Below are 45,458 nucleotides of genomic sequence, written 5' to 3'. Positions count from 1 at the left end.
GATGACGGCTTGCGCATCGGACTGGCGCGATTGCAGGCCCGTGCCCGCCAGCAAGGCGTGCAAGGCCGCGCCTGCCGCATGCGGGCCGCGCACGGCGGCGGACTGGCGCTGCGCGTAGCGCTGGTCCATCAGCACGGCGATGCCCGTGCGGCGGCTGTACTGGTCAAGCGCGTCGCCGAGGTTTTGCGCGGGAATATCGAATTGCCAGACGACGGCGTCAAGCGGCTGCGCCCGCACCGGCCCCGCCGCGGCCAGTAAGCCCAGCAGAACCAGGCATCCGGCCAGCGCAAGCACATGGACGGATGCCGGGCTGCCTGTCATATCGCTCTCTTGTCGCTATCGTGTGAGGAGTAAAGCGCGCGCAAGATCCTGTTTCAAAAAAATAATGCTTGCGTCAACTGCAACAGGCTACACACTAAACATGACGGCTTCGTGACATGCCGGCACCGCGTAAATTTCGTCATGCGGGACGCCGGGAATGGGCGGGATTTCGGCTACACTGGCTGTCACTCTCTCTTTCAGACGCCTGATGATCGAAAAGAATCTGCCCGAACTGGTCATGCTCAAGCGCCTCATTGACGAGGGCGGCAATCACCTGGAAGTGGCCACGCCCTGCAGCATCGCCATGGATGGACGCCAGTTTCCCGTGTACACCATTGCGCTGGGCAACCCCAGCCCCGACGTGCCCGCGCTGGGCTTTTTTGGCGGCATCCACGGCCTCGAACGCATCGGCACGCAAGTGCTGCTCTCTTTTCTGGAAAGCCTGATCGCCCGCCTGCGCTGGGACGCCACCCTGCACCAGCAGCTGGAAAGCATGCGCCTGGTCTTCATGCCGCTGGCCAATCCGGGCGGCATGTGGCAAGCCACGCGCAGCAATCCACGCGGCGTGGACCTGATGCGCAACGCGCCGCTGAGCGCCCGCGAGCGCGTGCCCTTCATGCTGGGCGGGCAACGCTACAGCCCGCGCCTGCCCTGGTACCGCGGTGCCTTTGACGCGCCGATGGAGGCGGAAAGCCAGGCCGTGTGCGACCTCGTCGAGCGCGAACTGCTGTCGCGCCAGTTCAGCATGGCCCTCGATTGCCATTCCGGCTTCGGCTTGCGCGACCGCATCTGGTTTCCCCACGCGCATACCAAGGTGCCGATCGAACACCTGGCCGAGATCGGCGCGCTGGAGGAACTGTTCAGCCAGAGCTACCCGAACCACAATTATGTGTTCGAGCCGCAAAGCCGGCAATACCGCACGCATGGCGACCTGTGGGACTATCTGTATTTGAACGGCACCGGCTACAGCGAACGCGTGTTCCTGCCGCTGACCCTGGAAATGGGCTCGTGGCGCTGGGTCAAGAAAAACCCGCGCCAGCTGTTCAACCGTGTCAGCATCTTCAATCCCACGGCCGCGCACCGCCTGCAGCGCGTGCTGCGCCGCCACCTGGTGTGGTTCGACTTCCTCATGCGCGCCGCCAGCAGCCATGGCCGCTGGCTGCCGGACGGCCTGGCCCGCAAAGCCCAGCGCCGGCGCGCGCTGGTGCAGTGGTACGAATCATGAAGCCGCCGGCCTCGCCAAGCTCGGTCTCGCCAAGCTGGGTCCTGCTACGTGGCCTGATGCGCGAACAGCGCCACTGGGGCACCTTTCCCGCCACCCTGGCCGGCGCCCTGCCCGGCGCCCGCATCATCACGCCCGACCTACCCGGCAATGGCACGCGCCACCAGCAGGACAGCGCCACGCGCGTGGCCGACATGGTGGAATGCTGCCGCCAGGAGCTGCTGGCGCGCGGCATCCCGGCGCCCTACCACTTGCTGGCCCTGTCGCTGGGCGGCATGGTGGCCGTGGAATGGGCGCACCGTTACCCGCGGGAAGTGGCCCGCTGCGTGCTGCTCAACACCAGCATGCGGCCGTTCAATCCGTTTTACCAGCGCCTGCGCTGGCAGAACTACCCGGCGCTGCTGCGCCAGTTGTGCTTCGGCGACGCGCGCAGCCAGGAAGCGCTGATCCTGCGCCTGACCAGCCGCCGGCATGCGGCGGGCAATCCTGCGTTGCTGGACAATTGGCTGGCATTCCAGCAGGAATTCCCGGTCAGCCGCCGCAACGCGCTGCGCCAGCTGCTGTCGGCCGCCCGCTACCGCGCGCCGGCCAGCCGTCCGGCCATGCCCGTGCTGGTGATGGCCGGCGCGCAGGACCGTCTCGTCGACCACCGCTGCTCGCAGCACCTGGCGCGCGCCTGGCAGGCCGATTGCCTGATCCACGGCGAGGCCGGCCACGACCTGCCGCTCGACGAGGGCGCCTGGGTGGCGCAGTCGGTGGCGCGCTGGCTGGGGGTGGCAGCGGCAGAGCAACACCCAACAAACACCGTACCTTCATCATGCCAATAACACACCTCACAGATTTGACGGACCAATTAACGACACTGCTTGACGCCGGCGTGGAGCAACAGATTTTTCCAGGCGCGGCCTGGACCGTGGGCAGCCTGGAGCACAGTGCGATGGGCGCGGCCGGGCGCCTCACGCCCGCCCCCGCCAGCACCGCCATGCGGACCGATACCCTGTTCGACATCGCCTCGCTGACCAAGATCGTCAGCGTCTGGTCGCTGGCCGGCTGGCTCATGCGCCGCCAGCGCCTGCACCTGGACGACCGCCTGGCAGACCTGCTGCCCGGCACGGCAGGCTATGCCCTGGGGCCCATCACGATTTTCCAGCTGCTGACCCACACGGCCGGCTTACCGTTGCGCGCCCGCCTGCGCGCCAGCTATGGCGAGGTGTACGACGATATCGTGCGCGGCGTGCTGCGCGAACCGCTGGAAGGCGTGCCGGGCCAGGCCGTGACCTACACGGACCGCGCCGCTCTGATCCTCGGCTGGGTCATCGAACGCCTGCTGGGCATGCCCCTGGACCAGGCGCTAGACGAGTACATTGTGCGCCCGCTGGGCATGGCCGCCACGCGCTTCGGCCCCTTGCCGCCACCGCTCGCCCACCTGGCCGCGCCCACCGAATACTGCGATGCTGCGGGCGCGCACCTGTGCGGCACGGTGCATGATTTTTCAACCCGGCTGCTGGGCGGCGTATGCGGCATTTCCGGCCTGTTCTCCAATGTGCCCGACCTGCAGCGCTTCCTGCGGGCCATGCTGGCGGCCGCAAGCGGCCAACAGGGCGGCGTGTTTGACGCCGGCTGGGTGCGCGATTCGCTGAGGGTACAGACGGGTACCTTGAGCCCGTCGCGCGGCCTGTTCTGGCACCCGGCGGCCGGCACCGCGCCGCAGGACGACATCTGGTGCCACCTGGGCTTCACCGGCACTGCCATGTGGCTCAGCCCCCGGCGCGGCCGCTACGCGGTGCTGCTGACGAACAAGCTGTATTACACGCGCGAGTTCGACAGGATCAACGATATCCGGCGCGACTTCATGCGCTGCGCGTTCGGCGTTTAAGCGGCGGCCTGCATGCGCCGGCGCTGAAGCGGCGCCACCCGCCACGCCGGCATCCTCGCCGTCTTGCCGCCTCGGCGAGCGCCGCCCCTGCGCGGCTGCGAGCCATCCGCGCCGCCGCTTTTCAGAACATTCCGATTTCTTGCAATAAACGCCCTGCCTATACTTCCTGCATCTCCAACCCTTCGGGACAACGCCATGAGCGCCTCCGTGTATGCCAATCCTTCCATCACGGTGCGCCAGCGCCTGCCCTTGCCCTATCTTTCCGTGCCGGGCGACGCGGCGCATGACTGCAAGCGGCCCGTGTACGCGCCCGGCCATCGCCCGTTGGCATTGCCTTCTGAAGCAGACATCATCCATGCCATCCATACGGGTGAAGGACTGCGCATCGTCTACCAGCCCCAGTACGACCTGCACAGCCGGCGCATCGTCAGCGCCGAGGCGCTGCTGCGCTGGCACCACCCCCGCTACGGCGAGGTGGCGCCAGCCGTGCTGATTCCCATGGTCAACCGGCTGGGCCTGCATTTGCCGCTGTTCGACCTGGTCGTCAGGGAAGTCATCGATGTGCTGCACTACCTGCGCCGCCATGGCGCGGAGGTGCCGCTGGCCGTCAACGCCTCGATCGATACCGTGTGCGAACCGGGCATGGCCGAGCAGCTGGCCACCAGAATGTGGGATGCCTGCCTGCCAACGCGCCTGCTGAAAGTCGAAGTTACCGAAGATTTGCCGGTTCTCGATGAACTGTGCCTGTCGGCATGCCTCAACACCCTGAAAGCCAAGGGCTTTACCCTGTCGCTCGACGATTTCGGCGCCGGCTCCGCCACCTTCAACGTCCTGTCCAAGATGCCTTTCGATGAAGTCAAGATCGATGGCGCCTACGTCCGCGATATGGAAAACAATACCCAGTCGCACGCCATCATCGCCACCCTGATTGCCCTCGCACAAAGGCTGAACCTCAAGCTGGTGGCCGAAGGCATCGAGAATGAAATGCAGTTGGCAGCCTTGCTGGGCATCGGCTGCCGCGTCGGCCAGGGCTATGCGCTGGCAAGGCCGTTGGAACGCGCGGACTTCATCCAGCGTCAACTGGCCAAGCCAGTGGCAATGACAGTGAAGGCGATATGACATGACCGATATGAAGCAATTACCACTGATCTTGAGCACCGATGCAACGGGTACCGGAACAGCCGTTCACACGCATGATGCCGCGGCACTGGTCGAACGCCTGCTCGCCTACATGGGATTGCACAATGATGCCTGCCTGGCACGCGAGCTAGGCGTGCCGCCCTTTGCGATCAGCAAGCTGAGAAGAGGAAGCACCGCGCTTGATACGGACATGCTGATACGCATGCACGAAGCATCGGGTCTGTCCATCGGCGAACTGCGGGCACTGTTGTCCCCCTGCCGGCATCGCTTGCCGTCCTGAAGCTCTGGAGGCCGCATGGTCATACACGACAACGCGCTCTCACCGGCGTATTGACGTTCAGTCAAGGTCTCGTTGCAAGAGCCGGACGGTGTAACGCCGAGGCACGGCTTTGACGGCCCGGTCGAATTGGCGATCGGGCCGTTCTTCATTCAGCGACCTGGTTAGCCGCTGACGCAGGCATTGCATCAAGGCTGGCAACTTGTCCTGGGAACGCACGATGGCGACCAGGGCAGCTCATATTGGATGACGTGGATCGCCAGTACAACGCTGATTTCAGTGGGATCGCATTTCACCGCCAATGCCGCTTTCGCCATTGGCCATCGACCACGGCAATGGTGCGTGCCCGCCAAGATGGTGGCAGATCCGGCCATTTTTTGCGAACCTGCTGTGCCAGCTTCATCTCGATCAGCACATCCCCCCTGCCAACGCCAGCGGTCTCCGCGTCGTATTCGATTTGGCGGGAATGATGAAGTGTCGATTATTTCCTGATCGCCCCACTCGAGCGACAAATGTTACCCCAGACGCCCTCAATCTGGCGCCGTTTGGGTCTCCGTCAAAAAATGAATCGTGTCCTCAAGCATGTCCCAGCATGTCCCGCGCGTTAGCAGCCTCTTCTGACGGTTACAACCCGGAAAATAAAAATGCCGTTCAGTCTTAACTGAACGGCATTACGCTTGCGAGTCGTTTTTTTCGTCTGGCCACCAGCCTGCGTACACGCAATTGGCGACCTTTCAACCCAGCAAGAAAGCTACTGATAATTCAGCGTGTACGTCGCCACGGCATTGGCCAAGCCGGGCGTTACCTTGGCTGCCGTTTGCAGATAGCGCGCGCTCAGCTTGATGGTCAACGAAACGGTATTGGCCTCGAGATTCGGCACGCCGACTTCCTTCGACAATATCCAGGGTTGACCTGACTCGTCTAACAGTTGTACTCCCACGCCAGTGGCAGCCCGTTTCTCCGCCGTCAGACTCAGCACGCCTTTGCTGGCATCGATCGCCGCTGCCATCGGGTCTATACGTATCTTGAGGGTATTCGGCGATCTGCTGGGGCCAATGACGCCACCATTTTGCGAAGAAAGTGCGCCACCGCCCCCGCTCGAAATACTACCAGGAAACCCTGGGCAATTGGTCAAGCGGATTTCGAAGTTGACCGCCGGCAGGGACATGCCTGCCCCTTTCAGGGGCATTATCTTGCTACGGTCAAGTGGTACGCTGACATCAGACGTCGTGCAGGTTTTACTGACAACGCGTATGCTGCCTGTCAATCCCAGTGTCACGACGTCAACTTCGTTGCTACTCGTGCTACCGGATAAATATGAAAATCGTATACGGAGAATCGCCCGGCCCAAAGCGCTTGCCTGTATAAGGCCTATGCCCACCGGTCCAGTCTTTACGAGCGCGACCCTGAAAGTAGTTGGTACTCTCACCGACCCGGACCTGCCTGTATAGCATTCAGCCCGTAAGTTGTTAGAAGGCAGGCACTTAATGGGCAAGTAAAAGTACGTACCTTTGCCGACATTCAGCGAGGTATCCGAGGTGACCTGCCACACCACACCGATGCCGGGCACCCCGGTTTCATAAATTTTCCCGGCCATTGCTGGGACAGCGCTGGAGCTGACACTGCCAAGTACGCCTGCAACATACCCGTATCCCTCGCCTTCTGACTCGATCGCATCGGTGCAGCCAATCCGTTGGATACCAGCATCGGCATTCTGAAAAGCCTGGGTGTAGAGATAAGTGCCGTTGGGTGCATCACGCGGCACGGTAAGGCTGCTGATCTGGAGGGCCATCGTTGCAGTGGTAGCAGCGCCATCGGTGATGCGGCATTCGAACGCCTGAGCCAGCTGCGGCGCACCACAAACGAGCAATACGGCCAGCAGAGACAGCACTTTACGAACGTTCATGGTTTTCTTTTTTGGTTGATTTTAAGCGCGGTTTCTTCATATTTTCTGGCTGCGGCGACCTGCAAATCCTGGCGTGGTACCAGCGCGGCCAGAAATGCAGGCGGCACCTGCAGATCGAGACGCTGCACGGCTGCCTCATGACTCCAGCTGGCGCCGGGAATCGACTGCAGCACCAGCTGGCATGGCTGCAGCAACTGCTCTTTGGAAAGCTGCACTCCATACGCCTGCAAATCAACCGTACTCATGCAAGGAGACGCATCTTGTCCCCCGGGCATAGGAAGGAACGCCACGTCGCGTCGCTCCATGCGCTGGCCATTCACGAAAATATCGACTGAATACGTGCCGCCCAGCAAGTCAGCGCTGCGTTCTTCGGCGGGCGCCGCCTTGGCATTGATCAGTTCCGGCACGCACACGGCATCGGCTTGCTGCAGCTGTCCGCCTTCGCCCTGCAACAACGACGCTGGCACCGGCAGCGAGCAGCGCTCATGCGCCCTGCTGCCCCACGAAATCGACAGTTGCCGGCTGTTTTCCTGCAGGCGCGCATACAACTGGCCATCCTGGCCCACCATGCCCACGGACTGCCCTTGCTCGTCCTTGACCGTGGCGCCAAACGGCAGCACGTCGCCGCCCGCCAGGCGCACATGGAACAAAATTGCGCGGCCCGTGCTGGTGCTGTATTTGAGGAAGACGACGGCGCCGTCGCGCGGCGCCACCTGCTGGCTCGTTTCGCGCATTTCCACGTCCATCGACGAGCCCACAGGATCGATCGCCACATCGTTCAGTTCATACGGACGCAGATACGGCACCACCGCATTGCCGCTGGCGTCCAGCCTGAGACCAGGATAGCCGGCCACCCTGGCACCGGCGGCGCCAGGCGCATGCACCACGGCCATGGTGTCGCCACGGTGCGGCGACAACGTCACGCCGCCAGGATGGGCCACCACGCTGCCGCTCATGTTGAACGAGGCGCTCGTATAGTCTTGCCCGCGCCCGATCGAGGCACCAATAAATGTCCGCGCTCCCGTGTACTGGCCACTCAGGGTGCCGCTGCTGCTGCCGCTGCTGCCATCGCGGCTGACTGACGCGCCATAGCCGAACTGGCGTTCTTCACCGGCCGTGCCGCTGACGGTGGCCAGCTGGCTGTAGCGGCCATCGGCGTTGCGCTCCAGCTGGGCCGACACGTGCGGCATGTCGACGCTGGCGCTACTGCCCAGCGGCAGGTTGACGGAAAGCAGCAAGCGGTTTTCCATGACGCCTGACGACGTCTTGCCGCGGTTGGCACTGATGCCATAGCTGATGCGCCCGACCCGCTTGTTATAGCTGAGCTGGTATTGCAAGTCCTGCCCTTCCCGGTTCCAGTAATTTTGCGTATAGCCGCTGACGCTGAGGTTGCCCCACTCGCCCAGGCTCTGGTCGGCCGTCAGCGACAGCCGGTTGCGGGGCCGGTCCAGCATGGTCGTGGCATAGCCCTGCCGCTCGGCGTCAAGCGCCTGCATGGCGTTGGCGAAATCCAGGTAGCCGCTGGTGGAAAAGCGGTAGGCCGCCATCGAAAAATTGCTGCCGGTGCTCAGAATATTCTTGCTGTACGACACGCGCATACTCTGGCCCTTGGCCTTCTCGGCGTCCAGGGCAGTCTGCGCATGGCTCAGATCGACGGACATGGCGCCGATCGGCGTGGCAAACGCCATGCCGCCCAGCAGCGAAAAATAATCGGCGCTGGCTTGCACGCCGCCGTAGCCCGTCAGGCTGTTATTCAAGCCATATTGCACGGTACCTTGCATGAAACCTGCCTGCTGGCTCAGGTAATTATTGCGCGTCACGCCGGCCGTGGCGCCGAAACGCAGCGTCCCCGGGCGCAGCAGCTGCGTCACGGCGGCATACGGCACCACGAAGCGCTGTTCGCTGCCGTCCGCTTCGGACACGGTCACGTTCAGGTCGCCGCCATAGCCGGTGGCGTACAGGTCGTCGATGACGAAGGCGCCTGGCGCCACCGTCGTTTCCAGCAAGATATTGCCCGCCTGGCGTATCGTCACACGGGCGCTGGTGCGGGCGATGCCGCGTACCACCGGCGCATAGCCGCGCAGCGAGTTCGGCAGCATGCGGTCATCGCTGGCCAGTTGCACGCCGCGGAAGGATTGGGTGTCGAAAATCTCGCCACTGGTATTTGCGTCGCCCAGGGTCAGCTGGCTTTTCAGCGAGGTGATGTCGCGCCGGAGATAGGTGTCGAGCACCTGATAGTGGCTGCCGCCCGCTTGCTGCCAGCTCAGCGCACTCTTGTGGCGCAGACGCCAGGCGCCGAGATTGAAGCCGCCGTCGAGGCCCAGGTAGGCTGAGTTGAAGGCGCTGTCGCCACTTTTATTGTGATTGCTGTTGAAACTGTAACCGAGCATGCCGGACGTCACGCCGCTATCCCACAGTTCCGGGCTGACATAACCGCGCGCATCGCGCCGCAGCGCAATCTGCGGAATGCTGATGTCGACTTGCTGGCTCTCCGGCACGAACTTGGCCGTCGCATTCTCGATCAGCTTGCCCAGTTCGGCGCAGTTGTCCGCTTCCAGCAAGGCCGTCGCTTGCGGCGACAGACGCGTCATGTCGACGCCAAGCAATTCAAGCAGCTTGCGCGATACGCACACTACCGGATGGCTGCCGTCGTCATTCGCGTGAATCCTGATATCCTGGCGGTTTTTCAGCTGGCCGTTGAGGGCGATATCGGCACGGTAAGTGCCTGGCAAGACGGGATTGCCATTCTGATACGCGGCCAGATCCAGGCTGCGCGAGCCTGCAGGCAAAAACGCGCCATTGAATTCGACCTGATCGGCATGCGCCGCCGGCATGACCAACGCACATGAACTGAACGCCACCGCCTTGACCACGCTGCCAACGAGCGCATTGACGCCCGGACCAGGCATTACTTGAGGAAAATAGCGAATATGGCGATGAGTATGCATGATTCAGACCTTAAGGAGCGGGCCGGCCGGCGGGCGCAGAAAGGGTGCGCCGCACCGGCATCGGGACACCATAATCGTTGATGGCGCTAAACTCCACCTGTGCACCGGCGCCAGGCAAGGCTTTCACGGTGGGCAGCGCAAATTGTTTGGTCTCGCCTGGCGCCACCATGCCGCCATCACTCTCGCTGCGCACGGCGCCGACCATCAGCGACAGCGACGCCAGCGACACGTGAAAGGCGGACGGGTTATATGCTTCCAGGGCAAAGCCCTTGCCATTGCTGGCGGGCACGGCACGCCATTGCAGTTGTTCCATCGCATCGACCGGATTGCCAGCCAGCCCCTCGGGGCGATAAAAAATCTTGACGCGTGAGCGGAACGCCATCTGCAGCGAATTCACATCGGCCTCTTGCGACTTGGGCGGAATCTCCAGCACATTCAGCCAGAACACCGATTCCTTCGCAGCCGGCAAAGCCGGACCGACAAACATCAGGCGCAGGCTCTGCCCCTTGCCGGGATCGATGCGGGCCAGCGGTGGCGTGAGCACAAAAGGAACTTTGGCCGCAGCCGGCGTCGATGCGACATCGCCGGCATCGACCCACGCCTGCACCAGCGCCGGCATTGCGCCATCGTTATTGAGCTTGACCGTGATTTCTTTTTGCTTTGCCGGATAAATCTGCCGCGTTCCCGTGATCACCACGCTGGCCATGGAGGAAGAGCAAAACAGCAAGGCCAGGCTGAGCAACAACGAACTGCGCAATGAATGATAAGGGGACATGGAAGACCTCAGAATGTAGACGGGAAGCGCGTCCCAGCCTGGGCGGCGAGGACGTGCTTCCCTGGCGAGTGGATTACTCGTAAGTGATGGAATAGGTAACGGTGCTATCGACCTTGCCGGCGGTGGCAAGGCCGGTGGAAATGTATTGCACTGCATATGGCAGAACCGTCTCGCCAGTCGTATTCTTCGTGACCTTGCTGGTATCGGTGACTTGCGCGAAATCACCGGCCTTGATCGCCGCGCCGTTGGTACCATCGAGCAGTTGCAGCTGAACAAACTTGGCGCCGGCGGCGTCGTTATTTTTCAGGTTATGGGTCACCGGATCAACACCGGCGCCCGGTTCGAAAAATGCGGCAGCCTTGGTGGTGGTACCGGTACAAGCACTGAGCGTAATGTTAAAACCTGTCTTACCTGCAACTTCTGAAGCAGTTTTCAGCTGGGCAGCCGAGATTTTTGGCAATTGCACGGTCGCAGGCGCAGGGCCGGCAGCGCCGTTGACAGCAACGATGCAAGTCGAATCGGACAGTTCACCTTTGAAATTGATCGTGCCATCGGCGGCGAAAGCGGATTGGGTTGCAGCGGCGACCAGCAGAACGGCGAGGATACGGACTTGGGATTTCATTGAGACTACTCCTGAAAGATAAAGGTAAATGCGCACCAGTTAATGTAGGAACGCGGCTGTTGTTGCAGATTCGTACTTTACAGAGACGCGACACTTGTCGATATGAGAATGGTCTTAAAAATCCGCGCGAGCGGATAAGATGCGCTTTTTAGGCGGCAACCGCGGACGCAAGACGCCAGCGCACTGGCAATCTGGCGCTGCGGCGTGACTGGACAGGATGGGGAGATGACGTGAAATGTAGCTGCGGGGAAAACCTGCAAGGCGGCGCTTGCAGGCAAGATGAAAGGCTGCCGGCTGATCAGTCTGGCAGCACCGCCTGATCGTCAGGCGTCATGATGCGCTGCGCCAGCCAGACCAGAACGGTCGCCAGCACGAGGGGCAAGACCAGCTGCAATAACACCAGCGTTGTCCAGCCGACCATCTCCTTCAGATGGGTGAAAAGCACATCCGCGGCAAGAATGCCAAGGTTGAAGGCGACATAAAACAAGCCCACTGCCCGCATGTTCTGCATGGGCGGCACCGATTGGATCAGGGCCGCCAGAATATTGATATAGAACACGGCGGTCAGAGCAAAGCCAATCAGGAACACCAGCAGCACGAGCACCTCCACTGGCAGCTGCCATCCCAGGGAGATCAGGCCGCCGATAGCGGCCGTGATGGGCAGCGTGATCAGCAGCATTTTCACGGCGCCGTGGCGGTCCCCCAGCCAGCCAGCCAGCGGCGACAGCAAGGTGGCACTCATGGCAATGCCTATCACCACCCCTACCGTCTTGATGGGAAATCCCAGTATCTCGCGCATGTACAAGCTATACAGATAGTCAAAGTTACCCGCGCTCAATGGCAGGCATATGGCGGCCAGAAACAGCAGCAAGGGGCCGCGGGACCAGACCGAACCGACCGGGTTCCTGGCTTCAGGACGGATGAAGCGCGGCTCGCCGCTGGCGCTGATCTGCTGAAAAAAATGCCAGATCAGGAGATACAGCAGGATCAGGATGAGCATGCCCGCCAGCGCAGGTAACACAGGTAGTTCCCCCTGTTCATTGATGGCGTGCTGAATGGCGCTGAGTTTGTTCGCAAAAATGTTGCTGACTGCGGTAAAGCAGATCATGAGTCCCACCACCAGGGCGCAATGGCGGGGGAAATACGTGACCCCGATACTGACCCAGGCACAGATATTCATCGTGCATCCGATACCTCCCAGCAAACTCCAGCAGCACAGTTCAAATAGCGTACGGGAATACAGGCCCATTAACGCAGCCACGGCCAGCAGCAGGAAGCCGGCCAGCAAGGCTTTCCTGCGCGACAGGGTTTCCGGCAGGAGTGCCAGCACCAGCCCCGTCAACCCCATGCTGACGTAAAAGATCGCCGAGGCTATCGGGATATTGCCTAGCGAAGCAGGCACGCCGAAAGGCAGGGCTTCGAAAGCCAACGGCAACTTCGTCGGATCCATGCCGGACAATACGAGAAACAGCAAGGTGGTTGGCAACATCAACGCCAGCATCCCCATCGCTTGTTTTTTATTCTTGTGCATGCTACTTGACATGTTGCTCCCTTAAGTTGAAATCAATGCTGGCCGCTGTTGCGCCAGGCGGCCACGACATGCTGCAGCAGCCCGCCGCAGCGCGCATCGGCGAGCGCTGCGTCGCTGCGCAGCAGGCTTTCCAGCTGCCCTGCCGGCTGCGCCATCTGCGTCCATTGCATGGACAGGGCTGCGCCATGCAGGCGATGCGCGGCGCGCAAGGCGGCATCGCGTTCGTGCATGGCCATGGCCTGCAGCAGCTCGCCCATGTCGCTGGCGAACGCGGCGCGCACCTGCGGCATGTCAAATACGCCGGTCGTCGCCATCGGCGGTGCCTGCAGCGCCAGGCTCACGTCGCACCAGAGTTCGACGATATCCTGCAGTTTGGCCAGGCGGATCGGCTTGCTCAAGATGCCATCCATGCCTGCTTCAAAGCAGCGTTCGGCATGATCCGCCCCTGTGGAGGCGGAAATGGCGATGACCGGGCAGCGCGCCTGTTCAAGGTCCGCTTCGCGCCTGCGCCATTCGGCCGTCAGGCTGTAGCCGTCGATGTCGGGCAAATCGCAATCCATCAGCACAAGGTCATATTCGCGCAGGCTGAAGCAGGCCAGTGCCCTGGCGCCATTCTCGGCGATGTCCGCATCGCAGCCCAGGCTGGCAAGCTGGGCCCGCAGCACGGCCTGGTTGGCCGGCACATCTTCAACCACCAGTATCGACAGGCGCTGCGCCGCCGTGCCGCCCACCGGGATCGGACGGGCCGGCGCCACTGCGGCCGCCAGGGCGGCAGCGGGCGCCGCGTCCGCAGGCAGGGAAATCACCATGCGCGTCCCCTTGCCCACTTCGCTATCGATAGTGATCGTACCCTGCATCAGATTGACCAGTTCACGGCAAATGACCAGTCCCAGTCCCGTGCCGCCCGAGCGCTTGTAGGTGCCCTCCACCTGCACGTAGGGCCGGAACAGGGTGGCCTGCACGGCGCTGGCGATGCCGATGCCGGTATCGGCAACGGTCATTTCCAACCGCGCCTGGCCCTGCCCGTCTTCCAGCATGGCAATCTGAATCTCGACCCCGCCTGTTGCCGTAAATTTGATGGCGTTTGAAACAAGGTTATGTAGCACCTGCAGCAGCCTGGCCTCGTCCAGCATCAACGGCGGCAGGGCCTGGCGCACTGCCACATCGAGCGTGATGCCCTTCTCGCGCGCCCGCAGCTGCTGCAAGGCAACCACATCGTTGGCCAGGGCCACGACATCGACCGCATCGAGGCTCAGCGTCAGTTGACCCGCCTCCAGCTTGGAGACGTCGAGCACGTCGTCAAGCAAACGCAGCAGGATATTCCCGCCATTGCTGGCCAGGTCGACAAAGTGACGCTGCTCGGTATTGATGGGCGTGGCGCGCAGCAATTCCACGGCGGCCAGCACGGCATTCATGGGCGAACGGATTTCATGGCTCATCACGGCCAGGAACATGGCCGCCCTGCGTTCATTGCGCAAGGCGCGCCGGTGCGCGCTGAAGGCCTGGTATGCCAGGCCCGCGAGGATCAGCAGCAAGGCGGCGGCAAGGCCCACGTGCTCGCCAAAGTGATCGGCCGAAAACAGCATGCCTGCGTGCTCATCGCCCTCGGCCTCCAGCCAATCCTGGCGCACCAGGCGGATCTGGGCCGGGGTCATCGCGGCCAGCGATTTATTCACGATCGATACCAGCAAGGGGTCGCTGTCGCGCAGCGCCATGCGCACGTCGGACGTCATCGCCAAGGGAAGCTCGGTAAAATGCAGGTTCTCCCCCGCTTCGCGCATCAACCCCGGCATCAGCTGCGCCCGGGTGCCGATGGCAACGTCGGCGCCGCCCTTCGACAGCAGTGCCAGCGCCTGGCGCATGCTGGGACGGACGACGATGCGCATGCCGTCGTGGCGTTCGCGCAGGAAAACGCCGAGCAAGTCCGCTTCCGCCGCCGGCAGCGCCACGGTCTTGCCATCGAAGGCGATGCCATCGGCACCGGGTTCAAGCTGTTCTCGTGTGGCGGCGATGGCCGTGGTCGAGAGGTAAGGCAGGCTGTAGTCGATACCAGGCACCTGCGGCGGCGTGCCGATGCTGCGGACCGCAGGAAGACAGTCGATGCGCCGTTCGCGCAGCGCGGCCAGGCCGTTGTCCGTGTCGGCCAGGGTCACGATGTCAAACACCAGGCCACTATGCCGTTCAATGATGTTGATGTAATCCGTGCCGATGCCCCTGCGTACCGCGCCGCGCTGGACGATTTCAAACGGTGGCCGGTTCTGCCGCAGGCCCAGCTTCAGCACCGGATGCGCGCGCACCCAGGCCTGCTCAGCGCCGCTGAGCGCAAACGCCTTTTCCTGCCCCTGCCCCTGCGCCGCGATGCAGCAGACGGCCAGCAGCAACGCGGCGATACCGGCACGCCAACGCCTCATGCTTCTCCTATGGTATGGCGGATCTTGAACAGTTCGTTGTTCGACGTAACGCCCAGCTTGCGGAAGGCGGTGGCCTTTTGCGAGCTGATGGTCTTGATGCTGCGCTTGAATTTTTCCGCGATTTCCGTCACCGTCATGCCCGCCAGGTAGCAGCGGATCACCTCGCGCTCGCGCGCCGACAGTGCCGCTCCCAGCAGCAATGCATCGGCGCCGTCATCGCCGCCGCGCGCATCGAAGGCGGTGGTGGCCTCGGCCACCCGGTACGACATCTCGGCGCTCAGGTACACGGCGCCCGACTCCACCTTGCGCAAGGCCTTGACCAGCTCCGCCATTTCCTCGCCCTTGCCGACGAAACCGCGGGCACCGACGCGCAGGGCCAGCGCCACCGTGGCCGGTTCATGATGCGTGGACAGCACGAGGATGGGGCAATCGGGAAACTTGGCGCGCAGCGCGCGGATCAGCGACACGCCGTCGAGCTCGTCCGGCCCCAGCGCATAGTCGAGCAACAGCACGTCGGCAGGTTCCAGCAGCAGGCCCGCCATCAGCTCGCGGCTGGTGCTGTAGGCGCCGACGACGGCGATATCGGCTTCGGCCGTGAGGCGGGCCACCAGGCCATGCCGCACCACCGCGTGATCGTCGAGCAAGGCAATACGTAAGCGTTTCATCGGCAAGGGCGAAGACCAGGCGCTACACGAAAAAAGGTACTTTTGATGAGGTTACTCCTATTTTTGCCATTCACATCATCAGTGATGTAATTTATCAACATTGTTGTTCCTGTGCAATAACATGGTTCCGGTGCAAGATGCACTTGGCATACGTCCCGCCGATGCTGTTTTTCATGCAGCGAGCATCGCGTTCCTCCTCACTCCAACCGCCGCCCTGCTGGGCGAAGGCGCCTTTCCTCACTTGCTGCACACGCTGTCAAAAAAGTCGCGCAGCTCCATGGGACGCGCCAGCGCATAGCCCTGGCCCGCCGGACAGCCCAGCTTGACCAGTGCCTCGATGCATGCGGCATCCTCGATGCCTTCGGCCACCACTTTCAGGTTCATCAAACGCGCGAGATGGACTGTCGCACCGATCACGGCCCGCGCCGAGGCGCTCGTTTGCATGTCGCGCACGAATGCACCGTCGATCTTGACTTCGTCGAACGACATCCTGGCCAGAAGATTCAAGGTCGCCGAACCTTGTCCAAAGTCATCGAGCGACACGGGAAAACCCTTGGTGCGCAGCGTATTGAGCGCGGCGGACAGTAACAGCTCGTCGGGGATCTGCAAATCTCCCGTCAATTCAATTTTCAGCCGTTCCGGCGGCAGGCCGGCCCGCTGCATCTTCTCGGCCAGCCGCTGCGCCAGTCCCGGCGTGCACACGGTTTCAGCCGAGGCATTCAGGGCGATGGGCAGCGCCACCTGGCGGCTCTTGAGCACCAGCAGCACGTCGATCACCCGCGTTTCGATAAAGCTGAACAGCAGCAGATGCAGGCCGAGGCGGTTGACCATCGGAATCAGCACCGATGGCGGCACCTCGCCCACGTCATGGTGATGCCAGCGCAGCAGCGCCTCGGCGCCGATGATGCGCCGCGTGCGCAAGTCGTACTGCGGCTGCAGCATCACGCGCAGGTTCTTGCCGGTGGTTAGCGCCTCGATCACATCGGCCTCCGTCGGACCTGCGGCTGGCGCGGCGCCCGATGCCTGCCGCCTGACGGGCGCGACCTGCAGCAAGGCGCGCAAGGCCTCGGTAAAGGCCGCCTTGCCGCCACCGTGAACCATGCCGACATGGATGCCGGCGCGCCGCGCCAGACGGGCATGCGCCAGCAAGGCCGTCACCGACAGGCCGCCGATGCGCGACAGCGCCGGCGTCTCCTGCGTCGCCGCCACTGGCCCATGCAGCAGGTTGAGCAGCGTTGGCTGGCCGACCCACAGCACATGCGGAAAGCGCACCAGCGGGCTGGCCGCGTCCAGCGTCTTGAGCAGGGTCGGCACCATCAGGCCACCGTGTTCGACATCGGCCACGATCACGTCGACCTCCCCTGACTGCAAGAGCGCCGGCAGCATGCTCAAGGTACGGACTTTGCTTACATTGACAATTTCCATGGCGCTCAGCATCGTGTCCAGCCAGCGCGCGCCATCTTTGCCCGCATCAGGCGTCAAGGTCGTCACGCGCAAGGTGTTAAATTCGCTGCGCACAGGGGGTCGGAGGGTTTTCACGGCATTTTTCCTAGGGTTGAAGCGTAGGGAAGGACCAGGCAGGCAAGTGCCGCCGAACGGCATGGCGCACGCGAACGCTGCGCCAGTCCTGTGGCGGCAGGCACACCGTCAGTCGCTTTCCTGCGCATCGAGCATGCCGAAACGATTGCGGTGATCGCCCATGCATGCACGCAATTCGTAAATGCTCAAACCGCTCACCTCGTGCATGCGGATGAGGATGGCGGCACTGACGGGCAATGCGCCATGCCGGATCTTCGACAGGATGGGCGGCGACACCTGCAGTTCGCGCCCCAGGGCCGCATCGTTCTTCAAGCCGAGGAAATCGATCAGCGCGTCGAGCAGGTCGGCGCTGCGAAAGCGATTGGACTCGAGCACCGGTGGGTGGTTGCGCAATCCGGTCACGCGGGGTGGATGCTGCTGTACTTGCTTTGTCATTGCCGTTACTTTCAAATAAGGGGGTACCAGGGACGGCGCCCACCCTCCATGCCGGACGGTGAGCACTGCTGCCTTATTGAAGTGTAGCCACGGCGTTTCTTGACTGAAATCAGAACAGTCCTAAAAATGCCGATAAGAATTGAATACATGCATGCCGCGAGCGCGCATCGCGCAACATCGCGTGCGTGTCATTGCCGCCTGCCGGCCGCGTGCCTGTGCATCACTCGGTGGCGGCCCACCAGTGCGGGAAGTACAGTGACGGGGGCATGTGCGCCTGCATGGTGGCGCACGTCGGATGCCGGACGTACGCCTGCCACTGCTGTCGCGCCCGTTCCAGCAACAGAGAAAATGCGGACCAGTCGTGGGCCCGGTACACCTGCTGGCTGTACAGGCGCAGCAAGGGGATGCCATGCAGGCGGAAAAACGCGCTTTTCATGAGGTCGTGCGTGATTTGATCGTCCTGCGCATGGTACTCGCTGTCGACTTCCAGGCCGAAGAGGATGTCCTGGCTGAGCTTGTCGATCACCAGCAGGTCCACGCTCTTCTGGCCAATTTGTCCTTCGACCTTCAGGTGGGCAAAGGCGCGCTGCGACGGCGAAAAGCCCGCCGTATCGAAGAAATGGTCGAGCGCCTTGCCGTCGATGGCAAAGATCGACGACAGCGGCACGTTGGACAGCACTTCCTGCGAAGGGGATTGCGGCATCTGCAGCAGCCGCTGGTAGGCCTGCAGTTCCACCTGGGAACAAAAACCTCCCGGCGCCGGCTCGCTGGACACCGACGGCCATGTGGCCGGCCTGGGCACCTGCCGCGCCAGCCGGGCATTCCACGCGAGCTGGCTCAGGCCAAACTGCAGGATCAGCGGTGCCGAAAAGACGGTGGAGATGGGAAACTTCAGAAAATCCTGTGGTGTCATCGTGTCAGTTTTCCATGCCTTGGGTGGTCAGTTACTGATCGTTCACGCAGCCAGTGGCAATCCGCATCGGGGCTGTGGCATGGTCGCATGACCAGGCCAGAACTGACTATGCCTGTATCGCCAGATATTCATGCGCCACCGCGAAGGCCAGCAGCATGTCCACGCCTTCCTGGTCGTCGCAGTCCAGCAGCAGCTCGCCTGCATCGAGCACTGCGGAGATCGGGAAGGTCACGTCGACCTGATCGCCCAAGCCCATGCACAGCGTCATTCCCGGGAAAACCGCGCCCGCGGACACGGCGCCGCGCACGATGGCCAGGCGCTGATTGCCATAATCCTGAATCGACGTGCAATAAAATTGTGACTGCATATACCCTCTTGCGTTAAAAGACCGGACCTTGCAGGCTTGCTATGCGGGCCTGCAGGCATGCGCCCGCAGCGTGCCTCCCAGCCTGGCGCTGCAGAAAACCAGCGCCGCATAAGCCACCAGGAGCGGCAGCGCCAGCAGAGCAAAGCCATAGGTCGCCACCACCACTGGCAGCCACAAGATCAGCATGCCGATCAAGGTAGCGATGGCGATGGACCTGTGCCGTGCGCGATGGATAAAACATCCCTGCACTATCCCGATGAGCAATCCGCACAAAACAATGGCGCAGAGATTCACCGTGCCGGAGAAATGCTCCAGGCCGATATAGACCAGCCATACCGCAAGCATGCTGGCAAGCGCACTGCAAGCCCCGATGAGTCCGCTCCTGGCCGTGCTCATGTACATTTCCCCAACAAAAAATCCCGCGTCTATACCCAGCACCGCCCCCCCCTGGACGACGGCTGGCGTGGCCATGGACTACCTGGTGAACAGGTGCACGGCCAGGTAGGCTAGCGTGGCCACCACGAGGCCGATCCCGCAGTACGTCGACCACACCATGAACTTGCCTTCTGCATTCCCCTCCTTGCTGAGCCTGGAATAATATGCCCAGGCATCGCCAGGTTCATAGGACTTGTTCTTGCGGTGCTTGTAATCGATGATCTGGTTGGGTATGCCAAAGACGATGGCAAAGACCAGTACCAGAAATTTTATCAACAGCATATCCTGATTCCTCGGTAAGGCTGATCGATGGGGACTCGGGCCGGCCAGCCTTCTTTACGGCAGCCGGTGCCGGAAGGTCGGTTCGATATGCCGCGCATGCAGCCAGCGCACGATGTCTTCCAGGGTGGCGTCCTGCAGCAGCAAGCCTGGCTGAGCGCTGGCGGCGGGAACGGGCGCAGGTACCAAAGGGGCCACGGCTGCTGGCATGTACGTTGGCACCGCAGCTGGCACGGCAGTTTGCACGGCAACATCCAGCCCCGCATGTCCCTGCAGCTTGGCCAGCGCCTGCGCGAACTGGGCCGGGTTGATGCTGCGCAGACTTTCCAGAAAGCCCAGCTGCGCGGCCGGTGGCGGCGGCATGTCCAGGCCCGGTTCGTCGACAAAGGCGGCGCCCATGCTGGGATGGATGAAGGCGGCCCACTTGCCCGCTGCCTGCAGGCACGGCGGCAGCGCCGCCTGCTCCACGTAGGCGGGCGGCGCGACGGCGAGGATGTCGGTCGATGCGGGTAAAAAGGTCGAGCGCAGCAGTTGCACGAACTGCTGCGCCTGGGCCAGGGGCACGGGCGTGGCCAGGGACAGCCACAGCTGGAACGCCGTGCCCGAGATGCTGACGGCGGGCGCCGGCAAATCCAGTTCGTGCTGCACGGCATTGGCGATGGTGCACAGCGCGCTCCAGTGCGCCTCGCCGCCGCCCTTGCCGCCAAACTCCAGCACCAGCGTGCGCGCCAGGCCCTGCTCGCTGACCAGCCGCACCGCCACCGTCTGCTCGCCCGCCAGATGACGGGCCAGCACGGCTGGCGTCAGCGGCAGCGCGCCGCCTTCCGCATCCATGTATTGCTGTTGCTCGTCGAACAGATACAGGCGGGTGAGTTCGGAAATCAGTTTATGCATGTCGGCTCCGTGATGACGTTGCGCAACACTTGCCAACGTGCCCGGATTATAGCCGAGCACCAGCGTCCATTCCGCACGCCTTCGGGCGGCGAGCCTCGTCACGCCTTTTTGTTTGATCGACCTCCCGCAGCAGCCTAGTCATAACTGATCGTGAATGTCGCCGAGGCGTTTGCCGGTCCCGGCGTCACCCTGCTACCGGTCTGCAGGTAGCGGGCGCGCAGGGGGATGGAATAGCTGCGTTCGGAATCGCTCAAGGTCAGGTCGCTGCTCTGCAAGGTTGCCAGGAACAGCGTGCTAGTACCCTGGCTACCTATCTGCAGGGCAATACCGGCTGCGGAGGGAGGGCCGCCTGGGGCACCGCGATCGAGACCCAGTACGCCGTTGCCGAGGCTGGCGGCCGCGCGCACGGGGTCGATGCGGTAGCGCAGTCTGTTGATTTCACGCACTCCCTTCGTTCCCGTGCCGCCCGGAGAGTTGCCGCTGTCCGACAGCCAGCTTGCAGCGATCTTGGTAAGTGTTCCATGGAACCCCGGACAATCGTTCAAGCGTATGGCGAAATCCTTCCATCCGGTGGCGCTGTTGATCCCGGTAAAATCCTTGGATGTATACGTGCCCATGGGCACCGTGACATCCGGCGTACTGCAGGTCCGCGAGACTATCTGAAGGTTGCCGGAGATGCCCATCTGGAAGCCCAGCATTCTGGCATCGCCGAAATTGCCGAACAAACTGACGATCGGCAAGGAGCTGCCGCTCAGCACCCCGGGCGTGACCGCCCCAATCTTAATCAATATCAATTCAAAATTGGCCGGCCCGGTATTGGTGTTCGAATCGGCAAAAGGAATAATGCAGTGATTGCCCGACGTGCAAGTACTCGGCTGCGTAGAGGTCCGTCTGGGCAGCAGACCACCGGTACTATTGAAAACGGCACCCAGACCGTCAATGCTGGTTTTGTAGACCTTATTGGCATACTGCCCGGTGGACCATGCGGCCATACCCGAGCTCGCATCAACCGTCCACTCGGTAGACATCTGGAACGGCGCATACAGGCAGTCGAGTGTCACCGTCTGGCCGGACCGCGCCCTGTATGTCTGGCGATACACCTCCGTGCCCACCGGGACATCGCGTCCGACGCTGATCGCCGATGCCTGAAAAGGCATGGAGCCTTTGGCCGGCTGGATGCCGTACATATAGCTACAGCTGATGGCGAAAGCCGGATTGGCGACCGCCCACAGCAGCGCAATAGCTACCGCGGATTTGAGCAAAGAACCTATATGCATGACGCGACCTTATCTATGTTGATTGATGCAACTGGCGGACGATGGATGAAGTAATCATGGCGCTGACGACGGCACGCGAAGCTGTTGCGGCCAGGGCGAAACACTGAACGGCGCATGGGCATCAACGGCGCCGCCGGCGTCAAGGAAAGCAACCGTGACGGTGAAGACGGCGCAGCCATCGCTCGAATGTCTATTCAAACCGGCCCATGGCACCCCGAACCGGGAATGAGCGACATCCAGCTGGAAAGCATCGCTGCGCGCAAGCGCTGCCATGCAGTTACAGGATCAAGTGTATGGTCCCCACGGCATACGCCATATAGGCGCACTCCGAAAAACGGATACATGGCAAAAAACGTCGTGACAAGCAAGCCAGAACAATCGATCAGCCCGCTGGCGGCGCCTTAGGCCTTACGCCATGCGCGTGCGCCCGCCAGGCAGCACGACGTGCGATTGCAAACGAAAGGCAAGGTAGCGGTGGAGGATGGTGCAGGCAGCCTTGGCGGGTGCGCCTGCTTGCTGATCAACATGCCCGGCACAAGCGCGATGCCCTTGGCATCATCGCAGCGCCCGCACGCAAGCCGTTCTGCTGCGTGCCCCTGGCGTGTCCTTCATGTTTATTCATAACTTATCGTAAACGTTGCCGAGGCATTTGCCGGACCGGGAGTTACCTTGCCGCCCGTCTGCAGGTAGCGTGCCCGCAGGGGAATGGAATAGCTGGTTTCGAAGCTACTCAGGCCCAGGCCGCTGCTCTGCAAGTTTGCCAGCGGCAGCGCGTTGCCGGCCTGGGTGGCTATTTGCAGGCCAATACCGGTGGCGGCGGGAGGACGGCCTGCGGCGCTGGGGTCGAGGCTCAGCACGCCACTGCCTGCGTTGATGGCCGTGCGAACGGGATCGATACGGTAGCGCAGTCTGTTATTGTCGCGGCTTATGGCACCAGCCGTGCCGCCCGGTGACGTGCCGCTTTGCGATATCCAGCTGGCAGCGGTCGTGCTCACTGTTCCATGGAACGCCGGGCAATCATTCAAGCGTATGGAAAAATCCTTCCAGCCCGTAGCGCTGTTGATCCCGCTAAAATCTTTGGTTTTATACTTGCCCATGGGCACCGCGACAGCGGGCGTGCTGCAGGTCTTCGAAACTATCCGAAGGTTGCCGGAGATGCCCATCCTGAACCCAAGCATTCTGGCATCGCCGAAATTACCGAACAGGCTGACGCCCGGCAGCGTATCGCCTCTCAGTACCCCAGGCGTCACCTCGCCTACCTTGATCAGCAGCAGTTCAAAATTGGAGGGTCCGTCAAAAGGAACAATGCAGTTTTTGCCTGCCGTGCAAGCGGTCCATGCCTTGCTTGACTGTCTGGGCAGAGGACCGCCCACACTGTTGAAGGCAATCCCCAGCCCAGGAAGGTTGGTGCTGTAGACTTTATTCGCATACTTCCCGCTGGACCAGTTTGCCAAGAGGAAGCCGCCATCAACCGTCAGCTCGGTATGCTGTTGATACGGGGCATACAGGCACTCCAGTTTCACTGCCTGGCCGCTGGCCACCCTGAATGTCTGGCGATACACCTCGGTGCCCAACGGCACCTCGCGCCCGACGGTGATCGCCGACCCCAGCAAGGGCATGGCGCCCACGGCCGGCCGGATGCCATCCAGGTAAGTGCAGGTGACCGCGAAGGCCGGATTGCTCACCGCCCACAGTAGCGCGACGGCCATCCCCGGTTTAAGTAAATAGCCCATATGCATAACGCAACCTTTTATATATTGATGGGAGCAACTGACTGATGATGCATGAAGTAATCACGATGCTGCCGGCGGCGCCAGCACCTGTCGCGGCTAGCGCGACATACTGAACGGTACACGCTGATCAGGGGCGCCAGCGGCATCCGGGAAAGCTGCAGTAGTGATGACGGCGACGCAGCAATTGATATTGCAACCGGTCAGTGGCAACCGCGAGCCGGGAACGTCCGGCACGCTTCTGGAACGCATGCTTGCGCGCAAGCGCTCCTGTGTTGTTGCGGGATGAAGTGTAGGGTTCGCACGGTCCATGCCATATCAGAGCACTCCGAAAAATACCCACATTGCAAAAATATAATGCTCTGGCAAGGCCTGCGGCACCCGGCAGCAAAGCATGCAATGGCAAAAGCGTAGCCTTCCCAGAGGTTCATTTTCAGGCTTGAGGAAATCCTCTCCCATGACATCCCGCACTTTTCTCGTCACTGGCGCGACACGCGGTATCGGTTATGCCGTCAGCCCCCTGCTGCACCGGCAAGGCCATCGGGTCGTCGGCATCGCCCGGCACATCGAGGGCGTGGACTTTCCCTGCACCTTGGCAGCCTGCGACCTTGCCGATCTGGCGCAGACGGCGCAGGTTCTCAACGCGCTTGAACAAGAGTTTGACATCGATGGCATCGTGAACAAGGCAGGCATTGCCTCGCCCCAGCCACTGGGGCAGATCGACTTTGCCACGTTGCAAAATGTCTTCGATCTGAACGTGCGCGCCGCCATCCAGGTGACGCAGCAGTTCGTGGAGGCGATGAAGCTGCGCCGCTATGGCCGCATCGTGAATATTTGCAGCCGTGCCATCCACGGCAACGTGAACCGCACGACCTATTCCGCCGCCAAAAGCGCCCTGGTCGGATACACGCGTACCTGGGCCATGGAATTGGCAGGACACGACGTGACGGCCAATGCGGTCGCGCCCGGCCCCGTGGAAACGGCACTGTTCCGCAAGACCCGCCCCGTCGGCAGCGAGATGGAACGCCAGGTGCTTGCAACGATACCGATGCGGCGGCTCTGGCAGCCCGATGAAATTGCCGCCGCCGTCGGCTTCCTGCTATCGGAGCAAGCCAGTTACATGACAGGCCAGGTGCTGGCGGAGGATAGCGGAGGCAGCCTGGGCGGCCATCAGAAAAACCAGGGGCCAGCGCGACGATGGCGGCAGACTGCCCGGCGCCGGCGGCCATTTGAGCCAGCGCAAGCCTCCTTCGAGCGTGAACGGCGAATTGCGCGAACACGCATTTACCCACAGCCTGCACGGGTCTATAGTGGCGTCTTCCGCACCTGTTCAAGGATAGGATCGCCATGAAACTCTTTTACTCTCCCGGCGCCTGCTCGCTGGCGCCGCACATCCTCCTGCGCGAAACGGGCACGCCGTTCACCCTCGTCAAGGTCGACCTGGGCCAGCACAAGACGCTGGAAGGCGGCAGTTACTATGAACTCAACCCGAAAGGCCAGGTACCGCTGCTGGCGCTCGACGATGGCAGGACCTTGAGCGAAGGCCCCGTCATCGCCCAGTACATCGCCGAGCAGGCCGGCAAGCACGACCTGCTGCCGCCCGTGGGCGACTTTGCCCGCTACAAGGTGATGGAATGGCAGAATTACATCACGTCCGAGCTGCACAAATCGTTCAGCCCCCTGTTCGATTCCCGCATCGACGCGGCGACCAAGGCCCTGTTCATCGAGGAACTGGGCAGGAAATATGCGTGGATCAACAGCCGCCTGGAAGGCCAGGCCTACCTGGCCGGCGCCACGATGACCGTGGCCGATCCTTATCTGTTCGCCGTGACAGGCTGGGCCCCGCAGCTGGGCGTGGACCTGTCGCAGCTGACCAATGTGCAGGCCTTCCTCGGCCGCATGACCGAGCGCGACAGCGTCAAGGCTGCTTGGGAAGCGGAAGGACTGGCCAAGGCCGCCTGAGGGCCGTTGCCCGAAGTGCCCCTGGGCTGGCGCCGCGCGACAGTCCCGTGCTAAGATCGTGGCGTCGAAAAAGGTGGACCGGCGTGGTGAGCCCCGGTCAGCCGTCCGCCTGCGGACGGTGAGATTCCAGCCCTGGGGGCCGCGGACCACGACGAAAAGCGGACGTGCGCCGTTTTTTCGTCGGCGTGCGTTCCGTCACCCTGCTGCCTGAACGGCGTTGCGCCTGCCGCGAAAATTCACCACGTCCTTGACTGAGTGTGCTCTGCACAACACCTGGGACGACATCATGAAACCTGCTTCAATCCACACCCCTGTACTCATTATCGGCGGCAGCCTCGTCGGCCTTTCAGCCTCGCTCTTCCTCGCCTGGCGGGGCGTGCCGCATATCCTCGTTGAGAAACACCACGGCAGCGCCGCGCATCCGCGCGCCACGGGCTTTACGGAACACACGCTGGAATTTTTCCGCGCCGCCGGCATCGCCGAGCGCATTCCACAAGTACCGCCGGGCGCCAGCGTGCGCCGCGCCCGCGTGGCAAGCCTGGCAGGACAGCACTACGAGGAATTGCCGTGGACGCCAGGCCAGCCGGAAGAGCGCGACGGCAAGGCCTCGCCCACGACCGGCGCCGCCATTGCGCAGGATCTGCTGGAACCGATACTGCGCGAGGCCGCCCGCGCACGTGGCGCCGACCTGCGCACGGGCGTGGAACTGTTGTCCGTGCAGCAGGACGCGCAACGCGTCACGGCGCAGCTGCGCCAGCGCGACACAGGCGCATGTTATGCCGTCACGGCCGATTACCTGATCGCCGCCGATGGCGCGGCCAGCCCCACCCGCGAACAGCTGGGCATTGGCCGCCAGGGCGCCGGTCCCCTGCGCGTGCTGCGCAGCGTACTGTTCCGCTGCGCCGAGGCGGACACCTTTCTGGAACGGGGCATCCGCCAGTTCGACATCGACCAGCCGGGCTTCCAGGGTTTCCTGGGCACGTATTCGGACGGGCGCTGGTTCCTCATGTTTGAAGAACAAAGCGACAGCACCGAGGAGCAATTGCGCGCATTGGTCCGCCAGGCCCTGGGCAAGGACATGGCGTTCGAGCTGATCACCACAGGGCGCTGGGAGCTGGCCGGCCTGATCGCGGACAGGTTCAGCGAGGGGCGCATTTTCCTGGCCGGCGATTCGGCCCATCAATTGCCGCCCACGCGCGGTGGCTACGGCGCCAACACGGGCATCGACGACGCCTACAACCTGGCATGGAAGCTGCAAAGGGTGCTGCGCCGGCAAGCGCGCCCCGCCCTGCTCGACACCTACACGGACGAACGCCGGCCCATCGCCTGGCTGCGGCACCAGCAAACCTTCGCCCGGCCGGCACTACGCGAAATGGGTCGGCGACGGCTACCAGGACACGCGCTTGTATGGCAATCTGGCGATGGAACTGGGCCAGCTCACGCGCTCTGGCGCCATCCTCGGCGCCGACGCGGCACTGCCGCCAGCTGCCCACCCGCGCGACTGGGCCGGCCAGCCAGGCACGCGCGCGCCCCACGTCTGGGTCCGGCATCGGGGCAACAGCGTCTCCAGCATCGACCTCCTGACCGAGGATTTCGTGCTGCTGACAGCCGATCCGCGCTGGTGCGCCGCCGCCGCGCATCTGCAGCTCAAGACCCTGCTGGTCGGCGCCGACGTGATTTTCCCCGCCGAGCAGCCGTTCCGCGACAGCTTCGGCACCGGCGATGACGGCGCCGTGATCGTCCGGCCGGACGGCATCATCGCCTGGCGCTCGGCCCCGGCGGCCATACCGGAGGCCATGCTGCTGCGCACGGTGATGGAAAAAATCGCCTTGCCGCACGGCTGACGGCAACGGCGGCGCCACGCTGTGCGAAAATGCCCGCCTCTGCCATTGCCGGACTTTGCCCATGCCGCACGCTGCCCTTGCCAACCCTGCCAACTTTGCCATCGTTTCCGGGCGCGACGCGCGGCGCATCGCGCGCCATGCGCCGGCAGCCGATGCGGCCCGTTTCCTGCATCCGGCCCAGCAGGCGCTGCTGCACCGGCACGGCTGGCTGACGATGCTGGCGCCGCGCAGCGCGGGCGGCGCCGAGCTGCCCCTGCCGCAAGTGGTGCGCCTGGAGGAAGCCGTGGCCGCCATCGACGGCAGCATGGGCTGGGTGCTGACCCTGTGCGCGGGCGCCGGCTGGTTCGCGGGTTTCCTCGAACCTGAACTGGCAAAGACCATCATCGGCACGCCGCGCGCCTGCCTGGGCGGCAGCGGCGCGGCCACCGGCTACGCGGACAAGGAAGGCGACGGCTACCGCATCACCGGCAGCTGGGACTACGCCAGCGGTGCGCCGATGGCCACCCATTTCACCCTGAACGCCCTCCTGCGGCGCGACGGCCGGCCGCTGCTCGATGCGCACGGCAAGCCGCGCATCCGCGCCTTTCTGGTGCCGGCCGCGCTGGTGCAGCTGGTGCCTTCGTGGAACAGCCTGGGCATGCGCGCCAGCGCCTCGCACAGCTACCGCATCGATGGCCAGTGGCTGGCCAAGGAGCACGGCTTTACCATTCACCCGGACGCCGCGACGGCCGGCGGCCCCTTGTACCGCTACCCGTTCTATTCGCTGGCCTACGTGACCCTGGCCACCAACGTGGCCGGCATGGCCGCGCATTTCATGCGGCTGGCCGAGGCATGCATGCGCCACCGCCGCCACGCGCGCGCCGGCCTGCCACTGCTCGAGGTGCCGGAAGTCGTGACATTCCTGGAAGACAAGCAGCAGGCATTTGCCGCCGCCCGCAGCCATTTTTATGCCGTGCTCGATAACAGCTGGGCAACGGTGGCAGGCGGCGCGGCGCTGGAAGAACAAGACATGCAGTCCGTGCAAAGCAGTTCCCTGGCCCTGGTCGCCGCGTGCCGTGCCGCCGTCGACGGCCTGTATCCGTATTGCGGCCTGTACGCGGCGCGCGAAGACACGGCCATCAACCGCGTCTGGCGCGATTTCCATACGGCCAGCCAGCATTCCTTGCTGCTGCCCTGACGCTCAGCGTGCCGGGTCTGGCCCCGCGCGTCTGCCGCCCTTCACCCGCATGGCCGGGAGCCGGGACGCGGACGCTGATGCATGGCGTGCAGGAGCGCAATGGCTTGTGTGCGCTGCCGAACGCCATGCCAGGCTGAATTGCCTGATAATATCGGGCATCGCTATCTTCCCGGCCCCTATCCATGCACGTCAACACGCTCAGCAACCTGGCGCAGCTCCTTGCCAGCGCCGAAACGGAAACCCTGGCCTTCCCCACCAGTATCAATACCGCCCTGCTCCTGCAAAAGGAGCTGGCCAATCCCGACTGTCATTCGGCCGACATCAGCCGCCTGCTGTTGTGCGAGCCCACGCTCTCGGCGCGCGCCGTGGCGATGGCCAACTCGGCCCTGTTCGCGCGCGGCCAGGCGCCCGCCGTCACCAGCGTGCGCGCCGCCGTCGAGCGCCTGGGCCACCGCAACCTGTATTCGCTGGCGACGGCGGCCGTCATCCGCCAGCTCAATGCCGGCATCCGCGACACCGCCTTGCGCGCCAGGGCCACCCAGCTGTGGGCGCACACCGTGCACGTGGCGGCGCTGTCGCACGAAATCGCCCGTGCCGTCACCCACGCGGATGCCGATACGGCCCTCTTTGCGGGCATCGTGCATGAAGTGGCGGGCTTTTATCTGCTGGCCCAGGCCGACAAGACGCCGGGCCTGTACGCGCAGCTGGAAACGCAGATGGCGCCCACGCTGGAAGTCATCGGCCGCGCACTGATGCAGCAGCTGGGGGTGCCGCCGTCCGTGGCCGACGCCGTCAACGCCTTGCCCGGTTCGACCATCATGCTGCCGCCCGAAGGCTTGCGCGACACCTTGCTGCTGGCCAAGGCGCTGGCGCCCGTACCCTCGCCCCTGCCGCAGGCGCCCGTCACCATCAGCCGCCAGCTGCGAGCCTACCTGGACAGCGACCCCGTGCTGCAGGCGCTGCGCGAGCAACCTTCGGCCGAGGCGAAAGGCCTGATCGCGGTACTCCTCAGCTGACGGGCCATCTGCTATGATGGCGCAGGCCGGGATGGTCCCGGCGTGCACTTTGCATATGCATTTGTTATTGCCACTCAGTTGACTGGAAAACTGCCTTGACTACCTCCTTACGCATGCTCGGCCTGGCCGCGGCTCTGACCGTGGCGTGCAACGCCAATGCCGACAGCTTTGTTTCCTCGGCCTCCAGCGCCGGTTCCCAGTCCAGCGGCAGCATTTCCGATTCGCTCAAGGGTTCAAGCAACAGCTCCTCGCGCGACAACAAGGTGGCCAACGGCCCTTACCGCATTATCGACGTGGCAGCCGTGCCGGGCCGCGACGGCATGACGCGCTTGACCCTGCGGGCGGATGCCGCGCAGGCACCCGTCGTGCTGGACTTGCCGCAGGCGGCGCTGGACAAGCAGCAGCTGGCGCAAGGCGACATGGTGCATGCGCAAAACCGTGCCTACGGCCTTGAATTCTCGCGCAACGACACGCGCGCCGCCTTCTTCCTGGTGCTGGCCGATGACTGGCACGGCGAACTGGCCACGCGACCCGTCAGCCTTTGATTGCTTGCTTGACCCCGCGCTTGAGCGCGCGCCGCCTGGCGCTGCTGCTGGGCGCCTGCGCCATTGCCGGCAGTAGCGGCGCCGCCCACGCTGGCACCTCGCTGGCCTCCTCGCGCTTTTGCGACCGCGCGCAGGAACTCACGGCCACGCAGCAGGACCGTCTGTTGCGCTTTGCCGCCGTCGTGCGCGACGAGCTGGCCGCCAGCGAAGGCAGCGTGGCCCTGATCAGCCGCTCGGGCCTGGACCTGGCGCGCTTCGGCATCCGCTATTCGCATGCGGCCCTGGCCTGGCGCCACGCTGGCGACGACGGCTGGTCCGCGCGCCAGCTGTACTACGCCTGCGATGAAGGCCGCCCGCGCATCTTCGACCAGGGCACGGCCGGTTTCGTCATGGGCACGGAAAACCCCGCGCTCGGCTACATCTCGCTGGTGAAACTGCCCGCGGAAACCACGCCGGCCCTGCGCCGCGCCCTACTCGATCCATCACGCGTGCAGCACCTGCTGGCGGGACGCTACAGCGCCAACGCCTATGCCTACAGCTTGAAATACCAGAATTGCAACCAGTGGGTGGTGGAACTGATGGCCGCCGCCTGGGGCGAACTGGCGGACGGCGCCGACTTGCGCGCCCGCGCCCAGGACTGGCTGCGCGACGCGCCCTATGCGCCAGCGCCCGTCGACGTGGGCGCGCGCTGGCTGATGCTCGGCTCCCTTTTCGTGCCGCTCGTGCACATGGACGACCACCCGCGCGACGCCATCGGCACGATGCAGCTGGCGGTGAGCCTGCCGGCCAGCCTGGAAGCGTTCGCGCGCGAGCGCCTGCCCGCCAGCGCGCGCGTGGAAATATGCCACGACGGCAAGCAGGTGGTGGTGCACCGGGGCTGGGAAGCCATCGCCGACGGCTGCATTCCCGGCGCAAACGACACGGTCATCGCCCTCGACTGATCATTTGTCCGCGTCGAGCGCTTCGCCGATCGCATAAAAACGCCCGCCGGCGATGTAGTGCAGGCTGCGCCATGCCGGATCGGCATTCTCGAAATGCCAGTGCCCGTCACGGAACACGCGTGTATCGGCCCAGGCGCCCGTCACTTCGCCGATGAACAAATCGTACGCCTGCTGGTTATGCGGCTCGGGCAGCAGCCGGCAAGCCAGCCAGGCGGAACACCCGGCCACGAACGGCAAGTCAAACCCTTCCATCTGAAACAGCCGCACGCCGGCGCGCGCCAGTTTATCGGGCTGCGCGTCGAGGCTGTGCGTGCCCACCGCGTGCGTCAGTTGCAATTGCGCCGCCGTCGGCACCTGGATGACGAACGTGCCGCTGCCCTCGACCAGCGCGCGCGTGCGCGTGGCCTTGTCCAGCACCACGGTCAATTTGGGCGGGGCGAAATCGAGGGCGCAGGCCCAGGCCGCGGCCATCACGTTGTCCACGCCCGCATGGCGCGCCGAGACGAGGATGGACGGACCGTGATTGAGCAAACGGTAGGCTTTTTCCAGGGGCACGGCGGCGATATGGCTGTCAATGGATGTCATTCAATTCCTTGTGCTGGCAATGGCAATACCATGTCCCACTGGTCGAGGCCGGGGCCGATGCCGTCCGGCGTCACCTTCACGGCGGCGAAGCCGAAGCGCGCATAGAAACCCTGCGTGTGCTGGCTGGTATTCATGGTCACGCTGGTCAGCTGCGGCATGGCGGCGATGGCATCCAGGCGCGCCTGCGTCAGCGCCTGGCCCAGCCCCTGGCCGTGCAGGTGCTGCGCCACCATGCCCCAGCACAGGCAGGCCGTCACGCCGTCCGGCTCGATCGCGTGGCCGCCGCAGGCGACGATGCGCGCGCCGCCATCGGTGACGCGCTCGATGACAACATAGGGGTGCACCGATGCATCGAGCCAGGCGGCAAAGCGGGCGCGCTCCCAGGTGTCGAAAAAGCGCGGCGTATTGCCATCGAAGAGGGCCAGGCAGGCGTCGCGGTCGCTGTCCTGGTAATCACGTACTGTCTGCATTGTCGGTACTCGCCATTAGATGAAGGCAATTATACGGGGTGTGCGCTCACAAGAGGCGCTCGGACGTCACCACGTGCCGGCCCGGCGCGGCGGCCAGCGCCGCCTCCAGCAAGGCGCTGGCGATGCGCGGCGCCGGATTGATGCGCCAGCGCGCCGGCAGTACGGGACCCAGCACGCGCAGGACGCGCAGCGCGGCGCCCTCGCCCGCCCGCGCCTCGTCGCGTTCACCGCCGATCAGGCCGGGGCGCACATGCGTGAGCGAGGCAAAGCCCAGCGCTTCCAGGTCGCGTTCCAGCTCGCCCTTGACGCGGTTGTAAAAAATGCGCGAGGCCGCATTCGCGCCGGCGGCCGAATTGAGCACATACGTGCGCGTGCCGGCCGCCAGCGCCAGGCGCGCCACGGCCAGCGGATAGTCGTGGTCGACCCGCCTGAACACTTGCCGCGTGCCGGCCACCTTCATGGTCGTGCCCAGGGTGCAGATGACGGCATCCGCCTGCCACCAGGGCGCCTGCGCGGGCAGCCGGTCGAAGTCGACGACGGGCGCTTCCAGCTTGGCATGCGCCGGCAAGGCCTTGCGCGCCGGCGCGACGACGGCGCTGACGCGCGCGTCGGCCAGGGCCAGCGCCAGCACATGGCGGCCCACCAGGCCGGTGGCGCCTATGAGTATCAATTTCATTGTTTCTCCCGCATGCATTGGACGCCACACGATACAGCATCGGGCGCCCATGCACTGCCTCAGGCGCCCGCGTGCGTGTGATAGATCTTGCTGACGATGGTCCACTCGCCCTGCACCTTGAGCAGATTGAAAAAGTCCGTGAAGCGGAAGCCCGAGATGTCGTCCGTATCGACGCGCGCACTGGCCGCCGTGCCGACGATATCGATGCGCGCGATGGCCGCCTGTGCCTGCGGCGAGGGCCGGAAGGCGCTGTCGATGATTTCAAACAGGCCTTCGATGGGCCCGCCCGTCAGCTTGCCTTCGCCGTCGACGCCGAAAATCGTTGCCTCGCTGCTGAAGGCCGGGCGCATGACGCTGCTGTCGGCCTGCGCCCCGCCCGCATTGTATTGATTCAGGACGGCGACGATGGCCTGGTAATCCTGCACATAAGTGGTGGTGTTCATGTTGCGCTCCTTGGGTGGGTGAAAAAAATCAGGTCGGACTGGCGGGCCAGTCGGTGTAGCCTTGCGCGCCGCCGCCGTAATACGCCGCACGCGGCGCCTCGGCCAGCGGCACGCCATGACGCAGGCGGGCCACGAGGTCCGGGTTGGCGATGAAGGGGCGGCCGAAGGCCACGGCATCGACCTTGCCTTGCGCGCGGCGCGCCAGCGCCAGCGGCAAGTCGTAGTGGTTGTTGCCGATATAGGGGCCCTCGAACAGCGCGCGCAACGCATCGAGGTCGACGCCGTCCGGCACGTCGCGCGAAGTGGCCGTGGCGCCCTCGACAAAGTGCAGATACGCCAGACCATGGCGGTTCAACTGTCCGATCAAATAGCCATAGGTGGCCATCACGTCGCTGTCGACGGGCGTATTGCCCGCGTCGGGCGTAACGGGCGACAAACGGATGCCTACCCTTGCTGCGCCCCACACGTCCACTACGGCTTGCGTTACTTCCAACGTCAGGCGCGCGCGGTTTTGAATACTGCCGCCATACGCATCCGTGCGCCGGTTGGTGGAATCGCGCAGGAACTGGTCAAGCAGGTAGCTGTTGGCCGAATGCACCTCGACGCCATCGAAACCAGCGCACAGCGCGCATGCGGCGGCATGCGCGTACTGCGCCACGATGCCGGCGATTTCCTGCGTTTCCAGCGCGCGCGGCATCGAGACGGGCTGCATGCCGCTGGCCGTGTAGGTGCTGCCCTCGGCCTGGATGGCGGAAGGCGCGACGGGCGCGGCGCCACCGGGCTGCAGGCTGGCGTGGGAAAAACGCCCCACATGCCACAGCTGGCAGACAATCTTGCCGCCCGCCGCATGCACGGCATCGGTCACCAGCTTCCAGCCCGCCACCTGCTCGTCGGACCAGATGCCGGGGGTCAGGGCATAGCCGCGCGCCTGGGGCGAGATATTCGTCGCTTCGCTGATGATCAGGCCGGCGCTGGCCCGCTGGGCGTAGTACTCGGCGTGCAAGGCGTGCGGCACGCCATCGTCGCCCATGCGGCTGCGCGTAAGCGGCGCCATGACGATGCGGTTGGCCAGGGCCAGCGCACCGAGGCCGACTGGAGAAAATAAATCGTTTTCATGCTGTTCGCTCATTGTATTGCTTTCGTGTTCAGTGAGAAAACCGGAAATAACTGACCGGTCGTCTAGTTTAGGGTTAAAAAAACGGCTATGCCAGCAGCCGTTGCGTGGTCGACATGGCGGCGTCGAACGGCCCGCCGCTTCTGGCGACCTTGACCATCAAAGAAGCGCCCAGCCACAGCTGGTACAGCGATTCGGCCAGCACGCGCGCCGGCGTTTGCGCCGCCAAGGAACCGTCGAGGTGTCCCGCTTCGATGCACTGCGTCAGGCGGGCCAGGATGGCGCCCGTGCCCTGCTGCAGCACGGCGCCCATGTCCACGGACAGGTCGCACACTTCGGCGCCCAGCTTGACCACCAGGCATTTGCCTTCCGGCGCGCTGCCGGCCTGGGTCGCGCTCCAGTAGTCAAAATACGCCAGCAGGCGCTCGCGGGCATTGCCCGGGCCACCCAGCAAGGCGTCGACCGTCTGCAGATAGGTGCTGAAGTAATCGTCGAGCAAGGCTTGGCCAAACTCTTCTTTCGACTTGAAGTAATAGTAGAACGAGCCTTTCGGCACGCCGGCCGCCGCCACCAGTTCGGCCAGCCCCACGGCCGTATAGCCCTTCTCGGCCATCAGGGCCTTGGCGATGTCGATCAGGTGCTGGCGCATGTCGGCGGTAGATTTTTTGCTCATGCGGTCAGTATAGCAAAAAAATCTGACCGGTCGTCTAGTAAGCTGTCTTCCCCTTCGCCATCACCCCAGGCGCAGCGCCAGCGCCGCCAGCGTGAGCAGCAGCACGGGCACGGTCAGCACGATGCCGACGCGGAAGTAGTAGCCCCAGGAAATGTGGATGTTCTTGCTGTCGAGCACATGCAGCCACAACAAGGTGGCCAGGCTGCCGATGGGCGTGATCTTCGGTCCCAGGTCGCTGCCGATGACGTTCGCATAGATCATGGCTTCGCGCACGGCCCCCTGCGCCGTCGTCGGGTCGATGGCCAGCGCGCCCACGAGCACGGTCGGCAGGTTGTTCATCACGGAAGACAGCAAGGCCGTCAGCACGCCCGTGCCCATGGCAGCGCCCCACACGCCGTGCTGCGCGACCTGATTCAGCAGGCCCGTCAGGTAGGCCGTCAAGCCCGCGTTGCGCAAGCCGTAGACAACCAGGTACATGCCCAGCGAAAAGACGACGATCTGCCACGGCGCATGGCGCAGCACGTGGCGCGTGGAAATCACCTGGCCCTTGCCGGCCACGGCCAGCAGCAGCGCGGCGCCGACGGCTGCAATCAGACTGATGGGCACGCCCAGGTGCTCCTGCGAGAAAAAGCCCGCCAGCAGCAGCGCCAGCACCAGCCAGCCGGCGCGGAAAGTGGCCAGGTCGCGGATGGCCGCGCCGGGCGGCTTGAGCTGCGCCAGCGCATAGTCAGCTGGAATATCCTTGCGGAAAAACAGCAGCAAGGCCGCCAGGGTCGCCAGCACGGCCACCACGTTGACGGGCGCCATCACGGAGGCATACTCGGCAAAGCCTATCTTGAAATAATCGGCCGAGACGATATTCACCAGGTTCGACACCACCAGCGGCAAGCTGGCCGTGTCGGCGATGAAGCCGGCCGCCATCACATAGGCCAGCGTGGCCCTGGGGGAAAATTTCAGGGCGCGCAGCATGGCGATGACGATGGGCGTCAGTATCAGCGCCGCGCCATCATTGGCGAACACGGCAGACACGAGCGCGCCCAGCAGCACCAGCAGCACGAACAGTTTCCTGCCGCTGCCGCCGCCCCAGCGCGCCACATGCAGCGCCGCCCATTCAAAGAAGCCTGCCGCGTCCAGCAGCAGGCTGATGATGATCACGGCGATGAAGGTGCCGGTGGCGTTCCACACAATATGCCAGACGACGGGAATATCCGTCCAGTGGATCACGCCGGCCAGCAAGGCCACGCTGGCGCCGATGACGGCGCTCCAGCCGATGCCCAGGCCGCGCGGCTGCCAGATGACGAGGGTTAAGGTGGCGAGAAAGATCAGGAAAGCGCTCAGCATGAGGAAAAGGCCCGTGAATGCGGCGTCGCGCGCACCATGCGCCGCAGCCTGTGAATATCAACAATAATTCCATAATACTGGAATTATTGAATCAATGCAAAGCTGCGGCGCATTTCCTTACTTGAGCGCGATGGCGATATCCACCAGCCCCACCGTCCCGTTGCCGATGGCGGACGCCGCCGGCGCGGCCGCTCCACCGCTCAGCACCGCCGCGCCCGTCGCCAGGTCGATGCGGTACAGCGAGCTCGGACCCGTGGCGGAAGTGCGCAGGGCCGCCAGGACCAGACCGTTGGCGCCGCCGGCGATATCGAAGCCGACATCGCCCGCCACGGCCACGCCCAGGGCACCCACATTCACCAGGGTGCCGTCATTCGGCGGATTTTGCAGGGCGAGCGCCGCGCTGGCCGTGTCGATATCAAACAGCATGGTGGCCGTGGTGCCGGCAAAGCTGTTGCTGTAGGCGGCAGCCGTGACGGTCGGCGTTGCACCGGCGCGGTTGACGGCGCCATCGGTGGTGGTGGCGCCCGTGTCGACATTGATGCGCAGGCTTTGCCCCGTGTTGCCGATCACGCGCAGGCGGTCGGCGACGGGATTGAAATCGACGCCAAAGGCCGTGCCGGCAATGGCCGTGTACGGCGCACTGGCGTCCGCCGCATCGGCGGCCAGCGTCGCCTTGACGGTGGCGGCGCCAGTGGCCGGATCGATGGTGACGATGCGCCCCGTCGACGATACCCCGTACAGCAGGCCGTCTTTCGGACGGATGTCAAAGCCCAGCAGGCGCTCGCCCGCCGCCAGGCCCGTCACGGCCACGTTGGCGTCCAGGGTATTCGGCGTGGCCGTCTTGAACGTGACGATGCGGGCGTCGTCCGTCAAGCCGTAGGCGACGGGCGCGCCCGGCCCTTTCAAGGCGATGCCGCGCAATTCCTCCGTCACGCCGATGGCCGCCACCAGGGTCGCCGGTGCCGTGGCCGCGGCCAGGTTCAGCGTGTACAGGTTGCGCACGCCGGCCACCGTCATGACGGCGTAGCCCGTGTTGGTGCGCGCGTCGATGTCGAAGCCGGCCACGCCGGTGGCCGCCACGCCCAGCGGCACGGCGCTGGCCAGGGTGCCGTTATTTGGCGGATTTTGCGTGTACAGGGTGGCATTGGCCGCATCGATGACGAACAGGGTGGTGCTGGCCGTGCCGGCAAAACTGTTGGTGTAGGCCGCCGCCGTGATGGCCGTATTGGCCGCGCCACCGTTGATATTGCCATCCGTGGTGGTCGCACCCGTGTCGACATTGATGCGCAGGCTCTGGCCCGTGTTGCTGACGATGCGCAGGCGGTCGGCGACCGGGTTGAAATCGACGCCGAATTCCGTGCCGGCCAGTGCCGTGTATGGCGCCGTGGAATCGCTGGCATCGGCCGCCAGCGTGGCTTTGACGGTGGCCACGCCCGTCACGCCATTCAGGGTATAGATGCGCCCCGTGCTGCCGACGCCATACAGCTGGCCATCGGCGGGACGGAAATCGATGCCCAGCAGGTTTTCGCCGGCCTGCAAGCCCGTCACGCTGGCCGTGCTACGGATGGTGGCCGGCGTGGCGCGGTCGAACGACAGCAGCTTGTTGCTTGTAGTCAGGACGAAGACATCGCCGGCCACCACCACGGGCGGCGGCGGTGGCGGCGGCGTGACGACTTCATCGTCATGGTCGCTGCCGCCGCCGCAGGCGGTGAAGGTCATGGCGATGGCGGAAACAAGCAGCAGCTTGGCGAATGGCAAGGATGGCAAAGTTGGCATGGTCGTGGCCCCTGTAAGAGTGAGTGGAGGTGACGCTCATGCCGCCGTTTGCGGCGAGCGCACCCCTGTACTACCCGCCATGCCCGCGTTTGGATGCAGCCATGCAAAAATTTATTTCGGCATCTTTGATACTTGTGTTTATGCAACTTTTTCAGTGTATAGTCGCAGGCACGACAACAAGCGGAAATGAACGAGTGGCGCGCATATTTCAATCAGAGACCATGGGAGAGGCCGACGTGCGGGTGGCCATCGTGCCACGCGACAATGCCGATTTGCTGGTGCACCGCGTGAGCAGCCGGGGCCTGGCACGGGGCGACGCCGTGTGGTACATCACCCGCGACCGGCAAGAGGCCACGGCCCGCGTGTTTTTTGTCTCGCAAGGCATGGCGCAGCTGAAAATCTGTTTTGTCGACAGCCACGGCGAAGCGGGCTGGCAAGTGCCACGCCCGCGCCACATCCAGCTGTAGCGCAAAAGGCCCGTACACACTGACTTGAAGGGAGCATCGCCATGGATTTGATCTTGCTGGAACCCGGCAACGGGGAACTGGTGTTCGGCAAGACGCCGGACGGCGGCAGCGGCGGCAGCGGCGGCAGCCTTGTCGACAACAGCTGGCGCGATGGCGGCGCCCTGCAGGACCTCGGCCCATGCATCGAGCTGGTCTCGCTACACCAGGGCATGAAGCAGCAAATGACGACGGACGTCAGCAACCTGGCACGCACGTCGGGGCGACCCGTGATCACGGAATTTACCTGCGTCAAATATGTCGACCGCAGCTCGGTCAACTTGTACGACCTGTGCCTGCGGGCCAAGCCGCTGGGCACCGGCGCGGAACAGCCAACCAGGCTGTACATCGCCCGCCACTCGGGCGACAGGGCGGCCAGCATCATCACCATCTCGCTGCGCGATGCCCTGATCAGCGAAATCCAGCTGCAAACCCACGCCGACGACATGCCGACGGAGCAGTTCAAGCTGAGCTTTACGGAAATTCTCTGGAGCCATAGCGTGCAGCAGGCTGACGGCAAGCCCGCCGCCAGGCACACGACGGGCTGGAGCCTGGCACGCAACCGCCCGATCGGCGCTTTTACGGCATGATAAAGATGACCTGCGCCTGTTCGCCACGGCAGTCCCGGCTTCTGGCCTCTGACCTCTGGCATGGCAGCCATACAGCAAACCGATACGCGACAAGGATACCCGCATGAGCAACTACATCCGCATCGCCGGCAGTCCCGCCAAGGGCATCGTCCTGCTGGGCGACGATGGCAGGCTGCGCAGCCTGGCCCAGGTCGAGCGGAACTTGTACTGGCTGGACTGCACCAAGGCCCCTGGCTTCGTGCCTGGCGACACGGCGTTCGCCTGCCTGCTGGGCGATGGCGCGGGCTACACCACGCTGGTGCATGGCACGGCCATCCGTTTTCTCGCCGCCCTGGGCCAGCCGGAGGCGCGCTGAAAAGATGTCGCGGGGCCGCCTGCCGGCACCGGCATGGCCGGCCTGGCCGGCGACCACGATCACGGCTACCTGCTGCTGGCCGCCGATGGCCACGGCCTGTACCGGCTGGACAGGTCGGCCAATGGCAATGGTGAGTGGAATGCATGGGAGCGCTGCGCCGCCCCGCCCCCGCCATTGCGCGGCAAGGCCACGCTGATCGCCGGCGACTGGCAGCATGGCATGCTGGCGGTGGGCGACGCCGCGGCAGCAAAGCTGTCACGCGGCGGCGACGCCTGGACGGCGCTGCCGCCGCCACCGCTGGCCATCGAGATAGTAACGGGCAATTTCCACGATGGTTTCCTCGCCTATGGCGAGGGGCAGCTGTGCATGCTGGACTCGGGCACCCAGCCAAGGTGGAGCCGCCTGGGCATGCCAAACTGCGACTTGCGTGCCCTGTCCGGCGATCCCGTCCACGGCGTGGCGGCCGTGCTGGCCGATTCCAGCGGCAACGGCACCCTGGTCGCGTATGCCCTGCGTCCGGGACGGGAGCCGTGGTCGCTGGCACTGGCGCCGCCAAGGCCCGCCGCCTAGCCCTACTCTTCCAGCCCGCCCCCCAGCGCCTTGTACAGCGCCACGGCCGACTTGAACTGGTCGCGCCGCACGTCGAGCAGCGCTTGCTGCGCCGCATACGACTGGCGCTGCGCGTCGAGCAATTCCAGGCGGCTGTCCTGGCCCGCGTCGTAGCGCAGCTGCGACAGGCGCTGGCGCTGCTGCGCCGCCGTCACCACGCGTTCTTGCGCAGCGATCTGCTGGCCGTACGTGGCGCTGCCCGCCAGGCCGTCGCTCACTTCGCGGAAGGCCGTCTGGATGGCCTGCTCGTACTGCAGCACGGCCACGTCCTTGCGCAGGCGCGACAGTTGCAGCTCCGCGCGCAGCTGGCCGCCCTGGAACAGCGGCTGCGTCACTTGCGGCGCGAACGACCAGCTGCGCGCGCCGCCGCGGAACAAATCACCGAGCTCCGGGCTGGCAAAACCCAGCGACGCCGTCAGCGACAGGCGCGGGAAGAAGGCGGCGCGCGCGGCACCGATTTCCGCATTCGCCGCCACCAGCGCATGTTCCGCCTGCAGGATGTCGGGCCGGCGCGCCAGCAAGTCCGACGGCAGGCCGGCCGGCAGCCGGGTCAGCACGGGCTGTCCATCGAGCGCGCGGCCAGCGGGCAAATCGGCGGGCGGCGGCGCGCCGAGCAGCAATTCCAGGTTGTTGCGCGAAAGTAGACTGGCCCGCTCGCGCGCCTGCACGTCCGCTTCCGCCGTGGCGGCCTGCCCTTGCGCTTGCGCCACGTCCAGGCCGCTGCCCTGCTGCGCGCCATGCAAACGCTGCGTCAGAACCAGCGCCTGGCGCCAGTCAAGCAGGGTTTGCCGCGCCAGCGCCAGCTGTTCCTCGGCCAGGCGCTGCTCCAGGTAGGCGTCGGCCACGGCGCCGATCAGGGCCATGCGCGCGGCGCGCTGGCCCTGCTGCGTGGCCAGGTAACGGGAAAACGCCGCGTCAGACAGCGAGCGCAGGCGGCCGAACAGGTCGATCTCGAAGGCGCTCATGGCGATGCCGGCACTGAACTGGTTCTGCGTCAGCGCATCGGCGCCCCGCTGGCGCACGCCGCCCGCATTGGCGCCGATGGCCGGATAACGGCCCGCATCCTGGATCTGGTACTGTGCCCGCACGGCTTCCACGTTGAGGGCCGCCACGCGCAAGTCGCGGTTGTTTTCCAGGGCGATATCGACCAGGCGCTGCAGGCGCGCATCGAGCAGCATCTGACGCCAGCCCAGGTCGGCAGCAGTGCCGCCCATGCCTGGCGCGGAAACCTCCGCATACGCGGCAGGAACAGGCGCCGCCGGCTTGACCAGCGGCGGTGTCAATGAACACGCCGACAAGGCCAGCGCGGCCAGGGGCGTGATAAAGAATAAACGCATTACAACTCTCCTTCCACCGCTTTCACCGCGGCGGCTTGACTGCTTTTCTTGAAATAGCTGCTTGCCTTGTCGACGGCGCCCAGCACCACGACAAAGAACACGGGCACGAAAAACACGGCCAGCACGGTGGCGGTGATCATGCCGCCGAACACGCCCGTGCCGATCGCGTGCTGCGTCTCGGCGCTGGCGCCCGTGGCCAGCATCAGCGGCACCACGCCCAGCGCGAACGCCAGCGACGTCATCAGGATCGGACGCAAGCGCAAGCGGGCCGCCTCCACCGTCGCCTCGACCAAGCCCTTGCCTTGCGCCTGCAACTGGCGCGCATACTCGACGATCAAAATGGCATTCTTCGCCGACAAGCCAATGATGGTGATCATGCCCACCTTGAAAAACACGTCGTTCGGCATGCCGCGCAACATCACGGCCAGCACGGCGCCCAGCAAGCCCAAAGGCACGACCAGCATCACGGACACGGGAATCGACCAGCTTTCATACAGGGCCGCCAGCACGAGGAAGACCACCAGCATCGACAGCGCCATCAGCATGGGCGCTTGCGAAGCCGATTCCTTCTCCTGCAGCGACTGGCCCGTCCACGCCAGCGCGAAACCGGGAGGCAGCTGCTTCACCAGGCGCTCCATTTCCAGCATGGCGTCGCCACTGGAAACGCCCGGTGCGGCGCTGCCCGAAATGCGCGCCGCAGGATAACCCTGGTAGCGCACCAGCTGCAGCGGCGATTCGCTCCACACGGGGCGCACCAGTTCACCCAGCGCCACCATGCCGCCCGCGCTGTTGCGGATGCGCAGGGCCAGCACGTCGTTCAACTGCATGCGCGACGGCGCATCGGCCTGGATGATCACCTGCTGCATGCGGCCGGCATTCGGGAAATCGTTGACATAGGTCGAGCCCATGGCCGCCGTCAGCATGTCGGCAATGGCCGTAAACGACACGCCCAGCGCTTCGGCCTTGGTGCGGTCGATGTCGAGGCGCACGCTGGCGCCGGGTGGCAAGCCGTCCGGATACACGCCCGCCACCTTGCCGCTTTGCGCGGCCAGGCCCAGCAGCTGGTTCTGCGCCGCCTGCAAGGCAGCGATGCCCTGGTTGGCGCGGTCTTGCAGGCGCAGGGAAAAGCCGGACGAGTTGCCCAGTTCATCGATGGCGGGCGGCATCAAACTCATGATCACGCCCTCCTTCGCCTGCGACATGGCGGCCTGCGCCAGCGCCACTTCTTCCTGCGCCGTGGCGCCGTTGCGCTCTTTCCAGTCCTTCAGCATGGTGAAGGCCAGGCCAGCGTTCGGTCCCGCGCCGGAAAAGCTGAAACCAAGAATAGACTGGTTCACTTCGATGCCGGGGCGCGTCGCCACGTGCTGCTCGTACAGCTTGACGACATCGAGCGTGCGCTCCATCGTGGCGTCGGACGGCAGCTGGATCGAGGTGATGAAATATCCCTGGTCTTCTTCCGGCAAGAAGGCCGATGGCAGCTGCATGAAAGCGACGCCCAGCGCGGCGACGATGGCGCCATACAGCACCATCGAGCGCCCAGCGCGTTTGACCATCGCCACCACGCCTTTTTCGTAGCGCGCCGTCATGCGCTCAAACTGGCGGTCGAACCACAGGAAGAAACCCTTCTTGTCATGGTCGTGCGGACCGATCGGTTTCAACATGGTGGCGCACAGGGCCGGCGTCAGGCTCAAGGCGAGGAATGCCGAGAACAAAATCGACACGGCCATGGCCAGGGTGAACTGGCGGTAGATGGCGCCCACGGAACCGCTGGCCAGCGCCATCGGAATGAACACGGCCGTCAGCACCAGGGTGATGCCGACGACGGCACCGGTGATTTCGCGCATCGCCTTGGACGTCGCTTCCTTCGGCGACAGGCCTTCGGTGGCCATCAGGCGTTCCACCGCCTCCACCACGACGATGGCGTCATCGACAATGATGCCGATGGCCAGCACCATGCCGAACATGGTCAGCACGTTGACGGAATAGCCGGCCAGCAGCATCACGGTAAATGTACCCATCAGGGCGATCGGCGCGACGATGGCGGGTATCAGGGTGTAGCGTATCTTTTGCAGGAACAGATACATGACGAGGAACACCAGCACCATCGCTTCGAGCAAGGTGACGATCACCTTTTCAATCGAGATCTTGACGAACGGCGCCGTATCGAACGGCACCGAATACTTGATCCCGGCCGGCATGGTGTGCGCCAGTTCGGCCATGCGCGCGCGCACGGCGCTGGCCGTCTGCACGGCGTTGGCGCCGGGCGACAGCATGATGGCGGCGCCCGACGCGGCCTGGCCGTTTTCGCGGATGCTGAAATTGAAGCTTTGCGCGCCCAGCGACACCTTCGCCACGTCGCCGATGGTCACTTTCGAGCCGTCCGCATTCGCGCGCAGCACGATGGCGGCAAATTCGGCCGGCGTTTGCAGCTGGCCCTGCACCGTCAGCGGGATGGTCACGCGCTGGCCTTCCACGGCCGGCGAGTCGCCCAGGCGGCCGGGCGCGATCTGCGCGTTCTGCTGCGCCACGGCCGCCGTCAGTTCGCCCATGGCGATGTTGTACGACACCAGCTTGGCCGGATCGACCCAGATGCGCATGGCCCGTTCGGAACCGAACAGCTGCACCTTGCCCACGCCGGGAATGCGGCGCAGCTCTTCCGTCACATTGCGCGCCAGGTAGTCGCCCAGCGCCACTTCATCGTGCTGGCCGGTGTCGGAAATCAGGCTGACGATCATCAGGAAGCCGGACGACGCCGACTCCACCGTCAAGCCGTTTTGCCGCACGGCCTGCGGCAGGCGCGGTTCGATGGCTTTCAGGCGGTTCTGCACGTCCACCTGCGCCATTTCCGGGTTGGTGCCGGGCTGGAAGGTGACGGTGATCGAGGCCGAACCCGAGGTATCGGTCGACGACTCGAAGTACAGCAGGTGCTTGACGCCGGACAGTTCGCGCTCGATCAGGCCGACCACGGAATCGTTCATGGTTTGCGGCGTGGCGCCGGGATAATTGGCGCTGATGCTGACGCTGGGCGGCGCCACCGAAGGGAAGCGCGCAATCGGCAATTGCGGTATGGCGATCAGTCCGAAGAGGACGATGAAGACCGCCACCACCCACGCAAAGACGGGGCGGTTGATGAAAAATTGAGGCATGTCGTTAAACTTTCAAGATATTCAAGGTGGGCATCAACGGGCCTTGGCGGCAGCCGCCGTTGCCACGACGGCCGGCTTCCACGGCTGCGGCGCGGCGCTGGCGCCCGGCTGCAGACGTTCCTGGCCTTCGATGACGACGGTGTCGCCCGCCTGCAAGCCGCCGCTGACCACGTACTGGTGGTTGACGACATCGCCCACGCTGATCGGTTTCAGGCTGGCCTTGTGCCGGGCATCGAGCACCCAGGCCTGCGCCTGGCCATCGCTGCCGCGCAAGACGGCTTGCTGCGGCAGCAGCACGCCGTTTTCCTGCACGGCGCGGGCGATGCGGGCGCGCACGAACATGCCCGGCAAGAGCTGGCGCTGCGGGTTGTCGACCAGTACGCGGATGGTGGCGTCGCCCGTGCCGGCATCGATGCTGATGCCGGAGAACAGGATGCGCCCCGTGACGGGGTGCGGCTGGCCATCGGCGCCCAGGATGGTGACGGGCAGCTTGTCGGCGCCGCCGGTCCCCGAGGCTTGCAGCGCGGCCAGCGCGGCGGCCGGCTGGCGCACGTCGACATACACTTTGTCGATCTGCTGGATGCGCGCCATCGGCGCCGCATCCGTCATGCCCACGAGCGCGCCTTCCGTCACCAGCTCGGAGCCGATGCGCCCGGCAATCGGCGCCTCGACGCTGGCAAAGGCCAGGTCCAGGCGGCGCCGCGCCAGGGKCTGCAGCGCCACCTCGGCCGAATTGGCCAGCACCGTTTCGTAGCCGGCATGGCGCAGGACTTCGCCGAGAAATTCCAGCAG

Annotated in this window: 43 protein-coding genes and 3 pseudogenes; 18 read left to right on the top strand and 28 right to left on the bottom strand. The window is 64.4% G+C overall.

Features of this window, described 5'->3' with window-relative positions; all coding sequences use genetic code 11:
- Positions 1-321: pseudogene (locus JaAD80_RS17180) on the bottom strand (hypothetical protein); the annotation flags it as partial.
- Positions 322-529: 208 nt separating this feature from the next.
- Here JaAD80_RS17180 and JaAD80_RS17175 point away from each other — a divergent pair.
- The 5 genes from JaAD80_RS17175 (at position 530) to JaAD80_RS17155 (ending at position 4,839) form a co-directional block, all read left to right on the top strand.
- On the top strand, positions 530-1,546 hold the full coding sequence (locus JaAD80_RS17175) for a M14 family zinc carboxypeptidase (RefSeq protein ID WP_102295766.1): 1,017 nt from the start codon (positions 530-532) through the stop codon (positions 1,544-1,546).
- Entirely contained in the window at positions 1,543-2,370 is an 828-nt protein-coding gene (locus JaAD80_RS17170; protein ID WP_102295764.1) for an alpha/beta fold hydrolase, read from the top strand. The genes JaAD80_RS17175 and JaAD80_RS17170 overlap by 4 nt, the downstream gene beginning before the upstream one ends.
- Before the next feature lie 14 nt (positions 2,371-2,384).
- A complete protein-coding gene (locus tag JaAD80_RS17165) occupies positions 2,385-3,419 on the top strand; it encodes a serine hydrolase (RefSeq protein WP_219726840.1) in 1,035 nt (344 codons plus the stop codon).
- A gap of 195 nt (positions 3,420-3,614) precedes the next feature.
- A complete protein-coding gene (locus JaAD80_RS17160) occupies positions 3,615-4,538 on the top strand; it encodes an EAL domain-containing protein (protein ID WP_102295760.1) in 924 nt (307 codons plus the stop codon).
- A 1-nt stretch (position 4,539) separates the two neighbouring features.
- Positions 4,540-4,839, top strand: a complete 300-nt coding sequence (locus tag JaAD80_RS17155; RefSeq protein WP_258003044.1) for a transcriptional regulator — start codon at positions 4,540-4,542, stop codon at positions 4,837-4,839.
- Between the two features lie 748 nt (positions 4,840-5,587).
- Here the strand turns inward: JaAD80_RS17155 and JaAD80_RS17150 are convergent.
- From JaAD80_RS17150 to JaAD80_RS17080, 15 genes are all read right to left on the bottom strand, one after another.
- A complete protein-coding gene (locus JaAD80_RS17150) occupies positions 5,588-6,742 on the bottom strand; it encodes a fimbrial protein (protein WP_102295758.1) in 1,155 nt (384 codons plus the stop codon).
- Positions 6,739-9,576 carry a fimbria/pilus outer membrane usher protein gene (locus JaAD80_RS17145; RefSeq protein ID WP_180979454.1) on the bottom strand — a complete coding sequence of 946 codons (2,838 nt, stop codon included), beginning with the start codon at positions 9,574-9,576 and terminating at the stop codon, positions 6,739-6,741. The genes JaAD80_RS17150 and JaAD80_RS17145 overlap by 4 nt, the downstream gene beginning before the upstream one ends.
- Before the next feature lie 124 nt (positions 9,577-9,700).
- Positions 9,701-10,465, bottom strand: coding sequence for a molecular chaperone (locus JaAD80_RS17140; RefSeq protein WP_102295756.1), 765 nt, complete (start codon positions 10,463-10,465; stop codon positions 9,701-9,703).
- 73 nt (positions 10,466-10,538) lie between these two features.
- Positions 10,539-11,087: a fimbrial protein gene (locus tag JaAD80_RS17135; protein ID WP_102295754.1), complete on the bottom strand. Its 549-nt coding sequence runs from the start codon at positions 11,085-11,087 to the stop codon at positions 10,539-10,541.
- Between the two features lie 298 nt (positions 11,088-11,385).
- Positions 11,386-12,630, bottom strand: coding sequence for an MFS transporter (locus tag JaAD80_RS17130; protein ID WP_102295753.1), 1,245 nt, complete (start codon positions 12,628-12,630; stop codon positions 11,386-11,388).
- Between the two features lie 20 nt (positions 12,631-12,650).
- Positions 12,651-15,029, bottom strand: coding sequence for an ATP-binding protein (locus tag JaAD80_RS17125; RefSeq protein WP_102295751.1), 2,379 nt, complete (start codon positions 15,027-15,029; stop codon positions 12,651-12,653).
- Positions 15,026-15,694 (bottom strand): response regulator transcription factor, encoded by a 669-nt coding sequence (locus tag JaAD80_RS17120; RefSeq protein ID WP_102295750.1) that lies wholly within the window; start codon positions 15,692-15,694, stop codon positions 15,026-15,028. The genes JaAD80_RS17125 and JaAD80_RS17120 overlap by 4 nt, the downstream gene beginning before the upstream one ends.
- 237 nt (positions 15,695-15,931) lie before the next feature.
- The gene (locus JaAD80_RS17115) at positions 15,932-17,233 is read right to left on the bottom strand and encodes an EAL domain-containing protein (protein ID WP_180979453.1); all 1,302 of its coding nucleotides are present in this window, start codon (positions 17,231-17,233) and stop codon (positions 15,932-15,934) included.
- A gap of 108 nt (positions 17,234-17,341) precedes the next feature.
- Positions 17,342-17,668 carry a hypothetical protein gene (locus JaAD80_RS17110; protein WP_258003043.1) on the bottom strand — a complete coding sequence of 109 codons (327 nt, stop codon included), beginning with the start codon at positions 17,666-17,668 and terminating at the stop codon, positions 17,342-17,344.
- A gap of 220 nt (positions 17,669-17,888) precedes the next feature.
- Complete coding sequence (locus tag JaAD80_RS17105; RefSeq protein WP_102295747.1) at positions 17,889-18,581, bottom strand: DUF2726 domain-containing protein; 693 nt, start codon at positions 18,579-18,581, stop codon at positions 17,889-17,891.
- A gap of 106 nt (positions 18,582-18,687) precedes the next feature.
- Positions 18,688-18,948, bottom strand: coding sequence for a hypothetical protein (locus JaAD80_RS17100; protein ID WP_102295745.1), 261 nt, complete (start codon positions 18,946-18,948; stop codon positions 18,688-18,690).
- A gap of 39 nt (positions 18,949-18,987) precedes the next feature.
- Positions 18,988-19,419, bottom strand: coding sequence for a hypothetical protein (locus tag JaAD80_RS17095; protein ID WP_102295743.1), 432 nt, complete (start codon positions 19,417-19,419; stop codon positions 18,988-18,990).
- A 3-nt stretch (positions 19,420-19,422) separates the two neighbouring features.
- Positions 19,423-19,665 carry a hypothetical protein gene (locus JaAD80_RS17090; RefSeq protein ID WP_102295741.1) on the bottom strand — a complete coding sequence of 81 codons (243 nt, stop codon included), beginning with the start codon at positions 19,663-19,665 and terminating at the stop codon, positions 19,423-19,425.
- 54 nt (positions 19,666-19,719) lie between these two features.
- Entirely contained in the window at positions 19,720-20,556 is an 837-nt protein-coding gene (locus JaAD80_RS17085) for a hypothetical protein (RefSeq protein ID WP_102295739.1), read from the bottom strand.
- A 134-nt stretch (positions 20,557-20,690) separates the two neighbouring features.
- The gene (locus JaAD80_RS17080; RefSeq protein ID WP_102295737.1) at positions 20,691-21,833 is read right to left on the bottom strand and encodes a fimbrial protein; all 1,143 of its coding nucleotides are present in this window, start codon (positions 21,831-21,833) and stop codon (positions 20,691-20,693) included.
- Positions 21,834-21,947: 114 nt separating this feature from the next.
- Between JaAD80_RS17080 and JaAD80_RS30375 the strand changes: the two genes are divergently transcribed.
- Positions 21,948-22,238, top strand: coding sequence for a hypothetical protein (locus JaAD80_RS30375; RefSeq protein WP_146012414.1), 291 nt, complete (start codon positions 21,948-21,950; stop codon positions 22,236-22,238).
- A gap of 209 nt (positions 22,239-22,447) precedes the next feature.
- Here JaAD80_RS30375 and JaAD80_RS17075 read toward each other — a convergent pair whose 3' ends face one another.
- The gene (locus JaAD80_RS17075) at positions 22,448-23,572 is read right to left on the bottom strand and encodes a fimbrial protein (protein WP_102295735.1); all 1,125 of its coding nucleotides are present in this window, start codon (positions 23,570-23,572) and stop codon (positions 22,448-22,450) included.
- A 448-nt stretch (positions 23,573-24,020) separates the two neighbouring features.
- Here JaAD80_RS17075 and JaAD80_RS17070 point away from each other — a divergent pair.
- The 8 genes and pseudogenes from JaAD80_RS17070 to JaAD80_RS17040 form a co-directional block, all read left to right on the top strand.
- A pseudogene (locus JaAD80_RS17070) lies at positions 24,021-24,731 on the top strand (SDR family oxidoreductase); the annotation flags it as partial.
- A 179-nt stretch (positions 24,732-24,910) separates the two neighbouring features.
- Positions 24,911-25,525 (top strand): glutathione transferase GstA, encoded by a 615-nt coding sequence (gene gstA, locus JaAD80_RS17065; RefSeq protein ID WP_102295732.1) that lies wholly within the window; start codon positions 24,911-24,913, stop codon positions 25,523-25,525.
- A gap of 286 nt (positions 25,526-25,811) precedes the next feature.
- Positions 25,812-26,849: pseudogene (locus tag JaAD80_RS17060) on the top strand (FAD-dependent monooxygenase); the annotation flags it as partial.
- A gap of 97 nt (positions 26,850-26,946) precedes the next feature.
- Entirely contained in the window at positions 26,947-27,369 is a 423-nt protein-coding gene (locus JaAD80_RS32015; protein ID WP_374755254.1) for a hypothetical protein, read from the top strand.
- A 61-nt stretch (positions 27,370-27,430) separates the two neighbouring features.
- On the top strand, positions 27,431-28,546 hold the full coding sequence (locus JaAD80_RS17055) for an acyl-CoA dehydrogenase (RefSeq protein ID WP_102295731.1): 1,116 nt from the start codon (positions 27,431-27,433) through the stop codon (positions 28,544-28,546).
- 182 nt (positions 28,547-28,728) lie between these two features.
- Complete coding sequence (locus JaAD80_RS17050; RefSeq protein WP_258003042.1) at positions 28,729-29,562, top strand: HDOD domain-containing protein; 834 nt, start codon at positions 28,729-28,731, stop codon at positions 29,560-29,562.
- A 113-nt stretch (positions 29,563-29,675) separates the two neighbouring features.
- Positions 29,676-30,107: a hypothetical protein gene (locus tag JaAD80_RS17045; RefSeq protein ID WP_102295729.1), complete on the top strand. Its 432-nt coding sequence runs from the start codon at positions 29,676-29,678 to the stop codon at positions 30,105-30,107.
- Between the two features lie 20 nt (positions 30,108-30,127).
- A complete protein-coding gene (locus tag JaAD80_RS17040) occupies positions 30,128-31,048 on the top strand; it encodes a DUF2145 domain-containing protein (protein ID WP_102295727.1) in 921 nt (306 codons plus the stop codon).
- On the opposite strand, the gene JaAD80_RS17035 is transcribed toward JaAD80_RS17040, so the two are convergent.
- The 8 genes from JaAD80_RS17035 to JaAD80_RS17000 all read right to left on the bottom strand — a co-directional run bounded on the left by JaAD80_RS17035 (position 31,049) and on the right by JaAD80_RS17000 (position 38,126).
- Complete coding sequence (locus tag JaAD80_RS17035; protein ID WP_102295770.1) at positions 31,049-31,624, bottom strand: flavin reductase family protein; 576 nt, start codon at positions 31,622-31,624, stop codon at positions 31,049-31,051. It lies immediately after the preceding gene.
- Between the two features lie 5 nt (positions 31,625-31,629).
- Positions 31,630-32,103 (bottom strand): GNAT family N-acetyltransferase, encoded by a 474-nt coding sequence (locus tag JaAD80_RS17030; protein WP_102295725.1) that lies wholly within the window; start codon positions 32,101-32,103, stop codon positions 31,630-31,632.
- Between the two features lie 46 nt (positions 32,104-32,149).
- The gene (locus JaAD80_RS17025; protein ID WP_102295723.1) at positions 32,150-32,779 is read right to left on the bottom strand and encodes an NAD(P)H-binding protein; all 630 of its coding nucleotides are present in this window, start codon (positions 32,777-32,779) and stop codon (positions 32,150-32,152) included.
- Between the two features lie 59 nt (positions 32,780-32,838).
- Positions 32,839-33,222 carry a nuclear transport factor 2 family protein gene (locus JaAD80_RS17020; protein ID WP_102295722.1) on the bottom strand — a complete coding sequence of 128 codons (384 nt, stop codon included), beginning with the start codon at positions 33,220-33,222 and terminating at the stop codon, positions 32,839-32,841.
- Between the two features lie 28 nt (positions 33,223-33,250).
- A complete protein-coding gene (locus JaAD80_RS17015; protein WP_102295720.1) occupies positions 33,251-34,351 on the bottom strand; it encodes an alkene reductase in 1,101 nt (366 codons plus the stop codon).
- 73 nt (positions 34,352-34,424) lie between these two features.
- Positions 34,425-35,009 carry a TetR/AcrR family transcriptional regulator gene (locus tag JaAD80_RS17010; protein ID WP_219726837.1) on the bottom strand — a complete coding sequence of 195 codons (585 nt, stop codon included), beginning with the start codon at positions 35,007-35,009 and terminating at the stop codon, positions 34,425-34,427.
- Positions 35,010-35,069: 60 nt separating this feature from the next.
- Complete coding sequence (locus tag JaAD80_RS17005) at positions 35,070-36,350, bottom strand: arsenic transporter (protein ID WP_102295718.1); 1,281 nt, start codon at positions 36,348-36,350, stop codon at positions 35,070-35,072.
- Positions 36,351-36,467: 117 nt separating this feature from the next.
- Positions 36,468-38,126 (bottom strand): DUF4394 domain-containing protein, encoded by a 1,659-nt coding sequence (locus JaAD80_RS17000; protein ID WP_258003041.1) that lies wholly within the window; start codon positions 38,124-38,126, stop codon positions 36,468-36,470.
- A gap of 140 nt (positions 38,127-38,266) precedes the next feature.
- Here JaAD80_RS17000 and JaAD80_RS16995 point away from each other — a divergent pair, with 140 nt between their 5' ends.
- The 4 genes from JaAD80_RS16995 to JaAD80_RS16980 all read left to right on the top strand — a co-directional run bounded on the left by JaAD80_RS16995 (position 38,267) and on the right by JaAD80_RS16980 (position 40,144).
- Positions 38,267-38,593, top strand: coding sequence for a DUF6150 family protein (locus JaAD80_RS16995; protein WP_258003045.1), 327 nt, complete (start codon positions 38,267-38,269; stop codon positions 38,591-38,593).
- A gap of 41 nt (positions 38,594-38,634) precedes the next feature.
- Positions 38,635-39,219: a type VI secretion system tube protein Hcp gene (locus JaAD80_RS16990; RefSeq protein ID WP_102295714.1), complete on the top strand. Its 585-nt coding sequence runs from the start codon at positions 38,635-38,637 to the stop codon at positions 39,217-39,219.
- Positions 39,220-39,322: 103 nt separating this feature from the next.
- Positions 39,323-39,574, top strand: coding sequence for a hypothetical protein (locus JaAD80_RS16985; protein WP_102295713.1), 252 nt, complete (start codon positions 39,323-39,325; stop codon positions 39,572-39,574).
- Positions 39,575-39,607: 33 nt separating this feature from the next.
- Entirely contained in the window at positions 39,608-40,144 is a 537-nt protein-coding gene (locus JaAD80_RS16980) for a hypothetical protein (protein ID WP_102295711.1), read from the top strand.
- Positions 40,145-40,146: 2 nt separating this feature from the next.
- Here the strand turns inward: JaAD80_RS16980 and JaAD80_RS16975 are convergent, their stop codons facing one another.
- The 3 genes from JaAD80_RS16975 to JaAD80_RS16965 form a co-directional block, all read right to left on the bottom strand.
- The gene (locus tag JaAD80_RS16975) at positions 40,147-41,520 is read right to left on the bottom strand and encodes an efflux transporter outer membrane subunit (protein ID WP_102295710.1); all 1,374 of its coding nucleotides are present in this window, start codon (positions 41,518-41,520) and stop codon (positions 40,147-40,149) included.
- Positions 41,520-44,666 carry an efflux RND transporter permease subunit gene (locus JaAD80_RS16970; protein WP_102295708.1) on the bottom strand — a complete coding sequence of 1,049 codons (3,147 nt, stop codon included), beginning with the start codon at positions 44,664-44,666 and terminating at the stop codon, positions 41,520-41,522. The genes JaAD80_RS16975 and JaAD80_RS16970 overlap by 1 nt, the downstream gene beginning before the upstream one ends.
- A 33-nt stretch (positions 44,667-44,699) precedes the next feature.
- Positions 44,700-45,458, bottom strand: a 759-nt coding sequence (locus JaAD80_RS16965; RefSeq protein ID WP_146012413.1) for an efflux RND transporter periplasmic adaptor subunit, incomplete at its 5' end; no start/stop codon positions are given.

It is taken from the genome of Janthinobacterium sp. AD80 (assembly GCF_002878455.1).
Classification (GTDB): Bacteria; Pseudomonadota; Gammaproteobacteria; order Burkholderiales; family Burkholderiaceae_D; genus Janthinobacterium.
The sequence above is the reverse complement of the archived record's forward strand: the minus strand, read 5'-3'. Positions and strand labels throughout refer to the sequence as shown.

Bases quoted from the DNA above. Each gene is read 5' to 3' on its own strand.
- JaAD80_RS17125 (WP_102295751.1), bottom strand. From the start codon at position 15,029: ATGAGGCGTTGGCGTGCCGGTATCGCCGCGTTGCTGCTGGCCGTCTGC.
- JaAD80_RS16990 (WP_102295714.1), top strand. From the start codon at position 38,635: ATGGATTTGATCTTGCTGGAACCCGGCAACGGGGAACTGGTGTTCGGC.
- JaAD80_RS17055 (WP_102295731.1), top strand. From the start codon at position 27,431: ATGCCGCACGCTGCCCTTGCCAACCCTGCCAACTTTGCCATCGTTTCC.
- gstA (WP_102295732.1), top strand. From the start codon at position 24,911: ATGAAACTCTTTTACTCTCCCGGCGCCTGCTCGCTGGCGCCGCACATC.
- JaAD80_RS17085 (WP_102295739.1), bottom strand. From the start codon at position 20,556: ATGCATAAACTGATTTCCGAACTCACCCGCCTGTATCTGTTCGACGAG.
- JaAD80_RS17015 (WP_102295720.1), bottom strand. From the start codon at position 34,351: ATGAGCGAACAGCATGAAAACGATTTATTTTCTCCAGTCGGCCTCGGT.
- JaAD80_RS17095 (WP_102295743.1), bottom strand. From the start codon at position 19,419: ATGGCCACGCCAGCCGTCGTCCAGGGGGGGGCGGTGCTGGGTATAGAC.
- JaAD80_RS17090 (WP_102295741.1), bottom strand. From the start codon at position 19,665: ATGCTGTTGATAAAATTTCTGGTACTGGTCTTTGCCATCGTCTTTGGC.
- JaAD80_RS16980 (WP_102295711.1), top strand. From the start codon at position 39,608: ATGGCCGGCCTGGCCGGCGACCACGATCACGGCTACCTGCTGCTGGCC.
- JaAD80_RS17050 (WP_258003042.1), top strand. From the start codon at position 28,729: ATGCACGTCAACACGCTCAGCAACCTGGCGCAGCTCCTTGCCAGCGCC.
- JaAD80_RS17110 (WP_258003043.1), bottom strand. From the start codon at position 17,668: ATGACAAAGCAAGTACAGCAGCATCCACCCCGCGTGACCGGATTGCGC.
- JaAD80_RS17150 (WP_102295758.1), bottom strand. From the start codon at position 6,742: ATGAACGTTCGTAAAGTGCTGTCTCTGCTGGCCGTATTGCTCGTTTGT.
- JaAD80_RS17000 (WP_258003041.1), bottom strand. From the start codon at position 38,126: ATGCCAACTTTGCCATCCTTGCCATTCGCCAAGCTGCTGCTTGTTTCC.
- JaAD80_RS32015 (WP_374755254.1), top strand. From the start codon at position 26,947: ATGGAACTGGGCCAGCTCACGCGCTCTGGCGCCATCCTCGGCGCCGAC.
- JaAD80_RS16995 (WP_258003045.1), top strand. From the start codon at position 38,267: ATGCAACTTTTTCAGTGTATAGTCGCAGGCACGACAACAAGCGGAAAT.
- JaAD80_RS17100 (WP_102295745.1), bottom strand. From the start codon at position 18,948: ATGCAGTCACAATTTTATTGCACGTCGATTCAGGATTATGGCAATCAG.
- JaAD80_RS17030 (WP_102295725.1), bottom strand. From the start codon at position 32,103: ATGCAGACAGTACGTGATTACCAGGACAGCGACCGCGACGCCTGCCTG.
- JaAD80_RS17140 (WP_102295756.1), bottom strand. From the start codon at position 10,465: ATGTCCCCTTATCATTCATTGCGCAGTTCGTTGTTGCTCAGCCTGGCC.
- JaAD80_RS17160 (WP_102295760.1), top strand. From the start codon at position 3,615: ATGAGCGCCTCCGTGTATGCCAATCCTTCCATCACGGTGCGCCAGCGC.
- JaAD80_RS16970 (WP_102295708.1), bottom strand. From the start codon at position 44,666: ATGCCTCAATTTTTCATCAACCGCCCCGTCTTTGCGTGGGTGGTGGCG.
- JaAD80_RS17020 (WP_102295722.1), bottom strand. From the start codon at position 33,222: ATGAACACCACCACTTATGTGCAGGATTACCAGGCCATCGTCGCCGTC.
- JaAD80_RS17075 (WP_102295735.1), bottom strand. From the start codon at position 23,572: ATGCATATGGGCTATTTACTTAAACCGGGGATGGCCGTCGCGCTACTG.
- JaAD80_RS17045 (WP_102295729.1), top strand. From the start codon at position 29,676: ATGCTCGGCCTGGCCGCGGCTCTGACCGTGGCGTGCAACGCCAATGCC.
- JaAD80_RS17105 (WP_102295747.1), bottom strand. From the start codon at position 18,581: ATGACACCACAGGATTTTCTGAAGTTTCCCATCTCCACCGTCTTTTCG.
- JaAD80_RS16975 (WP_102295710.1), bottom strand. From the start codon at position 41,520: ATGCGTTTATTCTTTATCACGCCCCTGGCCGCGCTGGCCTTGTCGGCG.
- JaAD80_RS17145 (WP_180979454.1), bottom strand. From the start codon at position 9,576: ATGCCGGCGGCGCATGCCGATCAGGTCGAATTCAATGGCGCGTTTTTG.
- JaAD80_RS16985 (WP_102295713.1), top strand. From the start codon at position 39,323: ATGAGCAACTACATCCGCATCGCCGGCAGTCCCGCCAAGGGCATCGTC.
- JaAD80_RS17130 (WP_102295753.1), bottom strand. From the start codon at position 12,630: ATGTCAAGTAGCATGCACAAGAATAAAAAACAAGCGATGGGGATGCTG.
- JaAD80_RS17025 (WP_102295723.1), bottom strand. From the start codon at position 32,779: ATGAAATTGATACTCATAGGCGCCACCGGCCTGGTGGGCCGCCATGTG.
- JaAD80_RS17135 (WP_102295754.1), bottom strand. From the start codon at position 11,087: ATGAAATCCCAAGTCCGTATCCTCGCCGTTCTGCTGGTCGCCGCTGCA.
- JaAD80_RS17010 (WP_219726837.1), bottom strand. From the start codon at position 35,009: ATGAGCAAAAAATCTACCGCCGACATGCGCCAGCACCTGATCGACATC.
- JaAD80_RS17120 (WP_102295750.1), bottom strand. From the start codon at position 15,694: ATGAAACGCTTACGTATTGCCTTGCTCGACGATCACGCGGTGGTGCGG.
- JaAD80_RS17080 (WP_102295737.1), bottom strand. From the start codon at position 21,833: ATGCATATAGGTTCTTTGCTCAAATCCGCGGTAGCTATTGCGCTGCTG.
- JaAD80_RS30375 (WP_146012414.1), top strand. From the start codon at position 21,948: ATGGGCATCAACGGCGCCGCCGGCGTCAAGGAAAGCAACCGTGACGGT.
- JaAD80_RS17170 (WP_102295764.1), top strand. From the start codon at position 1,543: ATGAAGCCGCCGGCCTCGCCAAGCTCGGTCTCGCCAAGCTGGGTCCTG.
- JaAD80_RS17005 (WP_102295718.1), bottom strand. From the start codon at position 36,350: ATGCTGAGCGCTTTCCTGATCTTTCTCGCCACCTTAACCCTCGTCATC.
- JaAD80_RS17175 (WP_102295766.1), top strand. From the start codon at position 530: ATGATCGAAAAGAATCTGCCCGAACTGGTCATGCTCAAGCGCCTCATT.
- JaAD80_RS17155 (WP_258003044.1), top strand. From the start codon at position 4,540: ATGACCGATATGAAGCAATTACCACTGATCTTGAGCACCGATGCAACG.